56 protein-coding genes and 1 pseudogene (1 of these 57 only partly in view) are annotated in these 55938 nt (G+C 72.1%); 23 read left to right on the forward strand and 34 right to left on the reverse strand.

Annotation, left to right across the window (positions count from 1 at the left end; all coding sequences use genetic code 11):
- Both SM418_RS00005 and SM418_RS00010 read left to right on the forward strand, forming a co-directional pair.
- Positions 1-762, forward strand: a 762-nt coding sequence (locus SM418_RS00005; protein WP_371938996.1) for an alpha-glucosidase C-terminal domain-containing protein, incomplete at its 5' end; no start/stop codon positions are given.
- A 2-nt stretch (positions 763-764) separates the two neighbouring features.
- Positions 765-2189, forward strand: coding sequence for a maltokinase N-terminal cap-like domain-containing protein (locus SM418_RS00010; RefSeq protein ID WP_371938995.1), 1425 nt, complete (start codon positions 765-767; stop codon positions 2187-2189).
- A 16-nt stretch (positions 2190-2205) separates the two neighbouring features.
- Here the strand turns inward: SM418_RS00010 and SM418_RS00015 are convergent, their stop codons facing one another.
- Complete coding sequence (locus tag SM418_RS00015; protein WP_371938994.1) at positions 2206-2973, reverse strand: GntR family transcriptional regulator; 768 nt, start codon at positions 2971-2973, stop codon at positions 2206-2208.
- A 180-nt stretch (positions 2974-3153) separates the two neighbouring features.
- On the opposite strand from SM418_RS00015, the gene SM418_RS00020 reads away from it, so the two are divergent.
- From SM418_RS00020 to SM418_RS00030, 3 genes are all read left to right on the forward strand, one after another.
- On the forward strand, positions 3154-3372 hold the full coding sequence (locus tag SM418_RS00020) for a hypothetical protein (RefSeq protein ID WP_371938993.1): 219 nt from the start codon (positions 3154-3156) through the stop codon (positions 3370-3372).
- Between the two features lie 333 nt (positions 3373-3705).
- Complete coding sequence (gene glgB / locus SM418_RS00025; RefSeq protein ID WP_371938992.1) at positions 3706-5967, forward strand: 1,4-alpha-glucan branching protein GlgB; 2262 nt, start codon at positions 3706-3708, stop codon at positions 5965-5967.
- 9 nt (positions 5968-5976) lie between these two features.
- Complete coding sequence (locus SM418_RS00030) at positions 5977-6330, forward strand: ACT domain-containing protein (RefSeq protein ID WP_371938991.1); 354 nt, start codon at positions 5977-5979, stop codon at positions 6328-6330.
- Between the two features lie 10 nt (positions 6331-6340).
- Here the strand turns inward: SM418_RS00030 and SM418_RS00035 are convergent, their stop codons facing one another.
- The gene (locus SM418_RS00035) at positions 6341-7198 is read right to left on the reverse strand and encodes an NUDIX domain-containing protein (protein WP_371938990.1); all 858 of its coding nucleotides are present in this window, start codon (positions 7196-7198) and stop codon (positions 6341-6343) included.
- 102 nt (positions 7199-7300) lie between these two features.
- On the opposite strand from SM418_RS00035, the gene SM418_RS00040 reads away from it, so the two are divergent.
- From SM418_RS00040 to SM418_RS00050, 3 genes are all read left to right on the forward strand, one after another.
- Entirely contained in the window at positions 7301-7792 is a 492-nt protein-coding gene (locus SM418_RS00040) for a PaaI family thioesterase (RefSeq protein ID WP_371938989.1), read from the forward strand.
- A gap of 71 nt (positions 7793-7863) precedes the next feature.
- Positions 7864-9567: a signal peptide peptidase SppA gene (gene sppA / locus SM418_RS00045; RefSeq protein ID WP_371938988.1), complete on the forward strand. Its 1704-nt coding sequence runs from the start codon at positions 7864-7866 to the stop codon at positions 9565-9567.
- Positions 9564-10043, forward strand: coding sequence for a flavin reductase family protein (locus SM418_RS00050; protein ID WP_371966041.1), 480 nt, complete (start codon positions 9564-9566; stop codon positions 10041-10043). Before sppA ends, SM418_RS00050 begins: the two co-directional genes overlap by 4 nt.
- Here SM418_RS00050 and SM418_RS00055 read toward each other — a convergent pair.
- The 6 genes from SM418_RS00055 to hutH all read right to left on the reverse strand — a co-directional run bounded on the left by SM418_RS00055 (position 10040) and on the right by hutH (position 17748).
- Positions 10040-10576: a ferritin-like domain-containing protein gene (locus SM418_RS00055; protein WP_371938987.1), complete on the reverse strand. Its 537-nt coding sequence runs from the start codon at positions 10574-10576 to the stop codon at positions 10040-10042. The genes SM418_RS00050 and SM418_RS00055 overlap by 4 nt on opposite strands.
- A 136-nt stretch (positions 10577-10712) precedes the next feature.
- The gene (hutI, locus tag SM418_RS00060) at positions 10713-11876 is read right to left on the reverse strand and encodes an imidazolonepropionase (protein ID WP_371938986.1); all 1164 of its coding nucleotides are present in this window, start codon (positions 11874-11876) and stop codon (positions 10713-10715) included.
- Positions 11873-13261 carry a formimidoylglutamate deiminase gene (locus SM418_RS00065; protein ID WP_371938985.1) on the reverse strand — a complete coding sequence of 463 codons (1389 nt, stop codon included), beginning with the start codon at positions 13259-13261 and terminating at the stop codon, positions 11873-11875. Before SM418_RS00065 ends, hutI begins: the two co-directional genes overlap by 4 nt.
- A 9-nt stretch (positions 13262-13270) precedes the next feature.
- Positions 13271-14473, reverse strand: a complete 1203-nt coding sequence (locus SM418_RS00070) for an allantoate amidohydrolase (protein WP_371938984.1) — start codon at positions 14471-14473, stop codon at positions 13271-13273.
- A 67-nt stretch (positions 14474-14540) separates the two neighbouring features.
- A complete protein-coding gene (gene hutU, locus SM418_RS00075; RefSeq protein ID WP_371938983.1) occupies positions 14541-16193 on the reverse strand; it encodes a urocanate hydratase in 1653 nt (550 codons plus the stop codon).
- Positions 16194-16203: 10 nt separating this feature from the next.
- Positions 16204-17748 carry a histidine ammonia-lyase gene (gene hutH / locus SM418_RS00080; RefSeq protein WP_371938982.1) on the reverse strand — a complete coding sequence of 515 codons (1545 nt, stop codon included), beginning with the start codon at positions 17746-17748 and terminating at the stop codon, positions 16204-16206.
- Between the two features lie 80 nt (positions 17749-17828).
- Here hutH and SM418_RS00085 point away from each other — a divergent pair, with 80 nt between their 5' ends.
- Both SM418_RS00085 and SM418_RS00090 read left to right on the forward strand, forming a co-directional pair.
- Entirely contained in the window at positions 17829-18590 is a 762-nt protein-coding gene (locus tag SM418_RS00085) for an IclR family transcriptional regulator (RefSeq protein WP_371938981.1), read from the forward strand.
- A 266-nt stretch (positions 18591-18856) separates the two neighbouring features.
- The gene (locus SM418_RS00090; protein ID WP_371938980.1) at positions 18857-19357 is read left to right on the forward strand and encodes a DUF4189 domain-containing protein; all 501 of its coding nucleotides are present in this window, start codon (positions 18857-18859) and stop codon (positions 19355-19357) included.
- Positions 19358-19381: 24 nt separating this feature from the next.
- Here the strand turns inward: SM418_RS00090 and SM418_RS00095 are convergent, their stop codons facing one another.
- Positions 19382-19810 carry an ATP-binding protein gene (locus tag SM418_RS00095; protein ID WP_371938979.1) on the reverse strand — a complete coding sequence of 143 codons (429 nt, stop codon included), beginning with the start codon at positions 19808-19810 and terminating at the stop codon, positions 19382-19384.
- A 335-nt stretch (positions 19811-20145) separates the two neighbouring features.
- Here SM418_RS00095 and SM418_RS00100 point away from each other — a divergent pair, with 335 nt between their 5' ends.
- Together SM418_RS00100 and SM418_RS00105 are read left to right on the forward strand one after the other, a co-directional pair.
- On the forward strand, positions 20146-21030 hold the full coding sequence (locus tag SM418_RS00100) for a helix-turn-helix domain-containing protein (protein ID WP_371938978.1): 885 nt from the start codon (positions 20146-20148) through the stop codon (positions 21028-21030).
- Positions 21027-21218 (forward strand): DUF397 domain-containing protein, encoded by a 192-nt coding sequence (locus SM418_RS00105; protein ID WP_371938977.1) that lies wholly within the window; start codon positions 21027-21029, stop codon positions 21216-21218. Before SM418_RS00100 ends, SM418_RS00105 begins: the two co-directional genes overlap by 4 nt.
- A gap of 206 nt (positions 21219-21424) precedes the next feature.
- Here SM418_RS00105 and SM418_RS00110 read toward each other — a convergent pair whose 3' ends face one another.
- Positions 21425-21964: a hypothetical protein gene (locus SM418_RS00110; protein WP_371938976.1), complete on the reverse strand. Its 540-nt coding sequence runs from the start codon at positions 21962-21964 to the stop codon at positions 21425-21427.
- A 184-nt stretch (positions 21965-22148) separates the two neighbouring features.
- On the opposite strand from SM418_RS00110, the gene SM418_RS00115 reads away from it, so the two are divergent.
- The 4 genes from SM418_RS00115 (at position 22149) to SM418_RS00130 (ending at position 26475) form a co-directional block, all read left to right on the forward strand.
- Complete coding sequence (locus tag SM418_RS00115; RefSeq protein ID WP_371938975.1) at positions 22149-23222, forward strand: hypothetical protein; 1074 nt, start codon at positions 22149-22151, stop codon at positions 23220-23222.
- Positions 23223-23448: 226 nt separating this feature from the next.
- Positions 23449-24423: a hypothetical protein gene (locus SM418_RS00120; RefSeq protein ID WP_371938974.1), complete on the forward strand. Its 975-nt coding sequence runs from the start codon at positions 23449-23451 to the stop codon at positions 24421-24423.
- Positions 24424-24797: 374 nt separating this feature from the next.
- Positions 24798-25535 (forward strand): hypothetical protein, encoded by a 738-nt coding sequence (locus SM418_RS00125; protein WP_371938973.1) that lies wholly within the window; start codon positions 24798-24800, stop codon positions 25533-25535.
- A 238-nt stretch (positions 25536-25773) separates the two neighbouring features.
- Complete coding sequence (locus SM418_RS00130; protein WP_371938972.1) at positions 25774-26475, forward strand: hypothetical protein; 702 nt, start codon at positions 25774-25776, stop codon at positions 26473-26475.
- 34 nt (positions 26476-26509) lie between these two features.
- On the opposite strand, the pseudogene SM418_RS00135 reads toward SM418_RS00130, so the two are convergent.
- Positions 26510-26700 (reverse strand): annotated as a pseudogene (locus tag SM418_RS00135) (hypothetical protein); the annotation flags it as partial.
- Here SM418_RS00135 and SM418_RS00140 point away from each other — a divergent pair.
- A complete protein-coding gene (locus SM418_RS00140) occupies positions 26701-27468 on the forward strand; it encodes an endonuclease/exonuclease/phosphatase family protein (protein WP_371938971.1) in 768 nt (255 codons plus the stop codon).
- Positions 27469-27550: 82 nt separating this feature from the next.
- Here the strand turns inward: SM418_RS00140 and SM418_RS00145 are convergent, their stop codons facing one another.
- The 7 genes from SM418_RS00145 to SM418_RS00175 all read right to left on the reverse strand — a co-directional run bounded on the left by SM418_RS00145 (position 27551) and on the right by SM418_RS00175 (position 33789).
- The gene (locus SM418_RS00145; protein ID WP_371938970.1) at positions 27551-28474 is read right to left on the reverse strand and encodes an ABC transporter substrate-binding protein; all 924 of its coding nucleotides are present in this window, start codon (positions 28472-28474) and stop codon (positions 27551-27553) included.
- A 16-nt stretch (positions 28475-28490) separates the two neighbouring features.
- Positions 28491-29177: an ABC transporter permease gene (locus SM418_RS00150; protein WP_371938969.1), complete on the reverse strand. Its 687-nt coding sequence runs from the start codon at positions 29175-29177 to the stop codon at positions 28491-28493.
- Entirely contained in the window at positions 29174-29821 is a 648-nt protein-coding gene (locus SM418_RS00155; protein ID WP_371938968.1) for an ABC transporter permease, read from the reverse strand. Before SM418_RS00155 ends, SM418_RS00150 begins: the two co-directional genes overlap by 4 nt.
- A complete protein-coding gene (locus tag SM418_RS00160) occupies positions 29821-30951 on the reverse strand; it encodes an ABC transporter ATP-binding protein (RefSeq protein WP_371938967.1) in 1131 nt (376 codons plus the stop codon). Before SM418_RS00160 ends, SM418_RS00155 begins: the two co-directional genes overlap by 1 nt.
- Before the next feature lie 209 nt (positions 30952-31160).
- Positions 31161-32168 (reverse strand): LacI family DNA-binding transcriptional regulator, encoded by a 1008-nt coding sequence (locus SM418_RS00165; RefSeq protein ID WP_371938966.1) that lies wholly within the window; start codon positions 32166-32168, stop codon positions 31161-31163.
- A gap of 177 nt (positions 32169-32345) precedes the next feature.
- Positions 32346-33347, reverse strand: coding sequence for a hypothetical protein (locus tag SM418_RS00170; RefSeq protein WP_371938965.1), 1002 nt, complete (start codon positions 33345-33347; stop codon positions 32346-32348).
- 73 nt (positions 33348-33420) lie between these two features.
- Positions 33421-33789: a hypothetical protein gene (locus SM418_RS00175; RefSeq protein ID WP_371938964.1), complete on the reverse strand. Its 369-nt coding sequence runs from the start codon at positions 33787-33789 to the stop codon at positions 33421-33423.
- 150 nt (positions 33790-33939) lie between these two features.
- Between SM418_RS00175 and SM418_RS00180 the strand changes: the two genes are divergently transcribed.
- On the forward strand, positions 33940-34704 hold the full coding sequence (locus SM418_RS00180) for an SGNH/GDSL hydrolase family protein (protein ID WP_371938963.1): 765 nt from the start codon (positions 33940-33942) through the stop codon (positions 34702-34704).
- Positions 34705-34707: 3 nt separating this feature from the next.
- On the opposite strand, the gene egtD is transcribed toward SM418_RS00180, so the two are convergent.
- Genes egtD through egtA form a run of 4 tightly spaced genes read right to left on the reverse strand, consistent with a single transcriptional unit; the run spans position 34708 to position 39007 of the window.
- Positions 34708-35661, reverse strand: coding sequence for an L-histidine N(alpha)-methyltransferase (egtD, locus tag SM418_RS00185; protein WP_371938962.1), 954 nt, complete (start codon positions 35659-35661; stop codon positions 34708-34710).
- A gap of 29 nt (positions 35662-35690) precedes the next feature.
- Positions 35691-36425: an ergothioneine biosynthesis protein EgtC gene (egtC, locus tag SM418_RS00190; RefSeq protein ID WP_371938961.1), complete on the reverse strand. Its 735-nt coding sequence runs from the start codon at positions 36423-36425 to the stop codon at positions 35691-35693.
- On the reverse strand, positions 36426-37796 hold the full coding sequence (gene egtB, locus SM418_RS00195; RefSeq protein WP_371938960.1) for an ergothioneine biosynthesis protein EgtB: 1371 nt from the start codon (positions 37794-37796) through the stop codon (positions 36426-36428).
- Positions 37784-39007: an ergothioneine biosynthesis glutamate--cysteine ligase EgtA gene (gene egtA, locus SM418_RS00200; RefSeq protein WP_371938959.1), complete on the reverse strand. Its 1224-nt coding sequence runs from the start codon at positions 39005-39007 to the stop codon at positions 37784-37786. Before egtA ends, egtB begins: the two co-directional genes overlap by 13 nt.
- A 261-nt stretch (positions 39008-39268) precedes the next feature.
- Between egtA and SM418_RS00205 the strand changes: the two genes are divergently transcribed.
- On the forward strand, positions 39269-40495 hold the full coding sequence (locus SM418_RS00205) for an RNA polymerase sigma factor (RefSeq protein ID WP_371938958.1): 1227 nt from the start codon (positions 39269-39271) through the stop codon (positions 40493-40495).
- Between the two features lie 18 nt (positions 40496-40513).
- Here SM418_RS00205 and SM418_RS00210 read toward each other — a convergent pair whose 3' ends face one another.
- Entirely contained in the window at positions 40514-41161 is a 648-nt protein-coding gene (locus SM418_RS00210; protein ID WP_371939019.1) for a rhomboid-like protein, read from the reverse strand.
- Positions 41162-41356: 195 nt separating this feature from the next.
- Here SM418_RS00210 and gad point away from each other — a divergent pair, with 195 nt between their 5' ends.
- On the forward strand, positions 41357-42928 hold the full coding sequence (gad, locus tag SM418_RS00215) for a glutamate decarboxylase (RefSeq protein ID WP_371938957.1): 1572 nt from the start codon (positions 41357-41359) through the stop codon (positions 42926-42928).
- A gap of 32 nt (positions 42929-42960) precedes the next feature.
- On the opposite strand, the gene SM418_RS00220 is transcribed toward gad, so the two are convergent.
- Complete coding sequence (locus SM418_RS00220; protein ID WP_371938956.1) at positions 42961-44133, reverse strand: acyl-CoA dehydrogenase family protein; 1173 nt, start codon at positions 44131-44133, stop codon at positions 42961-42963.
- A complete protein-coding gene (locus tag SM418_RS00225; protein ID WP_371938955.1) occupies positions 44134-45252 on the reverse strand; it encodes an acyl-CoA dehydrogenase family protein in 1119 nt (372 codons plus the stop codon). It lies immediately after the preceding gene.
- Between the two features lie 272 nt (positions 45253-45524).
- On the opposite strand from SM418_RS00225, the gene SM418_RS00230 reads away from it, so the two are divergent.
- Together SM418_RS00230 and SM418_RS00235 are read left to right on the forward strand one after the other, a co-directional pair.
- Complete coding sequence (locus SM418_RS00230) at positions 45525-46172, forward strand: TetR family transcriptional regulator (RefSeq protein WP_371938954.1); 648 nt, start codon at positions 45525-45527, stop codon at positions 46170-46172.
- Positions 46173-46254: 82 nt separating this feature from the next.
- Complete coding sequence (locus tag SM418_RS00235; RefSeq protein WP_371938953.1) at positions 46255-46491, forward strand: DUF397 domain-containing protein; 237 nt, start codon at positions 46255-46257, stop codon at positions 46489-46491.
- 21 nt (positions 46492-46512) lie between these two features.
- Here the strand turns inward: SM418_RS00235 and alc are convergent, their stop codons facing one another.
- Genes alc through uraD form a run of 9 tightly spaced genes read right to left on the reverse strand, consistent with a single transcriptional unit; the run spans position 46513 to position 55593 of the window.
- On the reverse strand, positions 46513-47520 hold the full coding sequence (alc, locus tag SM418_RS00240; RefSeq protein WP_371938952.1) for an allantoicase: 1008 nt from the start codon (positions 47518-47520) through the stop codon (positions 46513-46515).
- Positions 47517-48812 carry an allantoinase AllB gene (gene allB, locus SM418_RS00245; RefSeq protein WP_371938951.1) on the reverse strand — a complete coding sequence of 432 codons (1296 nt, stop codon included), beginning with the start codon at positions 48810-48812 and terminating at the stop codon, positions 47517-47519. The genes alc and allB overlap by 4 nt, the downstream gene beginning before the upstream one ends.
- A 37-nt stretch (positions 48813-48849) precedes the next feature.
- Positions 48850-51186 (reverse strand): molybdopterin cofactor-binding domain-containing protein, encoded by a 2337-nt coding sequence (locus tag SM418_RS00250; RefSeq protein WP_371938950.1) that lies wholly within the window; start codon positions 51184-51186, stop codon positions 48850-48852.
- Positions 51186-52529 carry an 8-oxoguanine deaminase gene (locus SM418_RS00255; RefSeq protein ID WP_371938949.1) on the reverse strand — a complete coding sequence of 448 codons (1344 nt, stop codon included), beginning with the start codon at positions 52527-52529 and terminating at the stop codon, positions 51186-51188. Before SM418_RS00255 ends, SM418_RS00250 begins: the two co-directional genes overlap by 1 nt.
- Complete coding sequence (locus SM418_RS00260; RefSeq protein ID WP_371938948.1) at positions 52526-53008, reverse strand: (2Fe-2S)-binding protein; 483 nt, start codon at positions 53006-53008, stop codon at positions 52526-52528. The genes SM418_RS00255 and SM418_RS00260 overlap by 4 nt, the downstream gene beginning before the upstream one ends.
- On the reverse strand, positions 53008-53886 hold the full coding sequence (locus SM418_RS00265; protein ID WP_371938947.1) for an FAD binding domain-containing protein: 879 nt from the start codon (positions 53884-53886) through the stop codon (positions 53008-53010). The genes SM418_RS00260 and SM418_RS00265 overlap by 1 nt, the downstream gene beginning before the upstream one ends.
- Positions 53887-53900: 14 nt before the next feature.
- Positions 53901-54761, reverse strand: coding sequence for a factor-independent urate hydroxylase (gene pucL, locus SM418_RS00270; RefSeq protein ID WP_371938946.1), 861 nt, complete (start codon positions 54759-54761; stop codon positions 53901-53903).
- 5 nt (positions 54762-54766) lie between these two features.
- On the reverse strand, positions 54767-55096 hold the full coding sequence (gene uraH / locus SM418_RS00275) for a hydroxyisourate hydrolase (RefSeq protein WP_371938945.1): 330 nt from the start codon (positions 55094-55096) through the stop codon (positions 54767-54769).
- Positions 55093-55593, reverse strand: coding sequence for a 2-oxo-4-hydroxy-4-carboxy-5-ureidoimidazoline decarboxylase (uraD, locus tag SM418_RS00280; protein ID WP_371938944.1), 501 nt, complete (start codon positions 55591-55593; stop codon positions 55093-55095). Before uraD ends, uraH begins: the two co-directional genes overlap by 4 nt.
- A 95-nt stretch (positions 55594-55688) precedes the next feature.
- On the opposite strand from uraD, the gene SM418_RS00285 reads away from it, so the two are divergent.
- Positions 55689-55938 carry the start of a PucR family transcriptional regulator gene (locus SM418_RS00285; RefSeq protein WP_371938943.1) on the forward strand. 1169 nt of this gene lie beyond the right edge of the window, so 250 of the gene's 1419 nt are visible here — the first part of the coding sequence; the start codon lies at positions 55689-55691; the stop codon falls past the right edge of the window.

Raw genomic sequence — 55938 nt, forward strand, 5'->3', positions numbered from 1 at the left:
CTCACCCTCGAAATGGTCACCGACGAAGAACGCGACTACATGTACACCGAATACGCCAAAGACCCCCGCATGAAAGCCAACATCGGCATCCGCCGCCGCCTGGCCCCCCTCCTGGACAACGACCGCAACCAACTCGAACTCTTCACCGCCCTCCTGCTCTCCCTCCCCGGCTCACCCGTCCTCTACTACGGCGACGAAATCGGCATGGGCGACAACATCTGGCTCGGCGACCGCGACGCCGTCCGCACCCCCATGCAATGGACCCCCGACCGCAACGCCGGCTTCTCCCACTGCGACCCCGCCCGCCTCTACCTCCCCGTCATCATGGACCCCATCTACGGCTACCAGGCCGTCAACGTCGAAGCCCAGGCCAACAACTCCGGAAGCCTCCTGCACTGGACCCGCAAAATGATCGAGATCCGCCAACGCCACCCCGTCTTCGGCGTCGGCTCCTACGTCGAACTCTCCGCCTCCAACCCCTCCGTCCTCGCCTTCACCCGCGAGATCAACGGCGGCGACGCGAACCAGTGGGGCGGTATGGACACCGTCCTCTGCGTGAACAACCTTTCCCGTTTCCCGCAGCCGGTGGAACTCGACCTGCGGCGTTTCCGGGGCTCCGCGCCGATCGAGTGCATGGGCGGCGTCCAGTTCCCGGCGATCGGCGACCTGCCCTATCTGCTGACGCTTCCCGGGCACGGCTTCTACTGGTTCCTGCTCCCGCCGGCGCCCGCAGAATACGAACCGAGTGAAGGAGTGATGTAACCGTGCCGCCGCCCGACCATTCCCTCGTTCGGCTCCTGTCCGACTGGCTGCCCAGGCAGCGGTGGTTCGGCGGCAAGGACGTCCCCATCGACGAGCTGTCCATCGGCACCGCCACCGAACTGCGCTCCGGCGACCCCGCCCTGCACCACCTCGTCCTCGACGTCCGCCAGGACGGCGTCACCGAGCACTACCAGGTGCTCCTCGGCGTCCGCGGCGAGCTGCCCGAGCGGCTGGGGGCCTGCGCGATCGGGCGGACGGCAGGCGAGCCGCCGATCAGCGGGCAGGTCTACGACGCCGCCCACGACCCGGACCTCACCGGGATCCTGCTCGACTTCATGGCGAACGAGACGGCCGTCGGGCCGCTGCAGTTCCGCCGCGCGCCCGGGACGGGCATCCGCACGGACGTCGAGGGCCTGCCGATCTCGGCCGAGCAGAGCAACACCTCGCTCATCTACGGCGACGCCTACATCTGCAAGCTGTTCCGGCGCCTCTCCCCCGGCGTGAACCCCGACCTGGAGGTCAACCTCGCCCTGTCCCGTGCCGGCTGCGAGCACGTTCCGGCCGTGCACGGCTGGATCGAACTCGACCCCGGCGCCCCGGGCGCGGAACCCATCACCCTCGCGCTGCTGTCGGAGTTCCTGCGCACCGGGACGGACGCCTGGCAGCTCGCCCTCACCAGCGCCCGCGACTGGTTCGCGCAGTTCTCGCCGCCCGGCCCGGCCACCGCGTCCGCGACGGACGACGCGGGATCGGCCGGCGGCGACTTCGCGGCCGAGGCCGAACGGCTCGGCGCCGCCACCGCGCAGGTGCACCGCGACCTCGCCCGCGCGTTCGGCGTGACGCAGACGCCGCCCGAGGTGCTGCGCGACATCGTCTTCGGGATGAACGTGCAGCTCGACCAGGTCACCGCCGCCGTCCCCGAGCTGCGCCCGCACGCGCACGCGATCCGCGAGGTGTTCGACCAGGTGGCGGCCGAGGCGACGGTGCTGCCCTTCCAGCGCGTCCACGGCGACCTGCACCTCGGCCAGGCCATGCGCACCGACACGGGCTGGGTGCTGCTGGACTTCGAGGGCGAGCCGGCCCGCGCCCCCGCCGAGCGCCGCGCCCTCGCGCACCCGCTGCGGGACGTCGCCGGGATGCTGCGCTCCTTCGAGTACGCGGCGCGGTTCCTGCTCGTGCGGGAGGGCGGGCTGCCCGCCGAGAGCGCCGACGCGCTGGAACTGCGCGCCCAGGCGTGGGCGGAACGGAACCGGGCGGCGTTCTGCGCCGGCTACGCGGCGGCAGGCGGGCCCGACCCGGCCGCGCACGCGACGCTGGTGCGGGCGTTCGAGCTGGACAAGGCGGTCTACGAGGTGCGGTACGAGGCGGGCAACCGGCCCTCCTGGCTGCCCGTCCCGCTGCGGTCCCTCGCCCGCCTCGCGAGCTGACCCGCGTCCCGCCCGCTCAGAGGTCGATGGAGTAGTCCAGGACGACGCGGTCGGCGGGCAGCACGATCTCGCGGCACACCTCCATGACGCCGTCGCGCGCCAGCAACCGGCGGGTGATGCCGAGGACCGGCACGCCGCGGCTCATCCGGAGGGTCTCGGCCTCCTCGGGGGTCGGCATGCGGGACCGGACGGCCTCCTCCACCCGGATGGGCGGGTGCCCGAGATAGGCCAGCTGCGCGAGCGTCCCGCCCGGCCACGGTTCGCGCGCCGGGTCGCAGACGGGCGTGTCGCCGACGAGGTCCCACGGCAGGTAGTTGACGGAGATCTGCTGCGGCTCGCCGCGCGCGTAGAAGACGAAGCGGCGGCGCAGCAGGTCGGCGCCGGTCGGCAGCTCGAACAGCCCGCCGAGCTCGTCGTCCGCCCGCACCCGGGTGAACTCCTTGTCGAGCCGGTACTCCTCCCAGGTGATCTTCTGGTCGCGGGTGAACGTGGTCTCGGGAACCGCGAGGGGCCGGCTCACCGCGCGGTACCGGTCCATCGCGACGCGCCGCGCCGGGGGGATCACCTTGACGAGCGTGCCGCCGCCGCGGCGGGTCTCGACGAGCCCCTCCCCGCGCAGCAGCGCGACCGCCTGCCGGATGACGATCTCCGAGACGCCGTGGGTCTCGCACAGTTCCGCGATGGTCGGCAGCCGCGTTCCCGGCGGCAGGCTGCCGTCCCGGATCCCCTCCCGCAGCGTGTCGGCGATGCGCAGGTAGGCGGGACGGTCCGGCACCGGCGTCACCTCCCAACTCTGGTACCACCCGTTCGAACGGCGTTCGATCCTGGTCGGCCCCTCCGAGCCGTCCATGCCCTCGATGCGCTATCCGCGAGGGCACGGTCCGCTTACGGACAGCTTGACACCTCTTGGAGTGAGTATGACTTTTGTATACAGAAGAACGGCTTCTGGGAAGGGACGACCTTGATGGGTGACTTCGCCGCGTTGAAGGCGGCCATCGAGGCGGAGTTCCCGGGCTGGCAGGTGTGGCGCAGCGACGCGGGACGCTGGTACGCGACCCGCAGCGGCGACCTCACCGACGCCGAACTTCAGGCGGGATGTGCGATGACGGTGGCGGCGGACGACTCGCCGGGGCTGCGCCGGCTCCTCATCGGGCAGACGCCGGGCTGGAACGGGAACGGATGACGGGACGCCAAGGGGAACGGCGGGGCCCGGTCCGCAGGCGGGGGCGGACCGGGCCGGGCGCTCCGGTACGGCAGGTACCTGTGTCGCTGAGGTGACACAGGAATGGAGCCCAGGGGGGCGGGGTGGATGTCACCCCTGGGGCGAGGAAGACGTGGCCGCACGGGCGGCGCCATTCGGCGCGACCCCACGACGAAGAGTCGAGCCGCCCGTGCGGCCGCAATCACGATCATGAACGCGGAACTCGCGGAATCAGGCCCGCCCGCCATGTGAGACCGCCGCTTCTCGGGGCACCTCTACTGAGGCAAAGGCTCAGTGACGGGAGGCCTTGAGGACATGGCACGGGTGACGCGCGCGGAGATCGACCGGCTCGTCGGCGGCGACCATCACGATCCACACGGTGTCCTCGGGGCGCATCCGGGCAGGGACGGCGTGACGGTGCGGGCGCTGCGGCCGCTCGCCGACAGGGTCGAGGTCGTCCTGCCGAACGGGGACCGGCACGCGCTCCACCACTTCCACCAGGGCCTGTTCAAGGGCACGCTTCCCGCGGGGGCGTCCCTCGCGGGCGGCGACGCGAGGAAGGCGCCGCTGGCCGTCCCCGACTACCGGCTCGCCGTCACCTACGGGGACGGCGTCGAGACGATCCAGGACGACCCCTACCGGCACCTGCCGACGCTCGGCGAGCTCGATCTGCACCTGATCGGCGAGGGACGGCACGAGGAGCTGTGGCGGGCGCTCGGCGCGCGGGTCCGCTCCTACGCGTCCGCGTTCGGCACCGTGCGCGGGACGGCTTTCGCGGTGTGGGCGCCGACGGCGCGCGGCGTGCGCGTGGTCGGCGACTTCAACCACTGGGACGGCCGCGCCCATCCGATGCGGTCGCTCGGCTCCACCGGCATCTGGGAGCTGTTCGTCCCGGGCGTCGGCGATGACATGCGCTACAAGTACGAGATCCTCGGCGCGGACGGCGTGTGGCGCGCCAAGGCCGACCCGATGGCGCAGTGGACCGAGCATCCTCCGGCGACGGCGTCCCGCGTGTTCACCTCGTCCTACGAGTGGGCCGACGGCGAGTGGATGGACGCCCGCAAGGACCATGACTGGTTGCACGAACCCATGAGCGTGTACGAGGTGCATCTCGGGTCGTGGCGTCCTGGGCTCAGCTACAAGGAACTGGCCGAGGAACTCACCGACTACGTGCACGAGATGGGGTTCACGCACGTGGAACTGCTGCCGGTCGCGGAGCACCCCTACGGCCCGTCCTGGGGCTACCAGGTGACGTCCTACTACGCGCCGACGGCACGGTTCGGCAACCCGGACGACTTCCGCCATCTCATCGACCGCCTCCACCAGGCCGGTATCGGCGTCATCATGGACTGGGTGCCGGCCCACTTCCCCAAGGACGAGTGGGCGCTGGCCCGGTTCGACGGCACCGCCCTATACGAGCACGAGGATCCGACGCGCGGTGAGCACCCCGACTGGGGGACGCTCGTCTTCAACTTCGGGCGTGCCGAAGTCCGCAACTTCCTCGTGGCGAACGCGTCGTTCTGGCTGGAGGAGTTCCACATCGACGGCCTGCGCGTGGACGCCGTGGCCTCGATGCTGTACCTCGACTACTCGCGCAACGAGGGCGAGTGGTCGCCGAACATCTACGGCGGCCGGGAGAACCTGGAGGCCATCTCCTTCCTCCAGGAGATGAACGCGACGGTCTACAAGCGCAACCCCGGCGTCATGACGATCGCGGAGGAGTCGACGGCGTGGCCGGGAGTGTCCCGTCCGACCCATCTCGGCGGGCTCGGGTTCGGGTTCAAGTGGAACATGGGCTGGATGCACGACACGCTCGAATACCTGCGCCACGAGCCCGTGTTCCGGCACTACCACCACAACGAGATCACGTTCTCGCTGGTGTACGCGTTCTCGGAGAACTACGTCCTGCCGCTGTCGCACGACGAGGTCGTCCACGGCAAGGGGTCGCTGCTGAGCAAGATGCCGGGCGACGCCTGGCAGCAGTTCGCGGGGCTGCGCGCCCTGCTCGCCTACATGTGGTCGCATCCCGGCAAGCAGCTGCTGTTCATGGGGCAGGAGTTCGGGCAGGGCGCCGAGTGGGCGGAGGAACGCCCGCTGGACTGGTGGCTGCTCGACAACGCCGCAGAGGGCGCCAACCATCTCGGGCTGCAGAAGCTCGTCCGCGACCTGAACCGCGCCTACCGGGCCGAGCCCGCGCTGTGGACGCGCGACAGCGACCATGAGGGGTTCCGCTGGATCGACGGCAACGACGCGGGCGGCAACACCCTCTCCTACCTGCGCTACGGGACGCCCCTCACCGGGACCCACCACACCGAGACCCACGAGGACGGAGACGAGCCGCCGGTCGTCGCCTGCGTCGTCAACTTCGCCGGGAACCCGCACGAGGACTACCGGCTCGGCCTCCCCCGCGCGGGCGGCTGGCGCGAGGTCGTCAACACCGACGCCTACGAGTACGGCGGCAGCGGCGTCGGCAACATGGGCCGCGTCGAGGCGACCGGGGAACCGTGGCACGGCCTGCCCGCGTCCGCGGTGGTGCGCGTCCCGCCGCTGGGCGCGGTGTGGCTGGTGCCCGAATAGGGTGGGCGCATGCAGCGCCTGCACATCGTTCCCGGGCAGTTCGTGGTCGAGCACCTGCCGCAAGCGACGTTCCCCGAGGACGACGAGTGGATCGCGCTGGTGCGCGCCCCCGAGGGCCTCACCATCGTGCGGGACGCGTCGCCGTTCGCCGAGGTGGAGCGCTGGGTCGGCTTCTACGGCGAGGCGGGCCACGGGCTCGACACGCCCGGCATGCTGGCCGCGCTCGTGGGGCCGCTCGCGGACGCCGGGGTGCCGGTCTTCGTCGCGTCCACCTACCACGCCGACCTCGTCCTCGTGCCCGAGCACCGGCTGAAGGACGCGACGGCGGCGCTGCGCGGCGCCGGCCACCGCGTCGAGGACTAGAGAAAGACGACTAGAGGCGATCGAGGAGCCAGCGCGGGCCGGTGACGGCGGCGCCGGCCTCCTCGCAGCGGGCGCGCAGCTCGCGATCGGCCGTGACGACCAGGTGCGCGTGGTCGGGCCCGGCCCGCCGGACGAGGTCGACGATCTGGTCGTCGCCGCTGCCGGGCGCCGCCACGACCGCCACCCCGTCGGACGGCTCGTCCGCGACCGGCCGCGCCGCTCCCTCGACGACCATGACGACCTCGGGGAAGCAGCGGTCGAACGGGACGACTCCGCCGGGCAGGCCCTGCACGCCGCCGCCGAGGGCCTTCAGGTCGTCGCGGAGCCGCGCGTTGGCTCCTGCGCGGTCCTTCCACCAGCCGTCGGCGCGGGCGCCCACGACGTTCGCCGCGTCCACGACGAGGACGAGCCCCTTCATCGCGTCCTGCAGGCGGGGCCACGACCGCTCGAACGGCGCGAACAGCTTGCGGTCGGTGACCTCTTCCACCCGCACCCATTCCGCCCTGCGCGTCTCCCTGGACGCGGGGGCGACGGGGATGCGCTCGGACAGCGAGCCCATGACGGACGTGAACGACCAGCCGCCGTGGTCCTCGACGCTGGTGCCGTGCACGTTCACCACTCCGGTGTCGAGCGTGCACTCCTCGGAGGTCTCGCGGAGCGCGCCGGTGACGGCGTCCTCGTGGCTGTGCAGGGCGCCGCCGAACATGCCCCACGTCCCGCCGCCGAGCCCCCACCACGCGCGCTGCTGCAGCAGGATCCACACCTGGCCGCCGGCGTCGCGGTGGTAGGCCAGCAGGCCCGCGGCGCCGAACCGCCCCCAGTGCGTGTGGCCCTGGCCGCAGCCGGCCCAGCCGTCGCCGTCTCCCATGCGTCCGACGATAGCGCCGGACACCCGTGATGCACGGCACAGTGCCGCCCGGCCCGATCCCCGAATAAAATTCGGTAATTCCCGTGATCAAGGAGAGTCGAGTTGAGCGTCGAGGCGACCCCCGAGGCGGCCCTGCAGGAGGCCGCCGACCTGTGGAACCAGCTGTCCGGCGCCGATTTCATCCGGGCGATGATCGACAAGCGCCTGCCCGACTTCTCCGACATCAGCGAGTACATCGGGCAGGCCGTCACGTTCGCGGAGCCCGGCCGGGTGGAGATCGCGTGGTCGCCCGAGGACAAGCTCTGCAACCCCGGCGGCACCGTCCACGGCGGCTACATCGCGATGATCCTCGACAACGCGGTCTGCATGGCGGCGAGCAGCACGTGCGAGCACTTCATGCCGATGCTCACGCTCAACCTGAACGTGGACTACCTGCGCGGCGTCCAGTCCGGGCAGACGTACACGGTGACCGGGACGTGCCTGCACCCCGGCGGCACCCGCATGGTCTCCAACGCGCTCGTCACCGACGTGCGCGGCCGCCCGGTGGCGCAGGCGTCCGCGAGCGTGATCCCGAACAAGGCGTTCACCCGCTGACGTCCTCCCGCCGGAGCGCGCCCAGGCTCAGGACCCGGGAAGGGCCGGGGGCGACCGCATAGTCTGGTGCCATGTTGGATCCCGGCACAGTCGTCAACGTGTTCAAACAGGCCCGCGACCGGCGGACGGCCCCGCTGATCCTCGAACTGGACCTCACCGAGGGCATCGTGGAGACCGCGCCGTCCGACCCGGTCTCGGCGCTCCTGTCCATGCGCCGGACGAACCTGCGGGACGTCCTGGACGGGCTGCGCCGCGCCCGCTCCGACAGCCGGGTGCGCGCCCTCGTCGTGAAGATCACCGGCGGTATCGGGCTGGCGCTCGCCCAGGAGCTGCGCGACGCCGTCAAGGAGCTGCGGGACGCCGGCAAGCTCACCGTCGCGTGGGCCGAGACGTACGGCGAGGGCGGGCGCGGCACCGTCCCGTTCTACCTGGCCACCGGCTTCGACAAGGTCTACCTCCAGCCGACCGGCGAGGTGGGGCTGACCGGCGTCGCGATCGAGGAGCCGTTCTTCGCGGGCGCCCTGGAGAAGGCGGGCATCCAGCCCCGGTTCGCCAAGCGCTACGAGTACAAGACCATGGCGAACACGTTCATGGAGAAGACCTACACGCCCGAGCACCAGGAGTCGTCGCAGCGCCTCGTCGCCTCCCTCGGCGAGCAGATCGTCGCCGGGATCGCCGCCGCGCGCGGCCTGCCGCAGGACAGGGTCCGCGAACTCGTCGACCGCGGCCCGTTCCTCGCCGACGAGGCGCTTGAGGAGAGCCTGGTCGACCGCCTCGCCTACCGCGACGAGGTCTACGCCGACCTGCGCGAGGAGTTCGGCGAGGAGGCGCAGCTGCGCTACGTCTCCCGCTACAACCGCGCGCACGGCATCGCGGGACGCCTCCCGCAGCCCGGCAGGCAGGACGTCGTCGCGCTGATCAACGGGCATGGCCCGATCCGGCTCGGCCGCAGCGGGCGCGGCGGGCCGCTGCCGAACTCCGGCCCGGCGATGGGCTCGGACACGATCGGCGCCGCGTTCCGCGCCGCCGTCAAGGACGACCGGGTCAAGGCCATCGTGTTCCGCGTGAACAGCCCCGGCGGGTCCGCCGTCGCGTCCGACGCGATCTGGCGGGAGGTCGTCCTCGCCCGCCGCGCCGGCAAGCCCGTGATCGTCTCGATGGGCAACGTCGCCGCGTCCGGCGGCTATTACGTGTCGATGGCCGCGGACACGATCGTCGCGCAGCCCGGCACGCTCACCGGCTCGATCGGCGTCGTCGTCGGCAAGGCCGTCGTGAACGACCTGCTGGACCGCGTCGGCATCGGCCTCGGCGCCGTCGCCGACGGCGACCACGCCCGCATGCTGAGCGCCACCAAGGACTTCAGCGACTCCGAGTGGGAGCGGGTCAACGCGTCCCTCGACCGGATCTACGACGACTTCACCGCGAAGGTCGCCGAGGGCCGCGACCTGTCCCGCGAACGCGTCCACGAACTGGCCCGGGGCCGCGTCTGGACAGGCGCGGACGCCCGCGAGCGCGGCCTGGTCGACGAGCTCGGCGGCATCGACACGGCTCTCGACCTGGCCCGCAAGAAGTCCGGCCTCCCGGCCGACGCGCCGATCCGGACGTACCCGCACACCTCGCCGCTGGAGCGGCTCCGCCCGCCCGAGTCCAGCGAGGACCGCACCGCCGCGTCCGCCCGCTTCGACGGCTGGGGGTCGCTCGGCGGCCTCGCCGCCCGCCTCGGCCTGCCCGCCGCGGGCCCGCTCACCCTCCCGGGCACCTGGGAGATCCGCTGAACACCGACTTCGTCGAGGCCGTCGCGGGCTTCGCCACGGGCGTGGTGGTGCTGACCGTCCGCGACGGCCGCGACGACCTCGGCACGACGGTGACCTCGTTCATGTCGGTCTCCCTCGACCCGCCCATGGTGGTGGCGAGCGTGGCGACGTCCTCCTACCTTTCGGAGGTCCTGAACCGCCGCCCCCGCTGGGCCGCGACGATCCTGTCCTCGCCCCAGCGGGCCCTGGCCGGACGCTTCGCCGCCGAGGGCCGCCCCGGCGCCCGCATCCTGCTGGCCGCCGAACCCCATCACCGGGGCCCCCACTCGGACGCCCTGATCCTCGAAACCGGCATTTCCGCTGTGGAATGCGAAACCCGCCAGACCATGGAGGCAGGGGACCACACCCTCTTCGTAGCCGAAGTCCTCACCACGGACTACATAACCAGCGAGCGCACCCCCCTGGTGAGGGTCAACCGCCGTTATCTGCCGGTCTAGCCCTTGGGGAGGCGTTCCAGGAGGCCGCGCAGGTCGTCGGCGTGCTCTTCCTCCTGCGCCAGGATGCGTTCGAAGACGCGCTTGGTCGTCGGGTCACCGTCGCCGAGCCACTGGACGATCTCTGTGTAGGAGGCGATGGCGATCCGCTCGGCGACCAGATCCTCCTTGATCATCTCGACGAGGTCGAGGCTGGCGTCGTACTCGGCGTGGGCGCGGGTGGTGAGCGTGTCGGGCGAGAAGTCGGGGTCGCCGCCGAGCTGGACGATCCGCTCGGCGAGCATGTCGGCGTGCTGCTGCTCCTCAGCGGCGTGCTCCAGGAACTCGCTCGCGACGACCTCGGCATGGATGCCGGTGGCCGTGTAATAGTGGCGCTTGTAGCGCAGCGTGCAGACGATCTCGGTGGCCAGGGCCTCGTTGCACACCTGGATCACGCGTTCCACGTCCGCGCCGTACGCCTCGGTGATCGGTCCTTTCTCGATCTCCTTGCGGGCGCGTTCGCGCAGGGTCTCGATGTCCGTCAGGAACTCCGCCATGTGATGCCTCCACGTTCGACGACTGGCGGACATACCCGGCTCCTCGGGGCCCACACGGCCGGCGGGCTCCGCGGACCCCGCCGGGTAGCTCCGGCTGGTCGATGTGCGCGGTGTGTGCCGCCATCCCCTCGTCGTCTCAGGCGACCCGGCGGCCGGCCTTCCATACGGCGGCGGTCTGCGGGACGCCGGGGCGGTAGGCGAGGTGGATGCGGGACGGGGCGTCCAGGACGTGGACGTCGGCGCGGGCGCCGATGCCGAGGTGCCCGACGTCGGTTCGGCGGAGGGCGCGGGCGCCGCCGGCCGTGGCTGACCAGACGGCCTCGTCCGGGGTCATGCCCATGTCGCGGACGGCCACGGCGATGCAGAAGGCCATGCTGGAGCTGTAGCAGGAGCCCGGATTGCAGTCGGTGGCCAGGGCGACGGTCGCTCCCGTGTCCAGGAGGCGGCGGGCGTCGGGGTAGGGCTGGCGGGTGGAGAACTCGACGCCGGGCAGCAGGGTCGCGACCGTCTGGGACGAGGCCAAGGCGTCCACGTCGGCGTCGCTCAGGAACGTGCAATGGTCGGCGGACGCGGCGTCCAGTTCGACGGCGAGTTGCACGGCCGGGCCTTGGGTGAGCTGGTTCGCGTGGAGGCGGGCGCCCAGGCCCGCTTTCATGCCCGCTTGCAGGATCTCGCGGGCCTGGTCTGCGTCGAACGCGCCTTCCTCGCAGAAGACGTCCACCCAGCGGGCGTGCGGGGCGCAGGCGGCAAGCATGTCGGTCGCGGCGAGGTGCGCGTACGCGGCGGCGTCGTGCTCGTACTCGGTGGGGACGACGTGGGCCCCGAGGTAGGTGACCTCGTCCGCATGTTCGGCGGCGATGCGGACGGCGCGTTCCTCTTGCTCGACCGTGAGTCCGTAGCCGGATTTGCACTCGACGGCCGTCGTTCCTTGGCGCGCCATCTCGTCGATGAGACGTCGCAGGTTCGCGCGGAGGTCGTCGTCGGAGGCGGCGCGGGTGCGTTCGACGGTGGTCCGGATGCCGCCCGCCGCGTACTTCCGGCCGCTCATCCGGGCGGCGAACTCCTCGGCGCGCTCGCCGGCGAAGACCAGGTGGGCGTGGGAGTCCACGAAGCCGGGGAGGACGGCGCGTCCGGCGGCGTCGAAGGATTCGTCGGCGGCGGGCGCCCCGGCGGCGGGGCCCGTCCAGGCGACGGCGCCGCCGTCGATCATGAGGGCGGCGTCGCGGATGACGCCGAGGCCGTCGCCGGTGGCGGGGTCGTTGGTGACCAGCTCCCCGATGTTCGTGATGACCGTGCTCACGCAGGCTCCTCCCGGGTGGCGGCCGTGACGGCTTCGGTGAGTGCGGCGGCGACGTCGTCGACGAGCAGGTGGCGGCCGTCGTGGACGATCGGGCGGCCGGAGACGACCACGTGCCGCACGTCGGCGGCGGTGGCGGCGAAGATCGCGGCCTCGGCGGTGTGGCCGGGGGCGGCGCCGGCGGTGCGCACCGAGTCGAGGTCGACGGTGACCAGGTCGGCGTACGCGCCGGGTTCCAGGCGTCCGGCCTCGGGCCAGCCGAGCGCGTAGTGGCCGTTGGAGGTGGCGGCGGCGATCAGTTCCCCGGCCGTCCAGTGGCCGCGGGCATGGGTGCGGAGGCGTTCGTCCAGCTCGACGGCGCGTGCCTCCTCGAACATGTCGATGAAGGCGTGCTGGTCGGAGCCGAGGCAGATCAGGGATCCGGCGTCCGCCAGAGCGCGCGCGGGGCCGATGCCGTCGGCGAGGTCGCGTTCGGTGGTCGGGCACATGCACACGCCGGTCATCGTCGTCCCGAGGAGGTCGATGTCCTCGTCGGTGAGGTGCGTGGCGTGGACGGCGGTGGTGAGCGCGCCGAGTGCACCCGACTCGGCGAGCAGGCGGGCGGGGGTCATGTCGTAGGCGTCCAGGCACGCCTCGTTCTCGGCCGGCTGCTCGGACAGGTGGACGTGCAGCGGCGCGCGGTGCTCCTTCGCCCAGGCCGCGACTGCATGGAGTTGCTCGCGCGGCACCGCGCGGACGGAGTGGATCGCGGCGCCGACGCGGGCGTGCAGCCGGCCCGCCTTGTCCGTCTGCTCGTAGAGGGTGTCGACGCGACGCGCCCAGTTGCCGGCGGTGCCGTCGCCGAAGCGCAGCTGCGGGCCCTTCAGCGGGCGGCCGATGCCGCCGGTGAGGTAGCAGGTGTCGAGGAGGGTGATCCGGATTCCGGCGTCGGCCGCGGCGGCGATCAGCGCCTCGCCCATCGCGTTTGGGTCGGCGTAGGGCGCGCCGCCGGGCCTGTGGTGCAGGTAGTGGAACTCTCCGACGCAGCTGATCCCGGCGAGGGCCATCTCGGCGAACACGCCTCTGGCGAGGGCGCGGTACGACTCGGGGTCGAGCCGGTCGGCGACCCGGTACATCTGCTCCCGCCACGTCCAGAACGTGCCGGTGCGTTTCGCCCCCGGGGCCTCGCCCCATCCCCCGGCGGCCTGGACGCGGGAGCGGAGGGCGCGGTGGAAGGCGTGGGAGTGGGCGTCGGCGAGGCCCGGGAGGGTGAGGCCGGGCAGCCGCTGGGCGTGGGGGGCGGACGGGACGCCGGCCGCGATGCTCGTGATCCGCTCGCCGTCGGCCTCGATGAGCACGTCGGCCGCCACACCGTCACCGAGCCAGGCGAACTGCGCATGCCACTGCATACCGGATCCTTACCCGCGCGCCAGGTCGTCCAGTACCTCGGTCAGGGCCTCCACCCCCGCCAGGCAGTCCGCCGGCTCGGCGAACTCGGCGGGCGCGTGCGAGACCCCGGTCGGGTTCCGGACGAACAGCATCGCGGCGGGCAGCCGGGCGGACAGGACGCCCGCGTCGTGGCCCGCGCCGGTCGGCAGGACGGGCACGCCGCCGCCGAGGGCCGCGCCGACCCGGTCGCGCAGCGCCAGGTTGAACTCGACGATCTCGGTGTAGGACTCCTCGGCGAGGTCGACGCTCACCCGGTGCGGGCGCGCGGCGACGCGGGCGGCCTCGTCGACCTCCTGCACGGTCCGCCGGACGGCGTCCTCGGCCGGGCCTCGGGCGTCCAGCCAGGCGGTGACGGACGAGGCGATCGCGTTCACCCCTCCCGGCACGACCTCGACCTTCCCCACGGTCGCGACGGTGCCGTTGCGTTCGGCCGCCTCGCGGGCGGCGAGGACCATGCCGGCGAACGGCGGCATCGGGTCGCGGCGGTCGGCGAGCGCGGTCGTCCCGGCGTGGTTGCCCTCGCCGGTGAACCCGAACCGCCACCGGCCGTGCGGGACGATCGAGCCGGCGATGCCGACGGGACGGTCCAGCGCCCGCCCCTGCTCGACGTGGAGCTCGATGTAGCAGCCGATGCGTCCGAGGAGGTCGTCGTCTTGGCCGATGGCCTCGGGATCGAGCCCGGCGTTGTGCATGACCTCGGCGAACGTGTGCCCGTCACCGTCGGTCAGCGCGCGCGCCCGCGCCGGGTCGATCGCTCCGGAGAGTAGGCGCGAGCCAAGGCAGGCCACGCCGAACCTCGCGCCTTCCTCCTCGGCCAACGCGGCGACACCGATCGGCCGTTCCGGCTGGACGCCCCGCTGTCTCAGCCTGTCGATCGCGGCGAAGGCGGACACGATGCCGAGCGGACCGTCGAACGCTCCCCCGCCGGGGACCGAATCGAGGTGGCTTCCGGTCAGGACGGCGTTGTGCCTTGTTCCGTTCCGGGGGAACCACCAGGCGAACATGTTGCCGTTGGCGTCGTGCTCCACGTCGAGGTCGCGGCGGCGCGCCTCGTCCAGGAACCAGGACCGGCACTCCAGTTCGGGCGGCGTCCAGGCGAACCGGTGGTAACCGCCGGTCGCCTCGTCCCGCCCGACCGGCAGCAGCGCCGCCCACATCTCCTCGAAGCTCATGCCTCTCCTCGTTCACCTGCGGCATGTCGTTCTTAAGGAGTCCTCCATAACAACGACTCGCCGCAACTCAACGCATCGGGATCCGGACGCCGCGCTCGGCGGCGACCTCGGCGGCGCGGTCGTACCCGGCGTCGACGTGCCGCATGACGCCGGTGCCGGGGTCGTTGGTCAGGACGCGCCGGAGCTTCTCCCCGGCGAGGGCCGTCCCGTCCGCGACGCAGACCTGGCCCGCGTGGACGGACCGGCCGATCCCGACCCCGCCGCCATGGTGGACGGACACCCACGTCGCGCCGGACGCGGTGTTGAGCATGGCGTTCAGCAGCGGCCAGTCGGCGATCGCGTCCGAACCGTCCTTCATGCCCTCGGTCTCCCGGTACGGGCTGGCGACCGAGCCGCAGTCGAGGTGGTCGCGGCCGAGCACGATCGGCGCGCTGATCTCGCCGCGCGCGACCAGGTCGTTGAAGAGGTCGCCGGCCTTGTCGCGCTCGCCGTAGCCGAGCCAGCAGATCCGGGACGGCAGGCCCTGGAAGTGGACCTTCTCGCCCGCCATCCTGATCCAGCGGGCCAGCGGCTCGTTGTCCGGGAAGAGGTCGAGGATCGCCTTGTCGGTGCGCGCGATGTCCTTCGGGTCGCCGGACAGCGCCGCCCAGCGGAACGGCCCCTTGCCCTCGCAGAAGAGCGGCCGGATGTAGGCGGGGACGAACCCGGGGAACTCGAACGCGCGCGCGTACCCCGCGAGTTGCGCCTCACCACGGATGGAGTTCCCGTAGTCGAAGACCTCGGCTCCCGCGTCCTGGAACCCGACCATCGCCTCGACGTGCGCGGCCATCGACGCGCGGGCCCTCGCGATGAAGCCGTCCCGGTCCTTGTCGCGTTCGGCGGCCATGTCCTCGAACGCGACGCCCCTCGGCAGGTACATCAGCGGGTCGTGCGCGCTGGTCTGGTCGGTGACGATGTCGATCGGGGCGCCGCGCCCGAGCAGTTCGGGGACGGCGTCGGCGGCGTTCCCGAGCACGGCGATCGACAGCGGGCGCCGCTCCGCCGCCGCCTGTTCGGCGAGCCGCAGCGCCTCGTCCAGCGACCCGGCCCGGACGTCGCAGTACCGGTGCGCGACGCGCCGCTCGATGCGGGACGGGTCGCACTCGACGCAGATCGCGACGCCGCCGTTCATCGTGACGGCGAGGGGCTGCGCGCCGCCCATCCCGCCGAGCCCGGCGGTCAGCGTGATCGTCCCGGCCAGGGTGCCGCCGAACCGCTTCCCGGCCACCGCCGCGAACGTCTCGTAGGTGCCCTGCAGGATGCCCTGCGTCCCGATGTAGATCCACGACCCGGCGGTCATCTGCCCGAACATCGTCAGGCCGAGCGACTCCAACCGGCGGAACTCCTCCCAGGTCGCCCACTGCGGGACGAGGTTGGAGTTGGCGATCAGCACGCGCGGCGCCCACTCGTGCGTCCGGAAGATCCCGACCGGCTTGCCGGACTGGACGAGCAGCGTCTCGTCCCCGTCCAGGTCGGACAGCGACCGCACGATGCCGTCGAAGGCGTCCCAGTTCCGGGCCGCCTTCCCGGAACCTCCGTAGACGACCAGCTCGTCCGGGTGCTCGGCGACCTCCAGATCGAGATTGTTCTGGATCATGCGCAGGGCGGCCTCCTGCGGCCAGCCCTTGGCCGCGGTCAGCGACGTGCCGCGCGGCGCGCGGACGGGACGGGGTCCTGACATGTCGGGCTCCTTACGAGAGCGGGCCGGTGACGGCCTCGGCGGCGGCGACCAGGGAGCCGTCCCGCACCAGCGCGGCGGCGGCGGCGATCTCGGGCGCGAGGTAGCGGTCCGGGCCGGGCGGCGGGACGGCCTCGCGCAGCCTCGCGACGACGGCGCCGGTCGCCGGGCCGGGACGCAGCGGGGTGCGCAGGTCCAGCGCCCGCGCGGCGGTGAGGATCTCGACGGCGATCACCTGGGCCAGCCCGTCCACCGCCCTGCGCAGCTTGCGGGCCGCGTTCCACCCCATCGAGACGTGGTCCTCCTGCATCGCCGAACTCGGAATGGAGTCGGCGCTCGCCGGGGCCGCGAGCCGCTTCAGCTCCGACACGATCCCGGCCTGCGTGTACTGGGCGATCATGTGACCGGAGTCGACGCCGGGATCGTCCGCGAGAAAGGCGGGGAGGCCGTAGGAACGTCCCTTGTCGAGCATCCGGTCGGTACGCCGCTCCGACATCGACGCGACGTCCGCCGTGGGCACCGCCAGGAAGTCGAGCACATAGGCGACGGGCGCCCCGTGGAAGTTCCCGTTCGACTCGACCCGTCCGTCCGGAAGCACCACGGGATTGTCGATGGCCGACGCCATTTCCCTCTGCGCGACCAGCTCGGCATGCTGGACGGTGTCTCTCGCCGCGCCGTGCACCTGCGGTGCGCAGCGGAGCGAGTAGGCGTCCTGGACGCGGGTGCAGTCGGGCCCGCGATGCGACTCCATGATCTCGGACGCGGCGAGCAGGGCCCGCAGGTTGGCGGCCGACGCGGCCTGTCCCGGATGGGGCCGGAGCGCCTGGAGGTCGGCGGCGAAGACCCGGTCCGTCCCGAGCAGGGCCTCGACGGTCATCGCGGCCGCGACGTCGGCCGCGACGAGCAGCCTCCGCAGGTCGTCGATCGCGAGGACGAGCATGCCGAGCATGCCGTCCGTCCCGTTCAGCAGGGCGAGGCCCTCCTTGGCGGCGAGCTTGACCGGCGCGATCCCCGCCTCGCCCAGCGCCTCCGCCGCCGGCTTCAACTCGCCGTTCGCGTCCCTGACCGACCCCTCACCGATCAGCGCGAGCGCGACATGGGCGAGCGGCGCGAGGTCCCCGGAGCAGCCGAGGCTGCCGTACTCGAAGACCTGCGGGGTGATGCCGGCGTTGAGCAGCCCCGCCATCGTCCGCGCGGTCGTCGGCTGCACACCGGTGCGCCCGGTCGCCAGCGTCCGCAGCCGCAGCAGCATCAGCGCCCGCACGACCTCCCGCTCGACCTCGGCCCCCGACCCGGCCGCATGCGACCGGACGATGTTGAGCTGCAACTGATCGCGCAGCTCGGGGGCGATGTGCCGCGTCGCCAGCGCCCCGAACCCCGTCGAGACCCCGTAGACGGGCCGCGGAAGCGCTGACAGCTCCTCGATATGAGCTCGCGCCTCGCCGATCAGCTTCAGCGCCTCATCGGTCAGCGCGACCCGGGCGCCGTCCCGCGCGACGGCGACGACCTGAGCGAACGTCAACGCTTCCGGACCGACCTCGACCATAGGAACACCCATACCCACCATTGGAACCGCTCTCCGCCGCCCGTCCCACCCCCGCCCACCATCCGGTGTCTCAGATACGAGACAATTCGTCCATGCCCCAGGTCCCCGCCGCCCGCCGCGCGCTCGCGGTGCTGCGCCTCCTCGCGGGCGCGCCCGGCCCGCTCCCCGCGTCCGCCGTCGCCCGCGCCCTGGACCTCCCCCGCTCCAGCACGTACCACCTGCTCACCGCCATGTCGGAGGACGGCTTCGTCACCTACATCCCCGAAGAGCGCCGCTGGGGCCTCGGCGTGGCGGCCTTCGAAACAGGCTCCGCCTACCTGCGCCACGAACCCCTGGAACGCCTGGCCCGTCCCCTCCTCCGCCGCCTGGTCGACCGGGCGGGCGAGATAGCCCAGTTGGGCATCCTGCACGGCGCCGAGACCCTCTACCTCCTCAAGGAGCAGCCGCCCCGGCACGCCACCCTGGTCACCGACGTGGGCGTCAGCATGCCCGCCCACCTGACCGCCAGCGGCCTCTCCCTGCTCGCGCACCTGCCGCCCGCCCAGGTGCGCGCCCTGTTCCCGGGCCGCTTCGTGAACCGCACGGGCAAGGGCCCCGCGTCCCTGCGCGAACTGCGCCGCACCCTCGCCGAGGACGTCCGCCGGGGCTGGTCGGTCGAGGACGGCCACATCACCGAGGGCTTCGCGAGCATCGCCGCCTGCGCCTTCGACCACACCGGCCACCCCACCGCCGCCATCACCGTCACCTTCCGGCGCGAGGACCACCCCCCGGAAACCTGGCCGCACCTGGCCGCCCCCGTCCGCAGAACCGCCGAAACCCTGACCACCCGCCTCACCGGCCGCCCACCCGCATAAGCCCGCCGGGCCACGACCGAGCAAAGTGCCGCCACCGACGGCCCGGCGAACTGGAACCGGTGAAGATCGCCTGTCGTCCGATGAGGGAATCGCTATGATCTTCCGGATATCGACGCCGTTCAGGGGCATTCACCGTGCAACCTCCACAACCGCCGCATAGCCACCGACCTCCGGCCGGCCCGCCCGGCCCGCCCGGATGGGGGCCGCCGCCCGGCCCTCCGGGGTGGAGGCCGCCCGGCTCCCAGCCGCCGAAGGGCGGCAACGCGATGGTCGTCGTGATCGTGGCCGTCACGGGCGTCCTGCTACTGATCGGCGGCGGTGTCTTCCTGCTGGCCGGGGGTGACTCCGACGACTCATCGGGCACGTCGGCGGCGGTGCGCCCCACGCTCTCCGACCTTCCGACCCCGCCCACCTACAGCCCGCCCACCTACACTCCGCCGACCTTGGAGCCGACCACACCGGAGCCCACGTACTCGCCGCCTCCGATGAACTACGGGGCCATCGCCGTGGGACGCAACGGCGCGATCGGCAGGTCCTGGGACTACGACTCCCCGGCCGCCGCCAGGCGGCGGGCGCTGAACGCCTGCCCGGCCACCGGCTGCAAGGTCCTCACCACGTTCGTCAACGGCTGCGGCGCGGTCGCCTACAACTCAAGGACCAACAGGTACTGGGGCGGCCACGGCGACACACGCACCGAAGCCCAGCGCAACGCGATCAACAATGCCGGCGGCGGCCGCTGGGTCGCCTGGGTCTGCACCACCCGGTAGGGGCGGCGCGGACAGTACGGCTCCTCAACCGTGGTTCGTGCGGGGGAAGGTGGCGCGGATCGTGCGGGACTCCCGGGTGCCGGTCCAGGACCAGGTGGTGGCGAGGGCGTCCACGGTGAGCAGGCCACGCCCGCCCTCCGCCAGCTCGGCCAGGCTTCGCAGCTTGGGCTCGCCCTGCCCACCCTGGTCCGTCACGTAGACGATGACCCCGGCCACGTCCATGTTGATGTCGACGGTGAACCGGCCGCCGTCCTCCCCGGAACGGGTGTGCTGGATGGCGTTCACGGCAAGCTCGTCCAGGACGAGGAGGACGTCGTCCAGCGCCGGGAAGTCGGCGAGCAGGTGCGCGGCGAAGGCCCGTACGAACCGGATCTGTTCGGGCCTGCCACGGAACTCGCGCCGCCAGTGCATCGGAGCCTCGTGAGTCGCGGGGGCGGTAACGGCGAGCAGCATTGATCACCTTTCGGGACGGCGTGTCATCAGCCGTTCCATCTTCAGCAACCGTGCGCCTCCGGTACTGAAAAGTCCCAGGTCGACGGCCCACCCGGCGCCTCGGCACGCCTCCGCCCTGAACGTGCGCCCTCATTTACGTAAACGAACGGAACGGTGCGGCGGACGAACGTTCGTCTCCGGAACGCCACCGAAACGCCCAGCGGATTCTCGCCTGGCGTGTTCGAGCCGCGCGGCTATCGATGACACACTCGGGGATCGGCTGGTAACACAGAGTGGACGCGTTGACTCCCCCGGTCGGCGCCGCCCCCGCCCCGGCACGACCCAGGAGGCCTCCGGTGACCAGCCCGTTCGTCCGTCGGCGCCGACTCGCCAGCGAACTGCGAACCCTCCGCGAGCAGAGCGGCATGACAGCCGAGGAACTGGCCCGCCGCATCTACCGCTCCCGCATGACGATTTCCAAGCTGGAGAACGCCCGCTGCCGTCCCGACGTGCGCGACATCCAGCAGATCTTGAAAATCCTCGGCGCCACCGGCGACAAGTTCCACGAGATCCTCCAGATCGCCTGTGACGCCGCCGACCGAGGCTGGTGGGACTCCTACGGCGACACCATGGGCACCCGCCAGCGCATGTACGCCGACCTCGAATCCGGCGCCGCCACCATCCGCGGCTACAACCAGATGTCGATTCCCGGTCTCGTGCAGACTCCCGAGTTCCTTGAGGCTCTCATCGAACTAGACCTCGCAGAGGGGTCAGAGATCAACTACGTACCCGCGCGCACGGTTCAGGCTCGTCTTGAACGACAGAAGACCTTCTTCCGCGCCAACGGCCCGACAGCGGAAATCATCCTGGACGAGTTCGTGTTGAAGCGCCTCGCCGTCCCTGCGGAGACAATGGCGGCGCAACTCCGCCACATGGTCGACACCGTATCTCGACGACCTCACTTCACCCTTCTGGTGCTGCCACTGGATGCTCGGCTCTCCCCTGGTCGTCTGCCACCGTCGACATACATGATCTACACGTTTCACGACCCCGTTGATCTACCGATGGTCGTTGCCGAGAACGCGAACACGGACCTCATACACACGATCCCAGGGGAGGTGGCAAAGTATGAGCGTCTCCACGACCGCCTGCGAGAGGCCACGCTCCCCGCGCTGGAGAGCCTTTCACTCCTTGCGGACACGGCCGATCAGCTGAGTGAACGGACAGGGCACGACACGTGAAGCAGCAGTACAGCGGCTGGCGCAAGTCCAGCTACAGCAATCCGGACACCGAGTGCGTCGAGGTCGGCCGCTCTCCGCAGGGCACTATCGGCGTACGGGACACCAAGCGGGGCGGCACGGGGCCCGTCCTCGACTTCTCGCCCCACGAATGGGCGGCCTTCATCCAGGGCCTTCGCTCCGGCAACTAGCGGGACGGCGATACGGCCGGTTGCAACCACGTTGACCTGCGGCGAGTCGTTGCTTCCGACACGCTCAAAACAACAACATGCCGCAAGTCAACGCACTCGGCGCGGAGCCCAACGCAGCCACCACGTTGACCTGCGGCGAGTCGTTGCTTTGGGCGCGCCCATAACAACAACATGCCGCAAGTCAACGCGTCGTCGCTCACCGTGCGTCAGATGATGCCGGGGAGGGGGTCGGAGGCCAGTTGCCATAATTTCCCGGCGATCGGGTGTCGCAAGTCAGGGTCTATGGCCCGAGCCAAGGCCGCCAGTTGGGCCGATGGGAGGAGGGCTCCTCTGCGGGCCGGGTCGCGCAGCCACAGCTTGGCCGGTGCGCGGCCGGGCACTTGCACGACCAGGCGGGGCAGGACGCCGCCGCGCCAGTTCGTCCACACCGGCTGGACGCTCTCCGCGCTGACCTGCGCGGCGGCGAGGTCGTAGCGGCGGCGGGCGAAGACCAGGCGGCGGACGAGGACCCTGCCGTCGAGCCAGGACGCGTCGCGGTAGTGATGAAGCAGCATCAGCGCAATGAACACGTCCAGGATCAGGAGCGGCAGCAGCAGGAAAACGCCGATCACTCCGAACTCCGAGGAGGTGAGGAACATCAGGCTGATCGCCCCCACCATCAGGTTCGCCAGGGCGATCGTCGGGAGCAGGCAGCTGAGCCAAACCGTCCACATCGACCGCGGCAGGCCGACGTCCAGTCGGAGCACTCGTTCCCCTTCACCGGTCATGCGCCACTGGGTCGCGGGGCACGCCGCCCGTCGCACAGCGAAACAAAAGGATCGTATCGGGCGGTGCTCGCCGCGCGTCCGAGCGGTCGTGGGCGGCGTCCTCGGTTCACGTTCCCGCGGGATCCGCGCGCTCGCGGCGGTCGGCGGGCAGTAGGTTGCGGCAGTGATCGGCTACCGCGCCGAGGTCGAGCGGATACTGGACGGCCCACCGAGCAGGCTCGCGTTCCGTGCGCTCTGCGCTGCTCTCGCCCGCGCGGGCGGCCCGCAGGCTCTCGTCTCGTTCTGTGCTGAGCGACTCGCCTCGTGGCCCGATCCGGTGCGCGAAGCACCATGGTCCTGGCTGGCCGCACTGGACGCCGGTCACTCGAAGCCGGGGTGGCCGCTCGTCCGGTCGCTGGCGCTGGGCTCAGCACGGTGCGGCCTTCGCGATGCCGCTCTCCCGGACCCGCGCCGTCACCCCGAAGTGCGCGGCGTGACCCACCTCGACCTCGGCTGGTTCGCGGACGAACAACTCACCGCGCTGGTCGAGACGATGGATCAATGGGACGGGCTGCGGTCGATCCAGATCGGCCACCTCACCGACATGGAGGAGGAACTGGTCGCGAAGCTCGCCGCCGCCCCCGCCGTCGCGCGGCTCGAATCACTGAGTCTGCTGAGCGTCCACGAGGACATGTGGCATTTCGGGAAGCCGTCGTTCCGCCCGGCCACCGGACGGCCTTGGCGGCTGCGGCACGCGGGTCTGCGGGCGCCCGACCTGGTCCACCTGATGCGTTCGGGGCTCGTGCCGGAGCTGCGCTCCGCCGAGGTGCTCGTGTGCGACACCGGGGAGGCGCAGGAACTCGCAGGCTGCGAGGAACTCGCTCGGCTCGACCGCCTGGCGATCGGGTTCCGCTGCGGGACGCTGCCGACCGAGGTCGTCGACCAGGCGTCGTTTCCCAGTCTCGACGCGATGTTCCTCGGCATCGTGGACGAGTACCACGGCGCTGGGTACTCCTGCGGATTCCCCGCCCGCACCAAGGCGGACATCGCATCGGCGAACACAACGCGCCCCGAGCTGGTCGCGTTTCTCAGCCACCTCGACGCTGAAGAGCTCGACGACTCCGACGAGGGAGACGAACGGGCCGATGACGACTTCCGCACCGAGCGCACCGAGCGCCACGCCGAATATCTGGCCGAGGCCCGGGGCTTCGCCCACCTCATGATCGACGGGAACATCGGCTGGCCGCCCGCGACCTGATGCTGCGCCGTGGAGCCGCGTCCGGCGGGCGGCGGAGTGACGACGGGGGTCTCGGCCGGGTCAAGCCGCGGTGAAGCGTCCGCGATGGGCCGATCAGTCCTTCACAGCCCGATGATCAAGGATGGGGTGTCGCCCGCCTTTCGCGCGGCGTCCCCGCGAGGGTGATCGGGCCGCCGGTCGGCACCGGCGCGCAGGCCAGCGAAACGGTTCCGATGCAGGGGGAAACATGCGCGTCTCCAGCGCGGCGGCGGCGGTCCTCGCCGCCGTGGCCCTGCTCGTCGTCCAGCCCGCATCCCGCTCCACCGCGAGGGAGGCGGGGACGCCGCTGGGCAAGTCGAACTTCGCCATCGCCATCGGACGGCTCGACGCGGCGTCCCGGAGCAACTGGGTCCGCCTCGGCCAGTACACCTTCACCCCGGACGGGGACGTACTGGAGGAACACTGGTCTTGGAGGCAGTCGACCCGCGTACGGCGCGCCTCCACCGGGAACCGCGCCTCGGGCTGCGCGGGGCGGAACTGCAAGGTGCTCACCGCGTCGGGCTGGCAGTCGGCCGACGCCGCGCGAACGCTGGCGGGCAAGTACAGCGTCCGCGGAGATGGGCTGCACATCGCGTGGGACGACGGACATTGGGAGGACTGGAAGCTCACCTCCCTGGCGGGCGGCGAACTCGCCGGCGTCGAACTGACCGCGAACGACCTCGGAGCCACGCACGGTTTCGGCGACGGCAGCAACGCGCCGTGGAACGCCCGCGTCCCGGCCGACGCAGTCGCCGCCTCGGACCACACCGCGCTCGTCCACCGCTATCACCTGTGGAAGACCCGCCCCTCGGGCACGGGGTACATCGACCACGGTGACGGTTCGCCGTTCTGGGTCACCCGCTGGAAACCGTGCGGGGACCACCGCTGCCTGGGCGCGCGGACCCACCCCGCCCGCGACCCGGCCCACACCGTGTACTACGTCGCTCCGGCCGACACCGCGTCCGGCCACCGGCGCGACACCCTGTGGCATTGGCGCACCGGCCTCGCCGACGCGCGCAAGGAGACCTGCTACACCGGGAACTCGCACGTCAAGCCCATGATCCAGATCGTGGACGACGGCGGGGGTTTCCACGGCTGGGTGGGCGTCGAGGCGTCTTTGAACCAGACCACCTCCGAAGGGACCGGCGCCGACGACATCGGCGTCTTCCGGATCGTCGGATGACGCTCGATGCCAGGTCCAACGTTGAACGCCATTTCCCCCGGCATCGCCCCATTGAACGCTTTTCATCCTCGGGTGCGAGGTCCCTGGTCACGGCGTGATTGCGAGCGGGGCGTCGCGCCGCTCAATGCCGTCTGCCAGGCGAAACGGCATCCGGTTCGTGTCACGTGCATCCGAGCGGTGCGGTGGCGCCCACTGTGGCGGTTCTCACGGCCCGGTTTGCGCGTCGGGCGGCTCATGACCCGGGCTTCGCTCGGCCGAACGCGCGCGAGCCTGCGGCCGTCTGGCGGCTCCGGTTCACGCGCGCAAGGCGCGGTGGCCGCGTCTGGCCTGCACGAAGGCCCCTCCGGCAGGGGGAACTCCCCGATAATGCGGATATGGGTTCGCGTCCCCTCACGGTGGTGTCGCTGGCGGTCGGCCTGACCGCGCTGACGGCGTGCGGCGGCTCACCGCACAAGGGGCCAGCGGTCGACCCCGTGACGCTCGCCCCCTCGGAGACCGGGACGGCGACCGGTCAGCCGACCGGCGGCACATCCGGGCCGCCGTCGGTGGGTCCGTCGCCGCGCGCCTGGACGACGCCGCGTGTGAACACCGGCAGTGGAGCGTCCCTCCAGAACCGGACACCGGACGCGCTGTGCCAGATGGTCTGGAGCCCCTATCCAGTGCGGATCGAGGGCTTCACGGCCGCGCAGTCAGGCGAGCCCGTGCTGATCAACGACAGCGGCATGTCCGACGAGGTTCTGGCGCGGTCCAGGTTCGCAACCGTCACCTACGAGACGGCTCCGAACTGCACGGGCGCGGCTGGCGTGGGCATCCAGGCGCGCAAGCCCTGTGCACCCGACGCGGTGATCGAACCCACGGACCCGTGCGCGATCACGCCTGCATACACCTACCAGCCAGAGATTCCAAGGCCCGCCCGCTATACGGTGCTGGTCACGTGGCGGCTCTCGAAGCTGTGCACGGACTCCTCCGGGCCGTGCGGTGGTCTCGGGGCGACCGCCGACCGTCCGGTGCGCGCGACCTGGCGGACGACGCTGACGCTGAACGCCTGCACCAAGTGGACGCCCTTCCCCGAGGCGCCGAACGGAGGCGAGAGCAATCTCGGCCAGTGCTAGGAGCCGATCCGAACGGCTGGCGAGGGCGCGCAGGCCTCTCCCTTCGGAACCCGATCCCGGACCGGCGCCGGACTGGACGCAGCGACTCTCCGCACTGGGCACCTTCGGCCCGCCGACGTCGCTCGTCGCGGCCGTCCTGATCTGGTACGGCTATGTCGCAACGCTCCAGCGGTTTCGCTACTTCGGCGTTGATCTGCAACTCACCGACCTCGGGAACCAGATACTCCTGCTCTACGGCGTGGAAGTGGCGTACCCGGCGGCAGTGCTGCTCCTTCTGATCGCCCTCGTGACTCTCGGCGGACATGCGGTCGTGCGCGGCATGGTGCTTCCGGACCGGGTGCGCGCCGCCCGGCGGATCGCGCTGGCCGTGGCGCTGGCCGGGCTCGCGCTGACCGGCAGGGCGTTGGTCGGAGTCCTGTCGACGAAGGTCGCCGCGAACGAGACACCCGGCGTGACGCCGCTCTGCCTGACGGCTGGCGTACCTTCGCTGGTCTACGCGTTCTGGCTGTTCCGCCAGGCCGGGGACGGCGGTTGGCGAGAACGTCCGGCGCTGACCGACGTGGAGCGCGGCGGACGGTACGTGGCGTTCGCGGTGGTCGCGATAGGCCTGTTCTGGGCGGCCAACAGCCTTGCAGCCGAGGTCGGTGTCGCCCGCGCCTACGACGACGCCCGCGACTTCGCCAAGCTTCCCGAGGTCGTCCTCTACACCAAGGAGCCGCTGAGCGACGCTCCGCCCGAAACGCTGCACGCCGATTTCGGCGAATCGGTCACCTACCGCCACCGCTACCAGAACCTGCGACTTCTTCTGGCCTCGGGCGGGCGCCTTTTTCTCGTCCCGTTGACCTGGAAACCCGACGCTCGCACGGCCCGGATCTCGACGTTCGTTGTCGCGTATGACGGCAACATTCGCCTTCAACTCGTCCCGCAGAAGACCAATTGACCGGGCGAACTGAAGGCGAAATGCCGGTGACGGTCTACTTCGAGCCAGTGAACGCTTTCATCCCCCGGTCGGCGGCCTGGAGTTCGCGGTCTTGTAGGACGTGGATGGCCTTGGCGAGCGGACCGGCCTTGTGCGGGCAGCAGCGCAGGTTGTGCAGGACGCGCCAGGTCTTGAGTTCTTGAGTTGGGCGTTGGCCCGCTCGCCGGGGCGGGGACGATCCGCGTGATGACCTACAACCTGCGCGGTGTGAACGACCCGCCGCTGCGGGACTGGAAGACCCGGCTGCCGATCGTCGAACACCTGCTGCACGACCACGACCCCGACCTGCTGGGCGTGCAGGAGGCCCGCGGGTACCAGGTGCGCGACCTGGTCCGGACGCTGAAGGACTACGGCTGGGTCGGCCTCGGCACCCAGGGCGGCACCCGCGACCGGTTCTTGTCGATCTTCTATCGGAAGCAGCGGTTCGAGGTCCTCGACTTCGACCACTTCTGGCTCTCCGACACCCCGTCCGTCATCGGCTCGGCCACCTGGGACAACCGGTACGTCCGGATGGTGACGTGGGCCAAGTTCCGCGACCGGCGCACCGGGACGGTGCTGTACCAGGCCAACACGCACCTGGACAACATGTCGGCCGACTCGCGGGTGAAGAGCGCCCGGCTGATCCTCGACCGAGTGCGCGAGTTCCAGGCGGGCGTCCCCGTGGTGCTGACCGGGGACTTCAACTCGGCCGCCGGAGCCTCACCGGTCCACGCGATCCTCACCGGGCCCGACGCGTTCCAGGACACGTGGGCGAAAGCCGCCCGCCGCGGCCCGCAGTACCGCACCGAGAACCATTGGCTCCCGTCGGAACGGGACGGCAAGCGGATCGACTGGATTCTGACGCGTGGCGCGGTCGGCACGGTCCGGGCCGAGATCGACCCGTACCGGGACGGCGAGGTCTACGCCTCCGACCACGATCCCGTCATCGCCCACCTGAAGGTCGGCGACCGCTGAACCGCACCAGGACCACGACGCCCCGAAAAGGCGAACGGCCGAGCCCCATTCGCGGGGCTCGGCCGTCGGCCGGTTATCCCGGTCAGACGAGACCGGACTTCTTCAGCCAGTCTTCGGCGACCTTCTCCTGGTCATCCTTGTCGATGGCGATGCGCTTCATCATGTCCAGGAGGTCCTGGGTGGTGAGCTTGGCGGAGACGGCGTTCAGGGCCGCCTTCCCCTGGTCGTTCACGGCGGACTTGTTGACCAGCGGCGTGACGTTCTGGGCGCTGAAGACGTTCTCCGGGTCTTCGAGGACGACCAGCTTCTTCTGCTGGATGGTCGGGTCGGTCGTGAACAGGTCGGCGGCCTGGATCTTGTTCTCGGTGAGGAGCTTCACCAGGGTGGCCTGCGCGCCGGCGTCGAACGGCTGGAACTTCTTGAACTCCAGCCCGTAGACCTTCTTGAGCCCGACGAGCCCCTGCTGGCGGGTCTTGAACTCGGACGGGCCGGCGATGGTGAGTTCCCCCGCGACGGGCTTCAGGTCGGCGATGGACTTCAGGTTGTGCTTGGCGGCCGTCTGCGGGTTGACGGTGACGGAGTCCTTGTCCTCGGCTTCGGCGGAGTCGAGGATCTCGACGGACGGCGGCAGCTTCGCCTTGAGGGCGGTGTTGATCTCCTCGGTGGTCGCGGCGGTGCTGCTCTTGTCGACCGAGGTGGTCAGCAGGGCGCCGTTGTATTCGGGCATCACGCTGATGCCGCCCTTGACGACCTGGTCGTAGTAGATCTCGCGGGCGCCGATGTTGAACTTGCGGGTGACCTTGACGCCCTTCGCCTCGAGGGCCTGCGCGTAGATCTCGCCGAGCAGGTTGCTCTCGGGGAAGTTCGCGCCGCCGACGGTGACGGTGCCGCTCTCGCCGCCGCCGGAGAGGGGGTTCTTGTCGTCGCCGGAGTCTCCGCCGCCGCAGGCGGACAGCGTCAGGGCGGCCACGAGGCCGACGGCCGCACCACGGATGAGTTTCTTCATTGTTCTTGTCCTTCGGTCAGGAGGAACGGGCGGAGCCGAGCAGACCCGGCGAGATGGCGACGCGACGCAGTGCCGCGAAGACGAACTGGACGATCAGGGCGAGCAGGACGACGAGGACGGTGCCCCCGACGACGAGCTGGTAGTCGTTGCGGGCCAGGCCGTCGATGATGTAGCGGCCGAGGCCGCCGAAGCCGGGGTAGGCGGCGATGGTGGCGGTGGCGACGACCTGGATCGCGGACGTGCGGAGCCCGAGCAGGATCAGCGGCAGCGCCATCGGCAGTTCCGCGTGCCACAGCACGCCCCAGCCGGTCATGCCCATGCCGCGGGCGGCGTCCTTCGCGTCGGCGTCGACCCCGCGGACGCCCTCGAAGGTGTTCACGAGGATCGGCGGGACGGCCAGCGCCACGAGCGCGATCAGCACCGGGGTGATGCTGTACTCGATCACGACGACGAACAGGATGAGCCCGAAGGTGGGGATGGCGCGCGCGATGTTCGCGACGCTGATCGCGAGGAACCCGCCCCGGCCGGTGTGCCCGACGGCGAGGCCGAGCGCCAGCCCGATCACCGCCGCGAAGAAGAGGGACACGCCGCTGTAGTAGAGGTGTTGGAGGAGGCGGTGCGGGATGCCGTCCGCGCCCTGCCACTGGGACGAGGCGGTCAGCCACGTCCAGAACAGGTCGATCTGGTTCCACAGGTCGTTCATGAGGCCGCCCTCGCTCGGGCCCAGGGTGTGAGCAGGCGCTGCACGGTGACGAGGATCGCGTCGGTGGCCAGGGCCAGCAGGACGATCAGCACGGTCGCGGCGACGATCTGCGTCTGGAACTGGAGCTGGTAGCCGCGGATGATGTCGTAGCCGAGCCCGCCCTGCCCGATCAGCTGCCCGACGGCGACGAGGCTGATGGACGAGACGGCGGCGACCCGTGTCCCGGCGATGACGATGGGCACCGCGATCGGCAGCTCGACCCGCAGGAGGCGGCGCAGCGGCCCGAAGCCCATCGCGGTGGCCGCCTGCCGGACGGGTTCGGATACCGACGCCAGCCCGTCCACCACGTTCGGGACGAGCACCGACAGGCTGTACAGCGTCAGCGGGATCATGACCGTGGACGGCGTCAGCCCCGTGTACTGGATGAAGATCATGAAGAGGGCGAGCGACGGTATCGCGTACATCACGTTCGCGATCGTCAGCGCCGGCGGGTAGAGCCAGCCCCAGCGGCGGCACAGCACGCCGACCGGCAGCGAGATGAGCAGTCCGAACAGCACCGGCAGCAGCGCGAGCCGCAGGTGCAGGAGGGCGTGCTCGCCGAGCGAGTCGGTGTGGTCGCCGATCCAGCCCCAGTCGATGTCCATCAGCCGTCCTTCCCCGAGAGCGAAGGCGACTCCGGTTCGGCGCCGGTCCCGGAGCGGGCGATGGCGGCGCTCAGGTCGGACTGGTCGGCGACGCCCACGAGCAGCCCGCCGCCGTCGACGCTCACGGCGCGGCCGGACGGGGACAGGATCGCGGCGTCGAGCGCGGCGCGGACGGAGTCGGCCTTGACGTCGAACGTGTGCCCGACCGGCGCGAGTCGCGCGTCCCCGAGGACGCCGGAGGGCGGCAGGACGTCCGCCGACGCCCACCCCAGCGGACGCCGGTCGCCGTCCACGACCAGGACCCATCCCTCGGACGGCGCCTCCGACACCGGTGTGTCGGCGGGCAGCACGTCCCGCTCGTTCAGCGGCACCGACGAGGACGGGACGAACGACAGCCGCCGGATGCCGCGGTCGCGCCCGATGAAGCCGGCGACGAAGTCGTTCGCGGGCCGGGCCAGCAGGTCCTCGGGGCTGTCGATCTGGACGAGCTTGCCGCCGGTCTGGAACACCGCGATCCGGTCGCCGAGCTTGATGGCCTCGTCGATGTCGTGGGTGACGAACACGATCGTCTTGTGCAGCTCGTCCTGGAGGCGGAGGAACTCGTCCTGCAGCTCGCCGCGCACGACGGGGTCGACGGCGCTGAACGGCTCGTCCATCAGCATGATCGGCGGGTCGGCGGCGAGCGCCCGCGCGACGCCGACGCGCTGCTGCTGCCCGCCGGACAGCTGGAACGGGTAGCGCTTGGCCATCGACGGTTCGAGCCCGACCCGCTCCATCAGTTCCAGCGCCCGGTCCCGCGCCTTCTTCTTGTTCCAGCCGACCAGGTGGGGGACGGTGGCGATGTTGTCGACGATGGTGCGGTGCGGGAACAGCCCGGCGTGCTGGATGACGTAGCCGATGCCGCGCCGCAGCTCGGCGGGCTTGCGCTCGCGGACGTCCCGCCCGTCGACGAGGACCCGGCCGGACGTCGGGTCGACCATGCGGTTGATGGTGCGCAGCGCGGTGGTCTTGCCTCCCCCGGACGTGCCGACGAACACGGTGATGCGGCCCGTGGGGCATTCGAGGCTGACATCGTCCAGGGCGACGGTGCCGCCCGGGTAGCGCTTGGTGACGCCCTCAAAGGTGATCAACGATTCACGTCCTCGTCGGGCGCCCGCGACGCCGATGATCGATACTGACCTACCAGCCAACCGTAACCAACAGCTACGGTCACCTCGGTGTCCCAGCTTGTCCGGAACTTCGGATCCTGAGGATAACTACCGGTAAAGCGGGGAAAGTACCGTGGCGGCGGGGAGAACAACCGAATCGTTATCGATGGGATCGTGCTCACCTGCGACCCCTAGCGCACCGGGTCGCCGGTGGACGCGCGGATGCGCAGGGACGGCTCGCGGACGACGCGGCGCTTTCGGGGCTTGCCGTCGATGACGTCCACGACGAGCCGGACCGCGGAGTGGACGATGCCGTCGATGTCCCAGTCGACGGTGGTGAGCGGCGGGGTGAGCAGCGCGGACATCGGATGGTCGTCGTACCCGCAGACCGCCACGTCGCCGGGGACGGCGAGGCCCAGCTCGCGCGTGGCGGCGTACACCCCGTAGGCGATCGAGTCGGCGAAGCAGAACACGGCGGAGGGACGGTCGGGGCTGCTCAGCACCCGCGTCGCGACCTCGGTCGCCTCGGCGAGCGCCTGCGGCGCGACCACGAGGCCGACCCGCAGGCCCAGCCGCTCGGCCTCGGCGTTGACGTGCACGTCGGCGGGACGGTCGGGGGTGCTGGCGCGCGTCGGCGTGAACACGGTGACGCGCCGGTGCCCGAGGTCGCGCAGGTGCTCCAGCGCGAGCGTGACGCCGCGCCGGTTGTCGAACACGACCTCGCCCTGCGCCCGGCCGCCGCGCAGCGCGTCGCCGATGGACACGACCGGGATCGTGCCCGCGAGCTCCGACCACAGCGCGGCGGACGGGTCGAGCGGCTGGACGATCAGGCCGTCCACCCGCTGGTCGCGGAGCCGGCGGGCGAGGGCCAGTTCGCGCTCGGGATCGCCGCCCGCGTCCACGATGAGGGCGTAGCGGTCGCGGGCGAGCAGCGCCCGGCCGATGCCCACGGCGAGGGACTGCTGCCAGTAGTCCTCCAGGGAGCCGCACAGCAGGCCGACCTGGTCGGTGCGCCCGCTGGCCAGGGCGCGCGCGATCGGGTGGGCCTCGTAGCCGAGCTCCTCCGCCGCCGCGCGGACCCGTTCCTGCGTCTCCTCCGAGGTCTGGATGCCGCGCAGCGCGTACGACACCGCCGCGGGCGACAGGCCCGTCGCCCGCGCCACCTCGCGGATGGTCGCGCGCTTGCGCTTCTCCGACATCCTTCCAACCCTAGAGGCCGCCGCAGGGACCCGGCCTGACGGCACCGTTCCAGGGATGGAGCCTCCGGCGGGCCCGACCGGGGGACGCGGGCCCGCCGGAGGAAGCACGCCCGGCCGCAGCCCGCTCCCACCGGCCGAACGCTCACATCTCGTCCAGCGCGGCCCGCTGCGGAAGTGTCACACCGCCCGCCGGGCCAGCCACCGGTCGGTCACGGCGCATATCGCGACGACCGCAGCGAAACCGGTCCCGGCGCCTCTCAGCAGGCCCGCTTCGTAGTACTTGTCGGTCACCATGCGGACGGCTGCGTAGCCGACCACGGCGCCGACGGCCAGCGCTGTGACCCCTTGCGCCGCCCAGAGCGCGATGCGCGCTGTTCCAGCGCCCGCAAGGGTTTCTCGCAGGGCGCGAATGGCTGCGGTCAAGCAGATCACCATGGCCGCTGCCAGCGCGATGAACGGAGTGCCGAAGTTCACGCCGTAGCGGACGGCCAGCGCCGGGACGAAGAAGAGGAGCAAGGCCCAGCGCAGGCCGCCCGCTACGGACGACAGCGCGATACCGGATTCCCCGGCCGGGAGCCGGGCGGAGGCCACGCGCGCTGCTACGAGAACGCAGAGAGCGACGAGCGCGCCCGGCAGACGTCCGCCTAGATGGGCCAGGTTGTAGAGCAAAGCGGTGTCGTACACGGTCAGCACGAGATGCCCCAAGGCCCAGACGGATACGGCGAAGAGGAGCATCTGCGCGAACGACGAACGCTCGGAACCGTCCTCCTCCTGCCTGGCCAGCCAGTGGAGGAGCAAAGGCGTGAGCACCGCGGAGCAGACCCGGATCACGATGTCGTCCACCGTGTAGGGGTTGTGCAGGTCCCACTCGACCGTGCAGAAGACGAACGTGTAGGACACGGATGCCGCCCACACCAGCCAGGAACCTGCCAAGCGCCGGTACAGGCCGCCATCCAGCCAGCGGAGGACCGTCACGTACGCGAGCAGCACGAGAGGTAGTTCAAGGAACGCCTGCACTCGCAGGACGGACGGCGCCAGCAGTTCGGGCCTCGGGAAGTGCTCCGCCAGCCCGCGCATGGTCGAACCGTCCGCGAGGGCGAACCAGCCCTCCGGGAGGTACTTCGCGACGAACGATGCGTCGCCGCCATGGACGCGCAGCACGTACACGGTGAAGAGCACCTGGTTCGCGTAGACGAGAGCGACCACCAGGCCCAGGCACGCCTCTGGACGAGCCCAGCGGCGAGCGCCCCCCTCAGATGCGCGACGCGTCGACCGGGGCGGCGTCGACCGGCGCCGTGTCGACCGCGGCCGTGTCGACCGGGTTGCGGCCATGAGACTCAGCAGCGTCGAGACCAGCACCGCTCCATCCACCATGACCGGCAAACGTAGACGGTCCGGACGGGCGCCGCATGGGCTCCAAGGACGCGCGCAGGCGGGCGCGCATCCAAGCCGCGCCCGGACGTTCGACCAGGCGGTGCACGGCGTACGCGCTCAGCAGGGACGCGGCCAGGACGACGACCAGCGACGTCCACTTGCCGAGGTTCGGGTACAGGGCGTCCAGCAGGGGAAGCGCCAGTAAGCGCAGCAGGTCGAGTTCGCTCAGCCGTTCCCGTCCGGTCATCGCGGAACCCTCCCGCCCCGCGATGGCCCGGCCCGATCCACGAGATGAGCCCGCGATGAACGGACGATGTAAACCGCGCCACGCGCCCGGCGGGCGCCGCGGATCAGTAGGATGCCGGGTGCATCCCCTGGAACGTTTGGGTGGTCCTCCATGACATCTCGCCGCGCCCGACGCGGCGCGGCGACGCTGATGCTGTGCCTGAGCCTGGTGGCGGTCCTGTCGGCCACCGGCTGCTCCGCGCTCGCGGGCTCGGTGCGCAAACCGGCCGCCGCGGCCGGCCCGCCGAAGGACGGGTCGCGCAGGGCCGCGCCCGTGGTGATGTTCCTCGGCGACAGCTACACGGTCGGCGACCGGGGCGTCCAGCCGGAGTCGACGTACGCGTCCGCCACGGCCCGGCTGCTCGGCTGGCAGGTCGTCGTCGGCGGGCGCGCCGGCACCGGCTTCGTCAGGACGGGCCGGGGCGGGGAGCCGTTCCTCGGCCTGTTCGAGAGCCAGCTCGGCTGGCGCCCCGCGCCCGACATGCTCATCGTGTCCGGCGGCCACAACGACTGGCGGTTCCCGGCGGCGCAGGTCGCGGCGGCGGCGCACCTGCTGCTCGAACGCGTCCGGCAGCGCTGGCCCGGCACCCGCCTCGTGCTCATGGGGCCGCTGTGGGGGACGGGTTCGCCGCTGCCGGGCGCGCTCGCCGTCCGGGACGCGCTGAAGAACCTGGCCGGGCAGCTCGGCGTCCCGTTCGTCGACCCGATCGGCGAGCAGTGGATCACCGGCGACCGGCCGGCCGGGGCGGGCAACGCGGCGCGGCTCATCAAGGCCGACCGCACCCATCCGAACCCGGCGGGCCACCGGTACGTGGCGGCCCGCCTGGCCGCGGACATCGAGCGCCTGGGCCTCGCCCGCCCGGTCCGGAAGCGCTGAGCGTCAGCCGGACGGGCGCGCGAGGGTGAGGGAGAAGTCGCCGTCCCGGTCGGTCCAGAACTCGGCGATCTCCATCCCGGCCGCGCCGAGCTCGGCCGCCAGCCGCTCCCGCCGGAACTTGGCGGAGATCTCGGTGCGCATCTCCTCACCGGCCGCGAACGACACCGCCAGGTCGAGGCCGCCCACGCGGACGTCCTGGTCCCGGACGGACCGGAGCCGCATCTCGATCCACTCGTCCGCCTCGTTCCAGACGGCGACGTGCTCGAACGCGTCCGGGTCGAAGTCGGCGTCCAGGGCCCGGTTGATGACGTGCAGGACGTTGCGGTTGAACTCGGCGGTGATCCCGGACGGGTCGTCGTAGGCGCGGACGAGGCGTCCCGCGTCCTTGACGAGGTCGGCGCCGACCAGCAGGAAGTCACCGTCGTCCATGGTGGCGCGGACGCCGCCGAGGAAGCCGATCCGCTCGGCGGGCGGCATGTTGCCGATCGTCCCGCCGAGGAAGGCGATGAGGCGCCGCTCGCCGCCGGGCAGCAGCGGAAGGTGCTGCTCGTAGTCAGCGACGACGGCCCGGACGGTCAGGTCCGGATGGTCGGCGGCGATCCCGGCGGCGGCCTCTTCGAGGAAGTCGCCGCTGACGTCGACCGGCACGTAGGAGCGGAGCGTGCCGGACAGCGCGTCGAGCAGCAGCCGGGTCTTCTCCCCCGATCCGGCGCCGAGTTCGAGCAGCGTGCGGGCGCCGGTCGCGGCGGCGATCCCGGACGCCCGCGCGGCGAGGATCTCCCGCTCGCGCCGGGTCGGGTAGTACTCCTCCAGCTTGGTGATCTCCTCGAAGAGCGCGCTGCCGCGCTCGTCGTAGAACCACTTGGGCGGCAGGGTCTTCGGGGTGGCGGTCAGCCCCGCCCGGACGTCCTGGCGGAGCGTCTTGGCAAGGTCGTCGGCGGTCAGGAACCGGTCCACGGGTGGCTCTCCTTCAGCGGGAAGCGGCTTCACAGGGCATCGATGCGGACGCCGGTACCCGGTCCGGCGGTGACGAGCGAGCGGTCGGGGACGTGCCGCCAGCCGGGGGCGTCGTCAAGCGGCTCGGACGCGACCCGGATCGCGTCCTCGTCCTCCCGGACGAACAGCGAGTCGCCCCAGGTCGTGGCGGCCAGCGACGTCCCGTCGGAGGCGAGGAGGTTGTAGCGGCCGGGGGCGAGCGCGGTGATCGCGGCGACGACGGCGGCGAGGCCGTCGCCGAGCGGCAGGCCGTCCCGCCAGTGCCGGACGGCGAGCGCGAACAGCGGCGCGGAGTCGACCGGCGCGCGGGCGTCGGAGGCCCCGGCGATGTCGCCGGCCAGTTCGCGGAGCTTGCCCTCGACGCCGCCGTAGCCCTCGACCTTGCCGTTGTGGCTGAACAGCCACCGCCCGGCGCGGAACGGCTGGGCGCACGACTCGTCCACGGGGAACCCGACCGTCGCCGACCGGATCGCCGCGACCGCGCACGACGCGCGGACGGCCCCGGCGACCTCGCGAAACGACTGGTCGGTCCAGAGCGGCTGGGCGCGGCGGAACCGGACGGGCGCGCCGTCCTGGTACCAGCCGACGCCGAACCCGTCGGCGTTCAGCAGGTTGCCCTGCGTCATGCGCGGCGCGTATGCCTGGGTCTCCAGCGAGTGCTCGCCGTCGTAGACGAGCGAGTGCAGGGTCTGTTCAGGCCCCAGGTAACCGAGATGTCGGCACATTCAGCGCTCCTCTCCCACCGACCGCGCACAGCGGAACCCGGAGAAGATCTGCCTGCGGATGGGGTAGTCCCAGTTGCGGAACGATCCGCGTATGGCCAGCGGGTGCGTCGCCCAGGAGCCGCCTCTCAGGACCTTGTATTCGGGGCCGAAGAAGACCTCCGAGTACTCCTTGTAGGGGAACGACCGGAAGCCGGGATAGCCGTGGAAGTCGGACGACGTCCATTCCCACACGTCCCCCAGGAGGCGCCTCACTCCGTAGGCAGAGGCTCCTGACGCGTAGGAGCCGGTCTCGGACGGACGCAGCGAGCGCTGTCCGAGGTTGGCGCGGCCTTCCTCGTACACCTCGCCCCACGGGTAGCGCCTTGAGTGCTGAGTGGCGGGGTCCCAGCGGGCGGCCTTCTCCCACTCGGCCTCGGTCGGAAGCCGCTTGCCGGCCCACCGCGCGTAGGCGTCGGCCTCATACCAGCACACGTGCTGGACGGGTTCGCCGGGCGGGACGGGTTCCGTCCGCCCGAACCGGCGCCGGACCCATTGGCCTCCTTCCCGGCCCCAGAAGGCGGGAGCGCGTTTACCGCTGCTGTTGCGCCACTCCCATCCGGCGGCGGCCCACCAACGCGGATCGTCGTATCCCCCGGCCTCCATGAAGGCGAGGTAGGCCGCGTTGGTCACCGGCTCCACGTCGATGTAGTACGCGGGCAGGTCGACGAGGTGCACCGGACGTTCGTTGTCGTACGCCCACGGGTCGTCCGAGGTGCCCATCTGGAACGGACCCGCCTCGATGAGCACCTCGTCCCTCGCAGAACCCTCGGCGGGCTTCTGCAGTGGCTCGGCCAGAGGGTCGAGCAGGGCGGGAGCGCCCTTGCGTAGCTGGTGGGTGGCGAGCATGGTCTCGTCGTGCATGTGTTCGTGTTGCACGACCATTCCGTACACGAACCCGCCCGAAGTCAGCGGATTCGCCGTGTCGAACCGTGCCGACGACAGCAAGTCGAGCACCTTGGCGCGGACCGTGCCGATGTAGGAGCGAGCGTCGTCCGGCGACAGGAGCGGCAGTGTCGGCCGTTCGGCGCGCGGATGCTCGAACGCGTCGTACAGGTCGTCGATCTCCGGGCGCATCGCCTCCTGGCCCGTCGCCGCGCGCAGCAGCCACAGTTCCTCGTAGTTGCCGACGTGGGCGAGGTCCCAGACGAGCGGCGACATCAGCGGCGACACCTGCGCGGTGAGGTCGTCCTCGGTGAGGACCTCGGTGGTGAGGCCGAGGCTGCGGTCCCGCACCGCGCCCAGTTCGGCGGCGATGAGTTCCTTCAGCGCCTCCTCGTCGTGCGTGCCGATGTCGAGCGTCCCGGTCGGGCCCGGGGAGTTCATCGGGGCCATGTCTCGTCCTCCTCAGGCAGGGGCGGGGGTAGGGGTGCCGGGGCGTCGTCGGCGGGGCTGCGTCCCCGCTCGACGTACCGGCGGGCGTACTCCTCGACCAGCGGGACGAGCCCGGCCGCGCCGAGCCGCGGCAGCGCGTCGAGGGCGGCCGTGAAGCAGGCCCGCGCGGCGGTGGCGAGCGGCGCGTCGGACAGCCCGCACCGGGCCGCCTCCGCCCACCGGTCCGCGACCGGTTCGGCGGCGGCCTCGGCGGCCCGCGACGCGGCCGGGTCGTCCAGCAGCGCGGTCGCGACGGCGACGGGGACGGGCCAGTACCGGCCGGGCGGCGCGTCGATCATGCGCAGTTCCAGCCAGCCGCGCGGCCGGACCGGCGGGAACAGCGTGGACAGGTGGTAGGTCAGGTCCTCCTCGCACGGCTCGCCCTTGTCGAGCCACTCCATGAACGACATGCCGGGGTCGGACACCCACTGGCCCTCCGCGGTGTGGACGAGCATCACCCGCGCGTTGAGCGCGTACCGCGTCCACGCCTCGGCCGGGTCGCCGTCCGCCCCGTCCCGCAGGACGGGCAGGGTGCGGCAGGGGTCCAGCTCGGTCCAGATGCCCTGCCGGGACGAGTGCATCCCGGTGCGGCGGCCGGCCCGCAGCGGCGAGTTGGCGAACGCCGCGACCAGCACCGGCCCGAGCGCGTGCGTGAGCCGCCAGCGGCGGGCCGCGTCCGGGTCGTCGGCGCCGATGTCCAGGTTCACCTGGACGGACGCGGTCGAGCACATCATCGCCATGCCCGCGTCGCGGAAGCCTCCCGAATGGAAGTAGTCGCGCATGCACGCGTAGCGGGGGTGGTCGGCCTGGAACCGGGGGCGCCGGACGGGGTCGACGCCGTGGCCGGCGAGCGCCAGCCCGTCCCGGGCCAGAGCGTCGCGGACCCCCGCGATGTCCCGGCCGAGCGCGGCGTGCAGCGCGCCGAGCCCGCGGAACGGTGCCGAGCTCAGTTCGAGCTGCCCGCCCGGCTCATAGGTGATCTTGCTGCCGCCGGGCGGCGGGGCGGCGTCCGCGACGAGGGCGCGCACCCGCCGGGCGGCGACGTGCGCGGCGGGCCGGGCGGTGTCGACCACGAACCACTCGGTCTCCGCGCCGACCGTCCCGGGCGGGCCGGTCTTGAAGCAGACACCGCGAATGTGCTGGTAGACGCCATCAACCGTCAGACGGGTCACCGTTGACTCCTCGCGTAAATCGACAACGGGTTCGAATCCTTCCCTGCTGAACCGCATCAGGAATCCGCCGATTTCCGGGATGTTGCTTAAATCTCCATGAACATCACCGTCCGCCGCCTTCTCGACTACCTTCCGTGCTATTCGACATGCCGTCCGATCTCAGACTTCTCACCCGAGGACGGGAGGCGCTAGAGTCCCGTTGATCAGCTGTGCACCATTTGTCGGACATTTGGACGAGCCGGCCGGGGAACGGGAGGGCACATGCGCGGGGACCTGGGCTCGCTGTACGACGCGCACGCCGACCGCCTGTACGCCTACTGCTGGTCGCTGGTCGGCGACCAGCTCGCGGCCGCGGCCGTCGGCGACACGTTCAGCGCGGCCGTGCACCAGCCGCCGCGCGGCGACAGCGTGCTCTGGCTGTACTCGCTCTCCCGGACGGCCTGCGCCGAGCGCGGCGCGTTCACCGGGGAGCTCGGCGCCCGGGGCGGGACGCCGTTCGCGAGCCCCGACCCGCTGCTGCGCGCCGCCGCCGGGCTGCGCTCCGACCACCGCGAGGTGCTGCTGCTGTGGGCGGGCGAATGGCTCGAACCCCACGACATCGCCCGCGTCCTCGGCATCGCGCCCGACACCGTCGTGCAGCTGCTCGCCGCCGCGCGGACGCGGCTGGAGCGGGCCGTCCTCGACCTCCTGATGCGCGGCACGGCCACGCCGCAGCTCGACCTGATCACCGCGTTCGAGAAGGGCCGGCTGCCGCAACTGCTGGCCCGCCGCGCGCCCGCGCACGCGCCCGGCTGGCTGCGCGACCGGGTCCTCGCCGCCTGCGAGGAGGAGGCGGCGAGGCCGCTGCCGAGCGTCATCTCGCCGAGCCCCCTCGTCGTGATCGGAGCCGAGCGCAAGCCCCGTCCGAAGCGCGGGATCTCCGGCGGCGTCTCCCGGGGCCTCGGCGCCGCAGCGGGCGTCGCCGCGTCGGCCGCCGCCGTCATCGGCCTGCTCGTCTCCTGGCCGACGGCCAGGGGCGGCGGCGACGCCGCCTCGATGGTCCCGTCGGCGAGCAAGGGGCAGACGAACCCGGCGTCCGCGAAGACCAGCGGCGTGCCGCAGAACCCGCTGCCCGGCCGCACCGGTGCCGAGCGGGCGACGGGCGGTGCGCCGAGCGCGTCCGAGGACCCGCTCACCACCGCCTTCGACGGCCCGCCGCAGCGGGCGGGCGGCGCTCCGGCACGGCCCGCACAGCCCGGGACCTCTCCGTCGGACACGCCGTCCCCGGAGAAGGAGCCCGCGTCCGGCGCGCCGTCGAAGCCGGAGCAGCCCTCCACTCCGGAGGAGCCGCCGACCACTCCCCCCGCGGAGCCGTCCGACCCGACGACCCCGCCGGACGACGCGACGCCGCCGCCGACGGACACGCCGACCGACCCGCCCACGGAGGACCCGGGAACGCCGAGCCCGAACCCCACGGCGAACCCGACCCCGGAGCCGGGGCAGGGCTGACCCTGGGGTCAGGCCGGGTCAGGCTCCGGCGACCGGCTCGGCCGCCATCTTCTCCGGGACGGCGACGCGGCGGCGTTCCAGCAGCAGGAGCAGCCCGCCGATCAGCCCGCCGGCGAGCATCGCCACCAGGTGCCCGACGGCGGCGACCTCCAGCGCGAGCAGGCCGTCCAGCAGAACGGGCACGAGTGCGCACCAGCCGGCGAGCGCGAGCAGCCGGCGCACCCGCCCGTGCCCGTACAGGAACGCCGCGACGAGCGCCGCGCACAGCACGTAGGACGGCCCGACGTCGGGGATCGTGCGGATGGACTCCGACAGCAGGCCCGCCTGCAGCCGGACGAGCGCGATGCCCTGGCTGATGAGGGTGCCGAGCACGTGCGACGCGGCGACGAGCACCACGGCCCGCAGGTTCCCGAACCGCCGGGTGACGGGGAACAGCCCGATCGCGGCGACGACCAGCAGCACGCCCTGGGCCCCCTCCGCGACGAACGCCGACGCGACCATCGTCCCGACCGGGTTCACCGCGAGGTTCTCCAGATTGGTGCTGGCCCAGGCGATCACCGCGCGCCGCGCGTCCGGCGGCAGGACGAGCGCCTGCACCATCCACACCGCCGCGAACAGCCCGAGGAACGTCAGCGGCATCGCGTACCGGCGCACGAACGGACCCATCACACCGGCAGCCTAGACCCGGCCCGCCCGGACCGCCCGGAGCATCGGCGAGCCAACGGGCCCGGGCCGCGTCCCGGCGGGCACGCGCGTACGGCCGGGCGGCACGTCCGCGGTCGGGGTGTGGGGCCGGGTCACTCGGGTACCTCGTGCGGAGTCGGGGGACGTCCCGTCCCCGCGCGGGAGGAGGACGGCGACATGGCCCTGCAGCACCCCCACATGCAGCATCCCCACGGGCAGCATCCCCACGCCCCCGCCGGCGGCGGCCGGGACCTGGACGTCAACCCGGTCTTCAGCCGGGAGCCGCTGACCATCCCCCGGTACGCGCTGCCCGCGGGCCAGCTCGCCCCGGGCACCGCCTACCAGATCGTCCACGACGAGCTCATGCTGGACGGCAACGAGCGGCTGAACCTCGCGACGTTCGTGTCGACGTGGGCGGAGCCGGAGGCGGCCCGGCTGATGGCCGAGTGCGCCGCGAAGAACATGATCGACAAGGACGAGTACCCGCGCACCGCCGAGCTGGAGACGCGCTGCGTGCACATGCTCGCCCGGCTGTGGCACGCCGAGGACCCGCGGCACGCGGTGGGCTGCTCGACCACCGGGTCCAGCGAGGCGGCGATGCTCGGCGGGCTGGCGCTCAAGCGCCGCTGGCAGGCGCGGCGGCGGGCCGCGGGCGAGCCGGCGGACCGGCCCAACCTCGTCATGGGCGTCAACGTGCAGATCTGCTGGGAGAAGTTCGCGAACTACTTCGAGGTCGAGCCCCGGTACGTGCCGATGGAGGGCGACCGCTACCACCTCGGCGCCCGCGAGGCGGTCGAACTGTGCGACGAGAACACCATCGGCGTCGTCGCCGTGCTCGGCTCCACGTTCGACGGGAGCTACGAGCCGGTCGCCGACATCGCGGCGGCGCTCGACGACCTGGAGCGGCGGACGGGCCTGGACGTGCCGGTGCACGTGGACGGGGCGTCCGGCGCGATGATCGCGCCGTTCCTCGACCCGGACCTGCGGTGGGACTTCCGGCTGCCGCGCGTCGCCTCGATCAACACCTCCGGCCACAAGTACGGCCTGGTCATGCCGGGCCTCGGCTGGGCGCTGTGGCGGGACGCGGAGGCGCTCCCGGACGACCTGGTCTTCCGCGTCAACTACCTCGGCGGGGACATGCCGACGTTCGCGCTGAACTTCTCCCGTCCCGGCGCGCAGGTCGTCGCCCAGTACTACACCTTCCTGCGGCTCGGCTTCGAGGGGTACCGCCGCGTCCAGGGGACGTGCCGGGACGTCGCCACCCGGCTGTCCGCCGAGATCGGCAGGCTCGGCCCGTTCGAGACGCTCGGCGACGGCGGCGACCTGCCGGTGTTCGCGTTCCGGGTCCGGGAGGACATCGCCAACTTCACGGTCTACGACGTCTCCGCCGCGCTGCGCGAGTCCGGCTGGCTGGTGCCCGCCTACACCTTCCCGGAGAACCGCACCGATCTCGCCGTCCTGCGGATCGTGGTCCGCAACGGGTTCGGCCACGACCTCGCCGACCTGTTCCTCGACGACCTGCGCCGCGTGCTACCGCGGCTGCGGGCGCAGCGGGAGCCGCAGCGGGACGCGGGCGACGCGACCGGCTTCGCGCACGGCGCCGAACCCAAGAAGGCCGGGTTCAAACAGGCTCGACCCACGAAGACCGAACCCACGAAGACCGAATCCAGGAAGACCGGACCCACGAAAGCCGAACCCAAGAAGGCCGGATCCACGAAGACCAGGCGCGGGAAGGCCGGGTCGAAGTAGGCGGGCCGAAGTAGGCGGGCGGGGCCGGCCGGTCAGCGGGGCGCGCGGGGCAGGCCGAGGCCGATCATGGCGATCAGCTCGCGCTGGATCTCGTTGACGCCGCCGCCGAAGGTCAGCACGAGCGCGCCCTTGGCCAGCCGGTCGACCGCCGCCGTGAAGGCCGCCGTCTCCGGGTCGCCGGGGTCGCCGTAGCGGGCGAGGACGTCGCCGACGATCCGGCCGACGTCCTGCATCCGCTCCGAGGAGTAGATCTTCGTGGCGGAGGCGTCGGCGGCGCCGAGCCAGCCGAGGTCCTGGTTCGCGGCGACCTGCCAGTTGAGGGTCTCGTTGACGCGCAGGTAGGCGTGCACCTGGGCGAGCGCGCGGCGGACGGCGGGCTCCTCGATGAGCGGGCGCCCGTCCCGCCCGAGGGTGGCGCGGGCCCAGCGCTCGAACCGGATGCGGATGTGCCCGATGTTGCCGGCCGGGCCGAGCGTGACCCGCTCGTGGTTGAGCTGGTTGACGATGAGGTCCCAGCCCTTGTTCTCCCCGCCGATCAGCATGTCCGCCGGGACGCGGACGTCCTGGAAGTAGGTCGAGTTCGTGTGGTGGGCGCCGTCCATCGTGATGATCGGCGTCCAGGAGAAGCCCGGGTCCGCGCAGTCGACGATGAGCATCGAGATGCCCTTGTGCTTCTTCGCGGACGGGTCGGTGCGCGCCGCGAGCCACACGTAGTCGGCGTGTTGCGCGCCGGAAGTGAAGATCTTCTGGCCGTTCACGACGTAGTGGTCGCCGTCCCTGACCGCGGTGGTGCGCAGCGCCGCGAGGTCGGTGCCGGCGCCCGGCTCGCTGTAGCCGATCGCGAAGTGGCACTCCCCCGCGAGGATGCGCGGGATGAAGAACTCCTTGTGGGCGTCCGACCCGTACTGCAGGATCGTCGGCGCGACGGAGTTCAGCGTGATCAGCGGGTAGGTCACCTCGGCCCGCGCGATCTCGTTCGCGAAGATCGTCTGCTCGACGGGGCCGAACCCCCGGCCGCCGTACTCCTTCGGGAGCGCGACGCCGAGCATCCCGTCGCGGCCGAGCCGCCTGCAGTGCTCCATGTAGGGGGGACCGAACGGGTCGGCCGCGATCGCGGCGCGCTGCTCGAGGGTCAGGCAGTTCTCGAAGTACTCGCGCAGCTCGGCGCGGAGCTTCTTCTGCTCGCCGGTCAGGTCGATGAACATTCAGGCCTCCTGGGCGATGAGCGTGCCGAGCGCGTCGAGCCGGTCTTCCGGGCCGCCGAGCAGGTGCCCGCAGTGCTTGCCCAAGGCGAAGTAGCGGTGCAGCGGGTAGGTGACGTCCAGGCCGATGCCGCCGTGCAGGTGCTGGCAGGTGTAAAGGGCCTTGATGACGGGATCGCACGCGTTGTAAGCGGCGATCGTCAGCAGCTCCTCGGCGTCGTCGGCGCCCTCGGCCAGCCGCCAGACGCCCGCCCAGACCGCCACGTCCAGCGCGCGCTTGGCGATGTAGACGTCGCTGATCTGCATCGTGACGGCCTGGAACTGCGCGAGCGCCCGGTCGAACTGCTCGCGGGTCCTCGTGTACTCCTTCGTCAGCTCCAGCGCGCCCTCGATGACGCCGGAGGAGATCGCGACCGCGCCGGCGACGGCGGAGCAGCGGAGGGTGTCCCAGGCGGCGCCGTCCGCCGCCCCGCCGAGCAGGGCGCCGGGGCCGACCCTGGCGCCGTCCAGCGCGACGCGGGACAGGGGCTCGCTCGTCGCCGACGGCTGCTCGGTGATGGTCGCCGCTGCGGGCTCGATCAGGAAGACCCCGATGCCCTCGCCCTCGACGCGGGCGGGGACGAGGATCCGCGCCGCCTCCCGCGCGTAGGGGACGAACGTCTTCACGCCGTCGAGGACGTAGCCGTCGCCGTCCCGCCGGGCCGTCGTGGTGACCTCTCCGGCCGGGCCGACCTCGCGGTACGCGCCGGTCAGGACCGTCGGGCCCTGCTCGTCGGCGGCGGTCAGCGGGGCCAGCAGAGCGCGCTGCTCAGCCGTGCCGTGCGCGCCGATCGGGACGGCCGCGAGCGCGAGCGAGGCGTACGCCGGGACGGGCGCGGCGTGGACGCCGACCTCGCGCAGGATCACCGCCAGCTCGACCGGGCCGAGCCCGGCGCCGCCGGCGTCCTCGGGCAGGACGATCCCGAGCAGCCCCGCCTGGGCGAGCGCCCTCCAGGCCGCCTCGTCGTAGGGGGCGCCGCTCTTCTCCAGCGCCTCCAGCCGCTCCTGCGCGGCCTCGCGCGCGAGCACTCCGGCGGCGAGACCCTTGATCTCCTGCTGGGTCTCGTCGAGGTTGAAGTCCACCCATCCGCTCCTTCCAGCCGGGCGCGAGGCCTGCCGTGCCCGCCTCCCGGACGCGCCCACGGCGAAAAAGTAGAACAGATTCTAGTCTGTGTCCAGGGATCCGACCGGCCCCGTTCGCGGGCCGGTTAGCCTGGCGCGGCAGGTCGAACGAGCGAACCGGGAAGCGCCTTCCCGAGGCCGCCATCGGCCGATCAAATAACACGTTCTCGCAAGGGCTGTAGGCTTGGGGGGACGCGCCGGGCGACCGAGCCCGCACAGAAGGGACGACGACCGTGACCGCAGAGCCGACAGTGACCGGGGACGAGACCCGGGGTCAGCCGGCGGGACAGGCGGCAGGCCCGGTGGCAGGGCAGGGCGCGCGCTCCCGCAGCCAGCACCAGCGGCGCAAGCGTATCGTGCAGGCCGCCGCGGCGCTCGCGTCGCGCGGCGGCATCGAGGCGATGCAGATGCGCACCGTCTCCGAGCGGGCCGGAGTCGCGCTCGGCACGCTCTACCGCTACTTCCCGTCCAAGATGGATCTGGTCGTCGCCGTCGTCAGCGAGGAGCTCGACCTCCTCGAAGGCAGCATCGAGCGCCGTCCGCCCCGCGCCGGCTCCGCGCCCGACCGGGCCGTGGAGGTGCTGATGCGCGCAACCCGCGGGCTGATGCGCGAGCCCGAACTGGCCGAGGCGCTGATCCGCTCGCTGCTGCTGTCCGACGTCAAGACCGACTTCGGGGAGCGGATGAGCGAGCTGCTGCTGCGCACCGCGTCCGGCCCGCCCGAGGACATCTCCGCCGAGGACCCGCGCCGCCTCGTGGCCCGCGCGCTGTCCGGCATCTGGACCATGGAGATGATCGAGCTGCTGCGCGGCAACGCCACCGCCGAGGAGATCCAGTCCCGGCTGGAGATCACCGCCGCGCGCCTGCTCATCGACCCCTGACGGGCGGGGGCGTTCCCGTGTGGCGCCGGCCTCTTCCCCACTACCGTGGACCCGACACGAGCCGGGAAGAGAAGGTGTGCCAGTGACCGAGCAGGAACCGATCCTCAGCGACGGGGTCATCATCGAGTTCGTCGATGGCAAGGACGTCCCCGTCCAGCACAAGGACTTCGGTGAGCGGGCCGTCGTGATGCGCGACGCCAAGAACCCCGAGGGGCCGATCCTCTACTTCACCGAGGCCGAGTGGGACGCGTTCATCGCGGGCGTCAAGGACGGCGAGTTCGACGACCTCCTGGAAGAAGACCCCACCGAGGCTCCCTGACCCCCGCGGCGTCCCCGGCGCTCAGCCGGGGACGCGCGCGAAGCCCCGCCAGCGGGCCGCGAGTTCCCTCGCTCCGTCCGGTGTCATGTCGCCGAGCAGGCGGAGGCGGGCGATGCCGCCGTCCGGATGGATGTCGAGCCTGACGTGCGTGACCTCGGGCGACGTGAGGCGGAAGCGGTGCCTCGTGTCGGGCAGGAGGTCGGTCAGGGGCAGGACGGGCCGCCAGGCGTCCATGTCGGCGGTGCGGGCGTCGAGGCCCTGGAGCGCGGCGGCGCCGGGCGCGTTGAACTTCAGGTTGGCGGTGTCGATCTCGGCGAGCCTGATCACGCCGGGCGCCGCGAGCCTGATCACCGCCCAGTCGTGGCCGCCGGCGCGGCGGCGGGCCGTCTCCCAGCCTTCCGCCTGGTTGCGGGCCAGGCCGGGGAACAGCATGTTGTCGGGCGAGGAGTAGAACATGTCCGAGCACCGGATGACGCGGGCGCCGTTCTCCAGCGCCGCGAGGTCGACGGTCAGCCCGTCCAGCAGCCGGGGATCGGGGATCACCTCGCCGTGGACGCGGAGGCGGGCGATGCCGCCGTCCGGGAACATGTTCAGCCGGACGTGCGTGAACAGCCGCTCGGTCCGTACCTCGAAGGAGTGTGCCGCGTCGCCCTTGAGCGGGCTCTCCGGAACGATCTCCACCCAGTCGGCGCCGGAGAGGTCGGACGGGTAGCCGTCCACGGCGCACGCCTCGACGGACGCGCGGGGCGGGTAGTTGCCCTTGAACCAGGCGGTGTCGATGACGACGCCGCGGACGACGCCGGGCAGGCCGAGCCTGACCAGCGCCCAGTCGTGGCCGCCGGCGCGGCGGCGGGCCGTCTCCCAGCCGTCGTACAGCTGCCCCTTCGCCCCGAAGGTCCGCGGCGTGAACGCCGGCGCCCACGGGTTGACCAGGTTCTCCTTCTCCGCGAAGGACTCGTCGCTCGCGGCGATCACCGAGCCGCCGAGCGTGCGGACGGCCAGGTCGGGGAGAGTGGTGAAATCGGTCATCGGTCCTCCCGGTGGAGCAGCCGCCCGCCCCCGCCGCCCGGCGTCCCCCGGAGCCAGGTGGTCCGGACGGCGCCGGTCAGCGTCCGGCCCTCGTAGGGGGTGACTGGATGCCGGTGGTGCAGGGCCGCGGGGTCGACGGTCAGCGGCTCGTCGGGGTCGAAGGCGACGAGGTCGGCGTCGTTGCCGACGGCGATTGCGCCCTTCCGGGGGACGGCGGCCAGGGCGGCGGGCGCCCCGGACATCCAGCGGACGACCTCGTCCAGGCGGTGCCCGCGTTCACGCGCGGCCGTCCACACCGCGGGCAGCCCGAGCTGGAGGGACGAGACGCCACCCCACGCGGTCGCGAAGTCGCCGCGCTTCAACTCGGGCGGGCAGGGCGAGTGGTCGGTGACGACGCACGAGATCAGACCGTCCGCGAGGCCCTGCCAGAGCAGTTCGCGATTGGCGGCGTCGCGGATGGGAGGGCAGCACTTGAACGCGGTCCCGCCGGCCTCCTGTGCGGAGAGCGTCAGGTAGTGGGGGCAGGTCTCGGCGGTGACGGGCAGGCCGCCGGCCCGAGCCTCGGCGAGGACGTCCAGGCAGCCGGCGGCGGACAGGTGCAGGATGTGGGCGCGCGCGCCCGTCTCCTCCGCCAGCCGGACGACCTGCTCCACGGCCCGGCGTTCGGCGGACGGGGGCCGCGACGCGAGGAACTCCGGGTAGCCGCCGCCGGACGGCGGGCTCAGCGCGGCCGGGTCCTCGGCGTGCACGACGACCAGCCCGCCGAACGAGGCGATCTCCCGGAAGGCCGCCCGCATCTCCTCGCGCGAGAGCGGCGGGAACTCCGGCACGCCCGAGTCGGACGCGAAGCACTTGAATCCGAAGACGCCGAGGTCGTGCAGCGGGCGCAGCGACGCCAGGTTGCCGGGGACGGCGCCGCCCCAGAACCCGACGTCCACCGCGCACGCGGCCTCGGCGGCCGCGCGTTTGGCGGCCAGCGCGGCCGGATCGACGGTCGGCGGGAGCGAGTTGAGCGGCATGTCGACCAGCGTGGTGACGCCGCCGGCCGCCGCCGCGCGGGTGGCGGTGGCGAAGCCTTCCCAGTGCGTCCGGCCGGGCTCGTTGATGTGGACGTGCGTGTCCACGAGGCCGGGCAGGAGCGCCACGTCGCCGAGGTCGACCGAGGCGGCGGCCGGCGCGCCCTCCGCGTAGCCGGAGATCGCGGTGATGCGCCCGTCCCGGAGGGACACGGCGGCGGGTCGCGCGCCGTCCGGCAGCACGGCCCGACGCGACCTGATCAGGAGGTCGTCCACCCGGCCCCCTCCGGCGAGGGCCCCCGCGGCGGGCGCGTCATGGCCGGCCTTGGGCGATGTGCTCGGGGCGGACCGGGACGCGGGTGAGGGGGCGGGCGGTCGCGTCGCGGATCGCGGCGACGATGGCGGGGGTGGACGACAGCGTCGGCGGCTCGCCCGCGCCGCGGAGGCCGTACGGCGCCTCCGGGTCGGGATTTTCCAGGATGTCCAGCCGCATGGGCGGCATATCGAGGATGGTGGGGATCAGGTAGTCGGTGAACGAGGGGTTCCGGACGAGGCCGTCCGACACGAGGATCTCCTCCATCACGGCGAGGCCGAGGCCCTGCGCGGACCCGCCGTGGATCTGGCCCTCCAGCGACAGCCGGTTGATGATCTTTCCGACGTCCTGGACGGCGGCCAGCTCGACGACCTTGACGAGGCCGAGCTCCACGTCCACGTCGACGACGGCCCGGTGGACGCACAGGGCGAGCTGGGTGTGGCTGCGGCCCTGGCCGGTGACCGGGTCCATCCGGGCGGTGGGCCGGTGGTGGTACTCGCGGGTCTCCTCGATGACCTCGGCGCCGAGGACGTCCTCGATGGCGCCGAGCACGCCGTCCGCCCGCGAGACGATCTTGCCGTCGGCGACGGTCAGGCCGTCCTGTGCGTCCACCGGGCCGAACCGGCGCTCGGCGAGCGCCAGCAGTTCCGCCCGCACCGCCTCGCAGGCCGCCTTCACCGCGCCGCCCGTCATGTACGACTGGCGGGACGCGCTGGACGAGCCCGAGTCGCCGACCCCGTTGTCCGCCGGGGCGATCGTGACCTTCTGGACGCCGAGCTCCGTCCGCGCGATCTGCGCCTTGATCGTGACGAGGCCCTGCCCGACCTCGGCCGCCGCCGTGTGGACGAGCGCGGTCGCCTCGCCGCCGATGACCTCCAGCCGGACGCGGGCCGTGGACAGGTCGTCGAAGCCCTCGGAGAAGCAGATGTTCTTGATCCCGACGCCGTAGCCGACGCCGCGCACCACGCCTTCGCCGTGGGTCGTCTGCGACACCCCGCCCGGCAGGTTCCGGAGGTCGGCGCCGTCCCCACCGGCGGGCATCGGCATCGCCTCCAGCCGCGTCAGCATCTCGGCGAGCGGCGCCGGCGAGTCGATGACCTGGCCTGTCGCGAGCTTCGAGCCCCGCGAGACCGCGTTGCGGCGCCGGATCTCGACCGGGCTCAGACCGCACGCGGCGCCGAGCCGGTCCATCATCGACTCGTAGGCGAAGCATGCCTGGACGGCGCCGAAGCCACGCATCGCCCCGCAGGGCGGGTTGTTCGTGTAGACGCCGTATGCGTCGATCCTGATGTTGGGGATCTCGTATGGGCCGACGCCAAGCGAGGCCGCGTTGCCGACCACGTTCATGGTGGACGAGGTGTACGCGCCGCCGTCCAGGACGATCTCGACGTCCGCGTAGAGGAGCCGGCCCTCCGATGTGGCGCCGTACTCATACCTCATCTGGGCCGGATGGCGGTGGACGTGCCCGAAGAACGACTCGTACCGGTTGTACGACATCTTCACCGGTCTGCCGGTGTGCAGTGCGAGCATGCCGGCGTGGATCTGCATCGACAGGTCCTCGCGTCCGCCGAACGCGCCGCCGACGCCCGCGAGCGTCATGTGCACCTGGTCTCCGGTGAGGCCCAGGCAGGGCGCGATCTGCTTGAGGTCGTTGTGGATCCACTGCGTCGAGACGTACAGGTCGATGCCGCCGTCCTCGGACGGAACCGCCAGGCCGGACTCGGGCCCGAGGAACGCCTGGTCCTGGATGCCGACCTCGTACTCCCCCGAGACGGTCACGTCGGCGGCCGCCTTCGCCGCGTCCACGTCCCCGACCCGGACGGGCTGGTACCGGGTGATCCCGCCCCGTTCCTGGACCTTCAGCCGCTGCGGGTCGGCGATGACGGCGCGCGGGTCGGTGATCGGCTCCAGCACCTCGTACTCGACGGCGATCCGCTCCATGGCCCGCCGCGCCGTCTCCGGATGGTCGGCGGCGACCAGCGCGACCGGCTCGCCCTGGTGCCGGACCTGGTCGATCGCGAGGACGGGCTGGTCGTCGGTTCCGTCGATGCCGAACGTCGTGCGGCCGGGCACGTCCTCGTGGGTGAGGACGGCCCGGACGCCGGGCAGCGCGAGCGCCGGGCCGATGTCGACCGACCTGATCAGCGCCCGGGGGTGCGGGCTGCGGAGCGTCGCGCCCCACAGCATCCCGTCCATCCAGAGGTCGGACGCGAACGCGAACTCGCCCGCGACCTTCAGCGTGCCGTCCGGCCGGAGCGGGCTCTCCCCGACCCCGCCGGCGCCGTGCGCGGCGACATGCGCGGCGACAGGGCCGGGACTCCTCACCGGGGACGCCATCAGAGCACCTCCTCCGCGAGCCGCATGAGCCGGCGGTGGGCGGCGGCGCCGCGCCGTCCGGCCTCGTCCTGCGGGACGGTCACGAGGGTGTCGCCGTCCACGACGGTGCGTCCGCCGACGAGCAGGCGCCGCAGCGGCGGCACCGGGCCGAACGCGAACGCGACGACCGGATCGTCGACGGCCGCCTGGAAGCCGTCCATCCGCCACAGCGCGATGTCGGCGAGCTTGCCGGGTTCGAGGGAGCCGATCTCGTCCTCGCGGCCGAGGCAGCGGGCGCCGCCGAGCGTCGCCATCTCCAGGGCCTGGCGGGCGGTCAGCGAGGAGGGGCCGTAGCGGGCGCGCTGCATGCAGAGGGCCTGCCGCACCTCCCCGGCGAGCGGGACGAGTTCCGCCGACGCCGGGCCGTCCACGCCGAGCCCGACCGCCGCGCCCTCCGCCAGCAGGTGCGACACGCGGGCGACGCCGGCGCCGAGCCGCGCGTTCGAACTCGGGCAGTGCGCCGTGCCGGTCCGGGTCTCGGCGAGCCGCTTGACGTCGGTGTCGTGCAGGTGGACGCAGTGCGCGAGCCACACGTCGGGGCCGAGCCAGCCGATCGAGTCCATGTACTCGGCCGGGGTGACGCCGAACTGCTCCCGCGTGTGCTCCTCCTCGTCCAGCGTCTCGGCGAGGTGGGTGTGCAGGCGGACGCCCCGGTCGCGCGCCAGCCGCGCCGACTCGACCAGCAGCTCGCGGGTGACGGAGAACGGCGAGCACGGCGCGACGGCGACGCGCAGCATGGAGCCGGGCGACGGGTCGTGGTACCGGTCGATCGCGGCGTCGGTCTCGGCGAGGATCGTGTCGAGGTCCTCGACGACCTCGTCCGGCGGCAGCCCGCCCTGCGACTCGCCCCGGTCCATCGACCCCCGGCACGGGTGGAAGCGGACGCCGACCTCCCGCGCCGCCTCGATCTCCGCCGCGAACAGGTCGCCGCGTCCCTTCGGGAACAGGTAGTGGTGGTCGGTGGACGTGGTGCAGCCCGACTTGGCGAGCCATGCGAGACCCGCGGTCGCCGCGCCCGAGACCACCTCGGCGTCCATCTTCGACCAGGGCTTGTAGAGGGTGGTCAGCCACTCGAAGAGCGTGCCTTCGGTGGCCATGCCCTGGCTCGCCCACTGGTAGAGGTGGTGATGGGTGTTGACCAGGCCGGGGGTGGCGAGGCAGCCCCGGGCGTCGACGCGCTCGGGGTCGGTGCCGGGGGCCCTTCCGGGGCCGACGGCGGTGATGCGGTCGCCGTCGACCACGATGTGGCCGTCCGGGTACTCGTCCCCGGAGACGGTGACGACGTGCGCGTTCTCGATGATCATGCGGTGGCCTTCCGCCGCGCGGCGAGGCGCACCGCGTCCAGGATCTTCTCGTAGCCGGTGCAGCGGCACAGGTTCCCGGCGAGCGCCTCGCGGATCTCGGCGTCGGTCGGCGCCGGGTTCCGCGCGAGCAGGTCGTGCGACTGGACGATCAGGCCGGGCGTGCAGAACCCGCACTGGACGGCGCCCGCCTCCACGAACGCCTCCTGGACGGGGTCGAGCCGCTCGTCCCCCGGCGACCCCTCCGCCAGGCCCTCGACGGTGACGACCTCCCGCCCCTGCGCCTGCCCGGCCGCGACCAGGCACGCGCACACCGGCACGCCGTCCAGGTAGACCGTGCAGGAGCCGCATTCGCCCTGCTCGCAGGCGTTCTTGGAGCCGGGGAGGCCCATCCGCTCGCGCAGCATGAACAGGAGGCTCTCGCCCTCCCACACGTCGTCGACGGCCTCCGCGGACCCGTTGACGGTGACGTTCACGCGCATCAGGAGACCTCCCTTCCCGCGGTTCCCGCTCTGTAGTCGTCCCAGGCCCAGGTCAGCGTGCGGCGCGCCATCACCGAGAGCGCGTGGCCGCGGTAGTCGCCCGTCCCCCGGACGTCGTCGATCGGGGACGCGGCCTCCCGCACCAGCTCCCCGAAGCGCCGCTTCGCGGACTCGGCGAGCGCGGCACGGCCCTCCCAGTCCAGTTCCTGCGCGATGAACGCCTCCGCCTCGGCGGCGCGGCGCGGGGTCGGCGCGGCGGAGCCGAGGCCCGTGCCGACCCGGCACTCCCCGGGGTGGAGGGCCAGCGCGAACGAGCAGACGGCGATCACCATGGCGTTCCTGGTGCCGACCTTGGAGAAGTACTGGGGGCCGGACGCGGGGGCCGTCCAGAACGCGCGGATCAGCTCGTCCGGCGCCAGCGCGTTCCGCTTCACGCCGGTGAAGAAGCGGGCGGCCGGGATCATCCGGACGCCGCGCGCCGCCGACTCGACCTCGACGACCGCGTCCCCGGCCAGCAGCGGCGGATGGGCGTCACCGGCGGGCGACGCGGCGCCGAGGTTCCCGCCGACCGTGCCCCGGTTGCGGATCTGCGGCGACCCGACCGTCCGGGACGCCTGCGCGAGGCCGGGCAGGCGCCCGCCCAGCTCGGTGATCAGGCGCGCGTAGGGGACGCCGGCGCCGACGCGGAGGCGTCCGTCCACCATGTCCCATTCCGCCAGGGCGCGGACCCCGGTCAGGTCGAGCAGCGCCTCGGGCCGGTCCAGGTCGAAGTTGATCTCGACCATGACGTCGGTGCCCCCGTGGACGGGCCGGGCGGCCGGCTGCCCCGCCTTGGCGGCGAGGGCGTCCTCCCAGGTCAGCGGTCGCAGGAAGTCCATGTCTCCAGGGTTCCTCAGTTCCAGGCGGACGGTGCGTCGGGCGCGTCGTCGGTCAGGACCGTGCCCTCGATGAGCCCGTACGGGCGGTCGGCTGCGAAGTAGACCTCGTTGTCGTTCTTCATGCCGAACGGCTTCAGATCGACCAGGAAGTGATGCTTGTTGGGCATCGACAGCCTGACCTCGCAGATCTCGTCCTGCTCGGCCAGGACGCGGCGCCCCATCTGGAACAGCGTCTGCTGGAGGGACAGGCTGTGCGTCCCGGCGAACGCCTTGAGCAGGGCATCGCGGGCGGCGCGGTACGACTCGTCCCATGCCGCTTCCGTGCTCCTGTGCCTCCATCGGGCGGTCACGGCCGTCGCGAGGACGCGGTCGTCTGTCGGTTCCAGGGTCGTGTACTCGTCCTGCGCGAACCCGTGGAACTCGCTTCCGGTCGAGTTGAGGACGACGAGGTCGGTGAGGCCCGACACGACCGTCTCGGATCCGGCGTCGGCATGGACGAGCGCCGTCCTGACCTCGCCGCCGTCCCGGACGAACGAGTGCCCGCCCGTGATCCGGCTCCACCCGTACTCGTGGATCTCGACGCGCGCGTGGGTGATCGCCGGCTGCGACGCGACGAAATGGCGTGCGAGCAGCAGGCCGAAGTCCTCGATCGCGTCGATGCCGTGCCTCTTGGCGAACGCGAACACCGTGTTCTTCTGGCTGTCGGTCGGCAGGACCGCCGCGTTGTCGCCGGTCAGATGCACCGCGTCCATCGCGCCGGAGAGGGAGACGCCGACGCTCACGTCCTTGAGCCGGTGGACGTCGCCGTCCCTGGTCACGCGGACGACACGGGTCTCCGCCTTCCCGTAGCGGTTGGGTCCGAGCACGATGGCCATCGGCGCTAGCTCCCCCGGTAGGTCGAGTACGCGAACGGGCTGATCAGCAGCGGGACGTGGTAGTGCCGTCCGGGGTCGTCGATCGTGAACGCCACCGTGACCTCGGGATAGAAGTCGGAGAGCCCGGCGGTGTCGAACGTGAGCCGGTGCACGCCCTCTCCGGGGTCCGCGGACCACTCCCTGATCCGGCCGTCGGCGTCGGTGCGGGCCTCGGCGAGCGTCGTCCAGCCGTCCCCGTCCCCGTCCCCGTCTTCGTGCCGCCGGTCGAGGCGGACGGCCACGTCCGCCGCCGGCAGCCCCTTCGCCGCGTCCAGCACGTGCGTCGACAGGCTCATGCGCTCTCCCTCGCCAGCTTGACCAGCCGCAGATCGACGATCGCGGCCAGTTCCCTCCGGACGACCTCCCGTTCGGTCTCGACGTCATTCCCCAACCGGCGCCGGAGATCCGCGAGGATCTCCAGAGCCGACCTGCCCGACGCGCAGATCAGGAACACATGCCCGAAACGCTCCTCGTAGGCGCGGTTCCCCTCGACGAGCGCGTCCCTCAGCCCCCGCTCCGCTCCCGTCATCCCGGACTGCTCGCTTCGCGACCAGCCGGCCTCCCGCGCCTCGCCCGCCGCCCGCTCCCCGATGCGCGGGTGGGCCGCGAGCGCCTCCTCGACGTCGGGCCAGTCCAGCTCGTCCAGGACGCGCTTCGAGACCTCGCGCAGTTCGGCGAGATCCCGGTCTTCCGCGACATGCCGGTGCCCCGCGGCAGCCCGGTGCCCGGCGACCGCCGCGGCCCACCGGCGGGACGCGCAGCACGCCATCAGATCCGCCTCGCTCAGCTCCACGTCTGCCAGTACACACAGCCGCCCGCGACGGGTCGAGGCACAGGACGTCCGAACTGTGGCCCGCGCCGGGCACGCCGTTTTGTAGCTTTCTCCGTATGAGGTTGCGCTTCCTGCTCGCCCTGCCGGAACTGCGGCTGGAGGTCGTCACCGGATCGGACGAGCTGGACCGCACGATCCGGTGGGTGGTCACCACCGACCTCCTGGATCCGGGCCGCTACCTGCGCGGCCGCGAACTCGTCCTCACCGGGCTCGTCTGGCGGACCCGCCCCGCCGACTCCGAGACGTTCGTGCGGGCGCTCACCGAGGCGGGCGTCTCGGGGCTGGCCGCCTGGGACCTCGCGCTCG

The sequence above is a fragment of the Actinomadura chokoriensis genome (assembly GCF_041463665.1).
Classification (GTDB): Bacteria; Actinomycetota; Actinomycetes; order Streptosporangiales; family Streptosporangiaceae; genus Spirillospora; species Spirillospora chokoriensis_A.

What these genes read in the sequence shown, in the direction of transcription:
- SM418_RS00020 (WP_371938993.1), top strand. Translation starts at nt 3,154, where the DNA reads ATGGGTGACTTCGCCGCGTTGAAGGCGGCCATCGAGGCGGAGTTCCCG.
- glgB (WP_371938992.1), top strand. Translation starts at nt 3,706, where the DNA reads ATGGCACGGGTGACGCGCGCGGAGATCGACCGGCTCGTCGGCGGCGAC.
- SM418_RS00030 (WP_371938991.1), top strand. Translation starts at nt 5,977, where the DNA reads ATGCAGCGCCTGCACATCGTTCCCGGGCAGTTCGTGGTCGAGCACCTG.
- SM418_RS00035 (WP_371938990.1), bottom strand. Translation starts at nt 7,198, where the DNA reads ATGGGAGACGGCGACGGCTGGGCCGGCTGCGGCCAGGGCCACACGCAC.
- sppA (WP_371938988.1), top strand. Translation starts at nt 7,864, where the DNA reads ATGTTGGATCCCGGCACAGTCGTCAACGTGTTCAAACAGGCCCGCGAC.
- SM418_RS00055 (WP_371938987.1), bottom strand. Translation starts at nt 10,576, where the DNA reads ATGGCGGAGTTCCTGACGGACATCGAGACCCTGCGCGAACGCGCCCGC.
- SM418_RS00065 (WP_371938985.1), bottom strand. Translation starts at nt 13,261, where the DNA reads ATGCAGTGGCATGCGCAGTTCGCCTGGCTCGGTGACGGTGTGGCGGCC.
- SM418_RS00070 (WP_371938984.1), bottom strand. Translation starts at nt 14,473, where the DNA reads ATGAGCTTCGAGGAGATGTGGGCGGCGCTGCTGCCGGTCGGGCGGGAC.
- hutU (WP_371938983.1), bottom strand. Translation starts at nt 16,193, where the DNA reads ATGTCAGGACCCCGTCCCGTCCGCGCGCCGCGCGGCACGTCGCTGACC.
- hutH (WP_371938982.1), bottom strand. Translation starts at nt 17,748, where the DNA reads ATGGGTGTTCCTATGGTCGAGGTCGGTCCGGAAGCGTTGACGTTCGCT.
- SM418_RS00085 (WP_371938981.1), top strand. Translation starts at nt 17,829, where the DNA reads ATGCCCCAGGTCCCCGCCGCCCGCCGCGCGCTCGCGGTGCTGCGCCTC.
- SM418_RS00090 (WP_371938980.1), top strand. Translation starts at nt 18,857, where the DNA reads ATGGTCGTCGTGATCGTGGCCGTCACGGGCGTCCTGCTACTGATCGGC.
- SM418_RS00095 (WP_371938979.1), bottom strand. Translation starts at nt 19,810, where the DNA reads ATGCTGCTCGCCGTTACCGCCCCCGCGACTCACGAGGCTCCGATGCAC.
- SM418_RS00120 (WP_371938974.1), top strand. Translation starts at nt 23,449, where the DNA reads ATGCGCGTCTCCAGCGCGGCGGCGGCGGTCCTCGCCGCCGTGGCCCTG.
- SM418_RS00125 (WP_371938973.1), top strand. Translation starts at nt 24,798, where the DNA reads ATGGGTTCGCGTCCCCTCACGGTGGTGTCGCTGGCGGTCGGCCTGACC.
- SM418_RS00140 (WP_371938971.1), top strand. Translation starts at nt 26,701, where the DNA reads ATGACCTACAACCTGCGCGGTGTGAACGACCCGCCGCTGCGGGACTGG.
- SM418_RS00145 (WP_371938970.1), bottom strand. Translation starts at nt 28,474, where the DNA reads ATGAAGAAACTCATCCGTGGTGCGGCCGTCGGCCTCGTGGCCGCCCTG.
- SM418_RS00150 (WP_371938969.1), bottom strand. Translation starts at nt 29,177, where the DNA reads ATGAACGACCTGTGGAACCAGATCGACCTGTTCTGGACGTGGCTGACC.
- SM418_RS00155 (WP_371938968.1), bottom strand. Translation starts at nt 29,821, where the DNA reads ATGGACATCGACTGGGGCTGGATCGGCGACCACACCGACTCGCTCGGC.
- SM418_RS00165 (WP_371938966.1), bottom strand. Translation starts at nt 32,168, where the DNA reads ATGTCGGAGAAGCGCAAGCGCGCGACCATCCGCGAGGTGGCGCGGGCG.
- SM418_RS00175 (WP_371938964.1), bottom strand. Translation starts at nt 33,789, where the DNA reads ATGACCGGACGGGAACGGCTGAGCGAACTCGACCTGCTGCGCTTACTG.
- SM418_RS00180 (WP_371938963.1), top strand. Translation starts at nt 33,940, where the DNA reads ATGACATCTCGCCGCGCCCGACGCGGCGCGGCGACGCTGATGCTGTGC.
- egtC (WP_371938961.1), bottom strand. Translation starts at nt 36,425, where the DNA reads ATGTGCCGACATCTCGGTTACCTGGGGCCTGAACAGACCCTGCACTCG.
- egtB (WP_371938960.1), bottom strand. Translation starts at nt 37,796, where the DNA reads ATGGCCCCGATGAACTCCCCGGGCCCGACCGGGACGCTCGACATCGGC.
- SM418_RS00205 (WP_371938958.1), top strand. Translation starts at nt 39,269, where the DNA reads ATGCGCGGGGACCTGGGCTCGCTGTACGACGCGCACGCCGACCGCCTG.
- SM418_RS00210 (WP_371939019.1), bottom strand. Translation starts at nt 41,161, where the DNA reads ATGGGTCCGTTCGTGCGCCGGTACGCGATGCCGCTGACGTTCCTCGGG.
- gad (WP_371938957.1), top strand. Translation starts at nt 41,357, where the DNA reads ATGGCCCTGCAGCACCCCCACATGCAGCATCCCCACGGGCAGCATCCC.
- SM418_RS00220 (WP_371938956.1), bottom strand. Translation starts at nt 44,133, where the DNA reads ATGTTCATCGACCTGACCGGCGAGCAGAAGAAGCTCCGCGCCGAGCTG.
- alc (WP_371938952.1), bottom strand. Translation starts at nt 47,520, where the DNA reads ATGACCGATTTCACCACTCTCCCCGACCTGGCCGTCCGCACGCTCGGC.
- SM418_RS00250 (WP_371938950.1), bottom strand. Translation starts at nt 51,186, where the DNA reads ATGGCGTCCCCGGTGAGGAGTCCCGGCCCTGTCGCCGCGCATGTCGCC.
- SM418_RS00255 (WP_371938949.1), bottom strand. Translation starts at nt 52,529, where the DNA reads ATGATCATCGAGAACGCGCACGTCGTCACCGTCTCCGGGGACGAGTAC.
- SM418_RS00260 (WP_371938948.1), bottom strand. Translation starts at nt 53,008, where the DNA reads ATGCGCGTGAACGTCACCGTCAACGGGTCCGCGGAGGCCGTCGACGAC.
- SM418_RS00265 (WP_371938947.1), bottom strand. Translation starts at nt 53,886, where the DNA reads ATGGACTTCCTGCGACCGCTGACCTGGGAGGACGCCCTCGCCGCCAAG.
- pucL (WP_371938946.1), bottom strand. Translation starts at nt 54,761, where the DNA reads ATGGCCATCGTGCTCGGACCCAACCGCTACGGGAAGGCGGAGACCCGT.
- uraH (WP_371938945.1), bottom strand. Translation starts at nt 55,096, where the DNA reads ATGAGCCTGTCGACGCACGTGCTGGACGCGGCGAAGGGGCTGCCGGCG.